The following is a 57,027-nucleotide window of genomic DNA, read 5'->3' as shown; positions in this document are numbered from 1 at the left end:
AACGCTCCGGCTCCAGCCCCAGCTCGCCGATCCGCTTGCGCAGGGTGTTGCGGTTGATCCCGAGCAGCTGCGCCGCGCGCAGCTGATTGCCCCCGGTGCGTCCCAGCGCATATTCGATCAGCGGCTTCTCGAAGGCGGCGAGCGCGCGATGGTAGAGCGCGCCCGGCGGCGGGCTTTCGGCGGCGAGCCAGCCCGCCAGCGCCGCGCCGAAGCCGCCCTGCCCGCTATCCTGCGGCACGCTGGCAGGCGCGATCTCGGGGCCGATGATGTCGCCCACGGCGTCTGCATCGATCCGCTCCTCGCGCGCCATCAGCGCGAGGCGATAGACGACATTGCGCAGCTCGCGCACATTGCCGCGCCACGCGCGCCCCTCGAGCCGCTCGATCGCCTCGGGGCTGAGCACCCGGCGCGGCAAGCCGTCCTCGGCGGCGAGCACGAGGAAGTGCTGGGCGAGCGCGGCGATGTCCTCGCGCCGCTCGCGCAGGGGCGGCAGCACGATCGGCACCACATTCAAGCGGTAGAACAGGTCCTCGCGGAAGGTGCCCGCGGCGATCATCGGGGTGAGGTCGCGGTTGGTGGCGGCGATGATGCGGACATTGACCGCGATCTCCTGCCGCCCGCCGACCCGCCGGATGCGCCCCGATTGGAGCGCGCGCAGCAGCCGCGTCTGGGCCTCGGCGGGCATGTCGCCGATCTCGTCGAGGAACAGCGTGCCGCCGTTCGCCTGCTCGAACTTGCCGATTGCCTGCGCGATGGCCCCGGTAAAGGCGCCCTTTTCATGCCCGAACAGCTCGCTTTCGACGAGGTCGGCGGGGATCGCGGCGGTGTTGACCGCAACGAAGGGCCCGGTGCGGCGATTGCCGAGTTCGTGGATCGCCTCGGCGACCAGTTCCTTGCCGGTGCCGCTCTCCCCGGTGACGAGCACGGTGAGGTCGTTGCGCAGCACCCGCGTGATCATGCGGTAGACGCCCTGCATCGCCGGGCTGCGTCCGACCAGCGGCATGCGCTCGCCCTCGCCCGGGATCGCCGCGCTGGTGTCCTCGGCCGAGGGCGCGCGCGCGCCCGCCGCCTGCCGCACGGCGTGAACCAGCTCGTCGAGATCGAAGGGCTTGGGGAAATATTCGAAGGCCTCGCTCTCGCTCGCGCGCACTGCGGTATCGAGCGTGTTCTGCGCCGAGAGCACGATCACCGGCATGTCGGGCGCGCGTTCGCGCACCGCGGAGAGGCTGGCGAGCCCGTCGCCATCCTCGAGGATCACGTCGGTCAGCATCACCGCAAAGCGCCGCGTGGCGAGCAGCTTGTCGCGCGCGGCGATGCCGGTGCAGTGGGCAATCGCGAAGCCCTCGTCCTCGAGCGCGGCGATGATCACCGTGGCGATCGCGATGTCATCCTCGACCAGCAGGATCGGGTCAGCTGCTTGTCCCATCAGGCCGCGTCCGGTGCCTGCGGCAGGTGCAGGCGGAAATTGGTGAGCCCGGCGCGCGCGTCGCGGTCATGGCTGACATTGCCGTTCATGTCGCGCACCAGCTTCCTCACCAGCGGCAGCCCGAGGCCCTGCCCCGAAGGCTTGGACGAGACGAAGGGCTCGAACACGTGGTCGCGCAAGGCCGGGTCGATGCCCGGGCCATTGTCCGAGACGGTGATCTCGATCGGCAGCGGCACCGCGCGCCCGTTGCGGATCGCGCTGAAGGCAAGCCCGCTGACGAAGCGCGTCTGGACGATGACCAGCCCGCCCTTCGGTGCCCCCGCCAGCGCCGCATCGCGGGCATTGGAGACAAGGTTGATCAGCACCTGTTCGAGCGCGTCGCGGTTCGCCAGCACCGGGGGGAGCGAGGGGTCGAACTCCTCGCGGATCTCGATCTCGCCCAGCGCGCTGCCCGCCGCGCGCATGGTCGCGACCGCGGCGCGGATCGCCTCATGCGGGTTGCACGGATCGACCGAGGCGGTGCGGGTGCTGCCCAGTTGCTGCATCCGGTCGATCAGCCGGGCGATGCGGTCGACCTCGTCGGTGATCATCTTGGCGAGCTTCTTGTCGGCATGCGGCAGCTTGCGCGCCGCGAGCTGCCCCGCCCCGCGGATCGCTGCGAGCGGGTTCTTGATCTCGTGCGCCAGCACCGCGGGGGCGCCCAGCATCGCCTCGCCATTGCCGGGGTTGGCGGCATCGTCATGGCCGATCTGCGAGAGCGTCACCACCCGCCAACCCGGGTAGCCGCCCAGCGGCGAAGCGGTGAGGTTGATGCGGATCTCCTGCGGGCCGACGCGGATCGCCAGGTCGCGCGCGACCAGGGCTTCCTCGCTGGCGAGCAGCCGCGCCTCGACCCGCGGATCGAGCGGCCCGATGCGCTCGGTCAGCCGCGTACCGATGAGGCGCACCGCGCTGGTGCCGAGCAGGTCTTCGGCGGCGTGATTGACCTCGGCGATGCAGCCCTCGGCGTCGATCAGGATCAGCGCGAAGATCAGCCCGGACAGCTGCGCCCGCGCATCCGGGCGGGGCGCGGTGCTGTCCGGTTCAGCCTGGACGCTCGCCACGTTCAGGCGGCCTGCTGCATCAGGAAGGGCGCATAGAAGCGCTCGATCTCGGAGAGCACCGTGGCGGCATCGTCGATGAAGTTGACCCGGTTGCGGAACTCGGCCGAGCCGTGGAGGCCCTTGGTGTACCACCCGAGGTGCTTCCTCGCCATCTTCACGCCCGTCTCGCGGCCGTAGTGATCGAGCATCCGGTCGTAGTGCTCGACGACGAGGGCATATTGCTCGTTCATTCCGGGCGTGTGGCGCGCCTCGCCGGTGCGCCACCAATGCATCACCTGGCCGAGCAGCCACGGCTTGCCATAGGCACCGCGCCCGATCATCAACCCGTCGGCGCCCGATTGCTCCATCGCCTTGGCGGCGTCTTCGATGGTGCAGATGTCGCCATTGACGATGACGGGGATGTTGACCGCTTCCTTGACGCGGCGGATGAAGGCCCAGTCGGCGCTCCCCTTGTACATCTGGTTGCGGGTGCGGCCGTGGACCGTGATCATCTGCACGCCGAGATCCTCGGCAATGCGGGCGAGTTCGGGTGCGTTGAGGCTCTGGTGATCCCAGCCCATGCGCATCTTGACCGTGACCGGCACCTTCACCGCCTTGACGGTCGCCTCCATCAGCCGCACCGCGAGCGGCACCTCGCGCATCAGCGCCGAGCCGGCGAACTGGCCGACGACCTTGCGGACGGGGCAGCCGAAGTTGATGTCGATGATCGCCGCGCCGTTGCCTTCCTGGATCTTGGCGGCCTCGGCCATGCTGGCAGGGTCGCAGCCGACCAGCTGCATCGAGACCGGCTCCTCGATCCGGTCCCACGCGGTTTTCTGCGTGCTGACGCGGGTCTCGCGGATCGCCGCCTCGCTCGCGACCATCTCGGTGACGTTGAGGCCCGAGCCGTAGCGGCGCACCAGCGTGCGGAACGGCATGTCGGTGACGCCGGTCATCGGCGCGAGAATCACCGGCTCGGCGACCGTGACGGGGCCGATGGCGATCGGCTTGAGGGCCGGCGGAGGGGGGAGCGGGGTCATCTTGCAGGTGGTGCCTAAAATATGGGCAGGCGCATAGTGGATTGCCGAAAGCGCGTCCAGTGCCTAAGCGAAGGCCGCGATGGACCCCGACGCCCCCCTCCCCCCGTTTGCCGCGATTGTGGTAGCCGCGGGCAAGGGTCTGCGCGTAGGTGGCGATATTCCTAAACAATACAGGGTGTTAAAGGGGAAACCCATCATCCGCTGGTCGATCGAGGCCCTTGCACTCGCGGGTGCGGATGTGATCGTAACGGTGGTAAGCCCCGAGGCCGAAGAGGGCGCAAGAGCGGCGCTCGAAGGGCTTGAAGGTCTGCGCTTCGTCCACGGCGGCGCGACCCGGCAGGAGTCGGTGCGCGCCGGGCTCGAGGCCTTGGCGGGTGACGGCCCCGAGCGCGTCCTGATCCACGATGCCGCCCGCCCCGACCTCCCCCGCGCGGTGATCGCCCGGCTGCTGGCGGCGCTGGACGAGCACCCCGGCGCGATCCCGGTGCTGCCCGTGGTCGACAGCCTCGCGGTGGCGGGCGACGGCGGTGTGATGACCGGCAAGGCGCAGCGCGAGAGCCTGCGCCGCGTCCAGACCCCGCAGGCCTTCCGCTTCCCCGCGATCCTCGCCGCCCACCGCGCATGGCCGGGCGCTCCGGATGCGGGCGACGATGCGCAGGTGCTCATGGCCAGCGGCCGTTCAGTCGCGCTGGTCGATGGTGACGAGCGCCTGAAGAAGATCACCTTTGCCGAGGACCTGATGGACCACTCCGCTAGCCCCGCATCCGGGCCCGCCTTCCGCATCGGTCAGGGCTTCGATGTCCACCGCCTCGAGCCCGGCGAGGAGCTGTGGCTCGGCGGGGTGCTGATCCCGCACGACAAGGGGCTCGCCGGGCACTCGGACGCCGACGTCGCGCTCCATGCGATCACCGACGCGGTGCTCGGCGCGGTCGGCGAGGGGGACATCGGCACCCACTTCCCGCCGAGCGACCCGCAATGGCGCGGAGCGCGCTCGGGGCGCTTCCTCGAACACGCCGTCAGCCTCGCCCGCGGCGCAGGATACGCGGTCGCCAATGTCGACCTGACCCTGATCTGCGAGGCGCCCAAGATCGGCCCGCACCGCCCCGCGATGCGCGCCGAGGTCGCACGCCTGATGGGGCTCGCCGAGAGCGCCGTCAGCATCAAGGCCACCACCACCGAGAGACTCGGCTTCACCGGCCGCGGCGAAGGCATCGCCGCACAGGCCATCGTACTCGTCACCCGCACCGCATGAGGAGACCCGCCATGACCCGCTCCGTGATCGCCCCGGCCCTTGCCCTCACCGCGCTCGCCTCGGCCACCGCCGCGCAGGCGCAGCGGCAGGCCTGCGTCGAGCCTGCCGACCTTGCCGACGCGGTCGTCTATGTCATGCCCGTGGCCTATGACGCCGCGCGCACCGCCTGCGGCAACCGCTTCGCCGCCGACGGCTTCATCGCGCGCGAGGGCGACGCCTGGGTCGCCACCTTCCGCGACGGGCAGGACAAGGCCTGGCCGGGCGCCTTCCGCTTTCTCAAGACCTTCATGGACCAGGGCGGTGCAGGCAAGAGCGGCCAGGACACCGACATCGCGGCCGCAGTGTCGACGCTCCCCGAAGAGGCGCTACGCCCCTTCGTCGATGCCCTCGTCGGCCAGATGATCGCGGGCGAGATCAAGCCCGCGAGCTGCGGCAAGATCGAGCGCGGGGTCGAATTGTTGAGCCCGCTGCCGGGCGAGAACCTCGGCGGGCTGGTCGCCTTCGTCGTCGAGCTCACGGACGTCAAGAACCCGCCCCTCTGCGGCGCTGCCCCGAAGAGCCGGTAGGCCGCCCCGTGACTCTCTCGCTCCTCCCCGAGGACATCGCCGCGCTCGCCGCGCGGGTGGTGTCCGAGAACGCCGCGGCGGAACGCATGATCGCCACCGCCGAAAGCTGCACAGGCGGGCTGGTAGCCGGCGCGATCACCGAGATCGCGGGCTCCTCGGCGGTGCTCGACCGCGGCTTCGTGACCTATTCGAACGAAGCCAAGATGGAGATGCTCGGGGTGCCGAGCGACATCATCGAGACCTTCGGCGCGGTCTCGATCGCTTGCGCCTGGGCGATGGCCAAGGGTGCGCTGGACCGCTCGAAGGCGGATGTGGCGGTGGCGATCAGCGGCGTTGCGGGCCCCGGCGGCGGCACGTTGCACAAGCCGGTCGGCACGGTCGTCTTCGCCCGCGTGGTGCGCGGCGCGACCGGTGAGCCGGAGGGGGAGCTCAGGTTCTTCGACGGCGGCGAGGGCCCCGGCGGGCGCGCCGAAATCCGCCGTCAGGCGACGCTTTGCGCGCTCGAGCTGCTGCTGCCGTAGAGTGCCGCGGCGCGGGTCTCGAAGGCCGCGACCATCTTCCTGAAGGCCTTGTCGAAATACTGTCCCGCGATCCGCTCGAACAGGCGGTTCTTGAAGGTGAAGTCGACGAGGAAGTCGATCTCGCAGGTGTGCTCGTCGACGGCACGGAAGGTCCAGACATTGTCGAGGTCGCTCAAGGGCCCGTCGAGATAGTGGACGTCGATCTCGCTGGGCCTCGTCTTGGCGACGCGGCTGGTGAAGCTCTCGCGGATCGCCTTGAAGCCCACCACCATGTCCGCGACCATCTCGGTCTCGCTGTTCGAGCGCACGCGGGTGGCGATCACCCAGGGCAGGAACTCGGGGTAGCGCGCGACGTCCGCCACCAGATCGAACATCTGCTGGGCGCTGTAGGGCAGCCGGCGGGTTTCGCGGATGCCGGGCACTAGAGCTGCGCCTTGGCTCCGGCCCGCGCGAGCTTCTCCTCGCGTGCGGCGCGCATCTTCGCGAAATCGTCCCCAGCATGGTAGCTCGAACGGGTGAGCGGCGAGGATGCGACCTGCAGGAAGCCCTTGGCCCGGGCGATGGCGCCATAGGCCGCGAAGGCCTTTGGCGTGACGAACTCCTCGACCTTGGCGTGCTTGGGCGTGGGCTGAAGGTATTGCCCCATGGTGATGAAATCGACCTCGGCGCTGCGCATGTCGTCCATCACCTGGTGCACCTCGAGGCGCTGTTCGCCGAGGCCCAGCATGATGCCCGACTTGGTGAAGATCAGCGGATTGTGCGCCTTGACCTCCTCGAGCAGCCGCAGCGAGGCATAATAACGCGCGCCGGGGCGGATCGTGGGATAGAGCCGGGGGACGGTCTCGAGATTGTGGTTGTAGACGTCCGGCCCCGCTTCGCAGATCATCTCGACCGCGCGGCGCATCTTGCCGCGGAAATCGGGGGTTAGGATCTCGATGGTGGTGTTCGGGGTGGTGCGCCGCAGTGCCTCGATCACCTTGACGAACTGGCTCGCGCCGCCATCGGGCAGGTCGTCACGGTCGACGCTGGTGATGACGATGTGTTCGAGCCCCATCTTGGCTGCGGCGATGGCGGTGTTCTCGGGCTCGAAGGGATCGACCGCCTTGGGCATCCCGGTCTTGACGTTGCAGAAGGCGCAGGCCCGCGTGCAGACATCGCCGAGGATCATCACCGTGGCGTGCTTCTTGGTCCAGCACTCGCCGATATTGGGGCAGGCCGCTTCCTCGCACACGGTGTGGAGATTGAGTTCGCGCATCAACCGGCGTGTCTCGTTGTAGCCCTCGCTCACCGGCGCGCGCACTCGGATCCAGTCGGGCTTGCGCTGGCGGGCGGGCCGCTCTTCGGCAGGGGTCGGCTGCGGCGGACTGGAGATGTCGTTCATGAGGGCCATTTAGGCGCGCGCGCGGCGTCCCGCAAGCCGAGCGGCCCCTGCCATTCTTGCGAAGAATGCGGGAGGACTGCATAGCGGCGCAATGTCGGACACAACCCTCAGAAACATCGCCCTCCTGATCGATGCGGACAACACCAGCCCGCAGGCGATCGATCCGGTGCTGACCGTCATGGCCGAGCTCGGCCAGGTCAACATCCGCCGGGCCTATGGCAACTTCGCCAAGGACAACCTCGCCAAGTGGGACAGGATCACCAACAAGTTCGGCATCCGCCCGCAGCAGCAGTTCGACATCTCCAAGGGCAAGAACGCGACCGACATGGCCATGACGATCGACGCCATCGACCTCCTTTACCAAGGCAAGGTCGACGGCTTCGGGATCATGACCTCGGACAGCGACTTCACCCCGCTGGTCACCCGGCTGCGGCAGGACGGCATTCTGGTTTACGGCTTCGGCGAGAAGAAGACGCCCGAGGCATTCCAGGCGGTGTGCACCCGGTTCCTCTACATCGACGAGCTGATCGCCAGCAATCGCGACGAGGCGCCGGGCACGCCGACGCACAGCAAGCCGGTGGTGGGCGATCTGCAGGAGCTGATCCTTGCCGCCTACCGCGAGGCCAAGCGCGACGACGAAGGCTACGCCTTGCTCCAGCAGGTCGGGCAGATCGCGGGCAACCGGTCGAGCTTCGACGTGCGCAACTACGGCTTCAAGCGCCTCTCCGACCTGTTCGCCTCGCTCGACAACTTCAAGGTCGAGCGGCGCGACAGCCAGCTTTACGTGAAGCGCCTAAGGTAGCGCGCAAAAGGAAAGAGCGCCGGAGCGGTGGTCCGCCCGGCGCTCTTGCCTGTATTCACGACCGGTCGGGCCGATCAGCTGCCGGTCGCGGCAGCCATCGCCGGCTTTGTTTGCTGTTCGGCATAGGCGCTCCACAGCCGTGCGATCGGCGCGCGCTGGCCCGATACCTGCTTGAACGTCGCAATCGCTGCATCGACGTTCCCCGCACCGATTTGCGCGATGCCGAGGCGGGTCAGCGACGTGTCGCGGTCGGCGTCGGCCAGCGTCAGGCTCTTCTCGTAGAAAGCCGCAGCCTTGGCATATTCGCCATAGCTCAGGAACGTGTCGCCCGCAGCCATGACGGTCCGCAGCTTGGCGGTCGGTGCGTTGGCGTCGCGCTCGAGCCCGGAAAGCGCGGCCTTGTCGGCGGCAATCAGGCCATTTGCGGACTTGTACTGCTCCTCGATCCAGCTGTCGCTGCCCTTGGGGATCACGCCCGTGGCATAGGCGTCATCGATGACCGACACGACTTCCTGCGGCAGGCGGCGGGGATCGGCGGATTCGACGTAGAAGATGTAGTCGTTCTTCTCCTTGAGCGTCCCGACCTTCTTGCCGAGCCGCAGCAGATCGAGCAGCACAGGGCCATCGAAATCGTTGAGGTTGCGCGTCAGGTTTACCGCATCGCGCCAGTTCTCGGGCGTCGGGTAGTCGGCCACCCATTGCTCGACGAATTCATAGATCTGCGGCACGATCTCGTTCTGGTAGGAGACCGACACCCCGCGGCGGTAGAGTTTGGCGTCGACCGGCTGACCAGCGGCCTTCCTCTGGGCGATCACCTGGCTCAGATAGGTGAGGCCTTCCTCGTTGCGCCCTTCGATGAAGTAGAGCTCGGCCATGTTCATCTGCAGGTCGGCGACCGTAACGTTCGGTCCGCTGTAATTGAGGTCGATCGCCTTCTGGAGATAGCTGCGCGCCTTGTCATACTGCTTCAGATCATTGGCGATCTGGAAGGCTACCACATTGTAGCGGCCGGTGTCCTCCGGCTTGGTCTTGCCGCTTGCCAGCATTGTCTCGGCGCCCTGAAGCTGAAGCGCAAGGTCCTTGCCGGTGATCCCGGCGTTGAACAGCATGCCGCCGAGCGCGAGCTTGTCGTCCGGGGTGACCGCGAGCGGAACGAGCGCGTCGATCTCGGGCTTCAAGGCAGCGATGCTGGCACCGGGCGCCTTGAGCTTGGCGTCGAGTGGCTGGTAGGCCTTGACAAAGGCAGGGGTGTAGACGGGCTTGCCGGCGGCTTCGGCTTCCTCCTCGCCCTTCTTCTTCTTTTGCGCATAGGCCGCATCGGCGAAACCGGGAACGGCGAGCACGGCGGTGCCGGCGGCAAGCGCCATGGCAAGTGCGAATTGGCGCGCAAGGCGGGCCGGACGACGGGGCGAAGACATATTGGTCACTGCATCCTCCACAAGAAGCGCAGGCGAGCCGATTGATCGGCGGCGCGGCCTGCAGCGAACTTCCGGGCAAGCCTTTGAACGGCTCCCACGGAATTTGCAATTGCCGCTAGGCGGCACGTGCTGAACGGGCTTTGAATGCCCTCGCCCGCGCCGCCCCGCCAACGCGGGCTGCAAGTGTGGAAAAAAGAGCCCGGTTCGCGATGTGTTCCTGTGCCGCAGTGGCGAAACTGCGGGCATGTGCCTAAATGGAGGGAACCTGCCGGCCCTGCTATGGCCGGCCCGCCTGACACGGCACGCCAACACACACAGAAACGGCCCCGACCTTGAGCGACGACAGCGACATCCTCGATTCCACCCCGCCCGCCCCCCTGGGCGGCTTCGATCGCATCGACATCGTCGACGAGATGAAGTCGAGCTATCTCGATTATGCAATGAGCGTGATCGTGTCGCGCGCGCTGCCCGATGTGCGCGACGGGTTGAAGCCCGTCCACCGCCGCATCCTGTTCGCGAGCCAGGAAGGCGGCTTTGTCGCCGGGCGGCCCTACCGCAAGAGCGCGAAGATCGTCGGCGACGTTATGGGCAACTACCACCCCCACGGCGATGCGGCGATCTACGACGCACTCGCCCGTATGACCCAGCCATGGTCGATGCGCGTGCCGCTGATCGACGGCCAAGGCAATTTCGGCTCGATGGACCCCGATCCCCCGGCCTCGATGCGCTACACCGAGGCGCGGCTGGCGCGGGTGGCCAACAGCCTGCTCGACGATCTCGACAAGGACACGGTCGATTTCACCGACAACTACGATGGTTCCCGCAAGGAGCCGTCGGTGCTGCCCGCGCGCTTCCCCAACCTGCTCGTCAACGGTGCGGGCGGGATCGCGGTCGGCATGGCGACCAACGTGCCGCCGCACAACCTCGGCGAAGTGATCGACGGCTGCCTCGCCTTCATCGAGAACCCGCACATCACCTCGGAAGAGCTGATCCGCTTCATCCCCGGCCCCGATTTTCCCACCGCGCCGCTAATCCTCGGCACCCACGGCGCGCGGATGGCCTACACCACCGGGCGCGGGTCGATCCTGATGCGCTGCCGGCACGAGATCGAGAGCACCCGTGGCGCCAAGAGCGAGGGGCGCGAAAGCATCGTCTTCACCTCGATTCCCTATCAGGTGGGCAAGTCGGGCCTGGTCGAAAAGATCGCCGAGGCCGCCAAGGACAAGCGCATCGAGGGCATCAGCGACATCCGCGACGAATCCTCGCGCGAAGGCGTGCGCGTGGTGATCGACCTGAAGCGCGACGCGACCCCCGAAGTCGTGCTCAACCAGATCTGGCGCCACACCCCCGCGCAGTCGAGCTTCCCCGCCAACATGCTGGCGATCCGCGGCGGCCGCCCGGAGGTGCTCACCCTGCGCGACATCGTGCAGAGCTTCATCGCCTTCCGCGAGGAGGTCATCACCCGCCGCACCAAGTTCGAGCTCAACAAGGCCCGCGAACGCGCGCATCTGTTGCTCGGGCTCGTGGTCGCGGTCTCGAACCTCGACGAGGTCGTCGCGATGATCCGCTCGGCCCGCAACCCGGCCGAGGCCCGCAGCCGTCTGCTCGCCAAGGAATGGCCGATCGGCGACATCGCGCAATACATCCGGCTGGTCGAGGCGATCGAGCCCAATGCCGATGAAAGCGGCGGCACCTATAAGCTGTCCGAACGGCAGGTGAAGGCGATCCTCGAACTGCGCCTCCACCGCCTGACCGCGCTGGGCCGCGACGAGATCGGCGACGAGCTCAAGGAACTGGCGCTCTCGATCGAGGAATATCTCGCGATCCTCGCCGACCGCGTGAAGCTCTACGGCGTGATGCGCACCGAGCTTGAAGAGATCCGCGCCACCTACGCCACCCCGCGCCTGTCCGAGATCGCCCCGGCATGGGATGGCCTCGAGGACGAGGACCTGATCGAGCGCGAGGACATGGTCGTCACTGTCACCCACGGCGGCTACATCAAGCGCACCCCGCTCGATGCCTTCCGCGCCCAGGCCCGCGGCGGCAAGGGCCGCTCAGGGATGGCGACCAAGGACGAGGACGCGGTGGTCGAATTGTTCGTCACCTCGACCCACAACCCCGTGCTGTTCTTCACCAACACGGGCCGGGTCTACCGGATGAAGGTGTGGAAGCTCCCCGAAGGCGGCCCCCAGACCAAGGGCCGCCCGATGGTCAACCTCCTGCCCCTGGGCGACGAGGAGCGCGTCACCAACGTCCTCCCACTGCCCGAGGACGAGGCGACCTGGGCCAATCTCAACATCGTCTTCGCCACCGAGCAGGGCATGGTCCGCCGCAATTCGATGGACGCCTTCGCCAACATCCCGACTGCGGGCAAATACGCGATGGGCTTCGTCGAGGGCTCGGGTGACCGCCTGATCGGGGTGCAATTGCTGACCGAGAACCAGCAGATCTTCCTTGCGAGCGATGCGGGCAAGGCGATCCGCTTCTCGGCCACCGACGCGCGCGAGACCAAGAGCCGCACCGGCATCGGCGTGCGCGGCATGAGCCTCAAGAAGGGCGGCAAGGTCGTCTCAATGGCGGTGCTCGACCCGCTCACCGCCGACATGGAAACCCGCGAGGCCTATCTGCGCGCGGCGGCGTGGAAGAACAACGGGGCGGCGCCCACCCTCCCCGCTGAGCAGGTCGCTGCGATGGCGGAAGGCGAGGAGTTCATCCTCACCATCACCGCCAATGGCTATGGCAAGATTTCCTCGGCCTACGAATACCGCACCACTGCGCGCGGGGGACAGGGGATCACCAACATCGGCACGCCCGAGAGCAATCCGGAACGCAATGGCCCCGTCGTGGCGAGCTTCCCGGTCAAGCACGGCTCGCAGCTGATGCTGGTCACCGATCAGGCCAAGCTGATCCGCCTCGGGATCGACCTGCGACACCTCACGCCGGGCGGGTTCGAGGAACACAAGGGCTTCTCGATCTCGGGTCGCGGCTCGTCGGGCGTGCGCATCTTCGATGTCGCCAAGGGCGAACATATCGTCGGCGCGGCGCTGATCGACGACACCACCGAGCCGGAAAATCCGGCCGAGGAAGCCATCGCCGCCGAAATGGCGAATGACGGCGAGCCGCCCATCACCTGACGGGCTGCTCTCCCCGCATGCACTGAATGATGCCGGTCGCGATCATGATCTGGCCCGCGTAGTAGAGCGGCCAGATCAGGATCGTGTTGGCGGGCTCGAGGTCGAGCGGGCCCTGCCGCGCGAAGATCAGCCAGTCGCTGATGACGAACAGGACCGCCCCGGTGCCGACCCGGTAGCGCGGATAGTGGCTCATCCATGCCGCCGAAGCCATCGCGCCGAGGAAGGCGGCATAGATCGCGATCTCGCCATTGCCGCTCAGCAGCCAGCTCGCCAGCGGGGTGCCGACCAGCAGCGCCGCTCCAATCAGCTTCTGCACCGGCGAGGGGCGCTGGTGCAGGTTCCTGAGGTAGAGCCCCACCGCGACCACATGGGCCGCGGCGAAGAGCCCGCCGCCGATCAGGAAATCGAGCTCGATCGCGACATCGCCGCAGGCCGCCAGCGCGAGCGCGATCACCAGCAGGAACCCGTCTGCACGGTGCTTGCCACGCGGGATGCGCAGCAGCGCATAGAGCGCCAGCAGCCCGACACTCGCGCCCTTCAGCGCAAGTCCCCAGGTGCCCTCGCCGACCGGATTGTCGCGCAGGAAATAGTAGGCGACCGAGGCAGCGATGCTCGCCAGCAGCCACGGCCTTTGTTCGATCAACGCACCCTTTGCCATGTCGTCCTTTGCCCTTGCCCGTCCCTTGGGACTTGCCGCGGGGCTATCACGCAATTACGCGGCTCACCATGACCCGACCCGCAGCTTTGCACGACGTTCACATCATCGGCGGCGGCCTCGCCGGGAGCGAGGCGGCGTGGCAGCTGGCGCAGGCAGGCGCGCGGGTGCGCCTGTCGGAGATGCGCGGGAGCGGCGAGATGACGCCCGCGCACCAGACCGATGGCCTCGCCGAGCTGGTGTGCTCCAACTCCTTCCGCTCCGACGACGACACCAAGAACGCGGTCGGGCTGCTCCATCACGAGATGCGGCAGCTGGATTCGCTGGTGATGCGCGCAGGGCACGCCGCGCGGGTGCCTGCGGGGAGCGCGATGGCGGTCGACCGCGACGTCTTTTCGGCCGAGGTCGAAAGGGCGCTATCGCAGCACCCCAACGTCACCATCGTGCGCGAGCGGGTCGACGAACTGCCGCAAGCAGGCCTCACCATCGTCGCCACCGGGCCGCTGACGGCAGAGGCGCTGGCGGGGAGCATCGTGCGCGCGACCGGCTCCGAGCGGCTCGCCTTCTTCGATGCCATCGCGCCCATCGTCCACTTCGATTCGATCGACATGAGCAAGGTCTGGATCCAGTCCCGCTGGAACAAGGCCACCGAAGCCTCGAACGAAGGCGGCGACTACATCAACTGCCCGATGACGCAGGAGCAGTACCTCGCCTTCCACAAGGGACTGGTCGAGGGCGAGAAGACCGAATTCAAGCAGTGGGAGAAGGACACGCCCTATTTCGACGGCTGCATGCCGATCGAGGTGATGGCCGAACGCGGCGTCGACACGCTGCGCTTCGGGCCGATGAAGGGCGTCGGGCTCGACAACCCCTTCGATGTGACCCCCGAATTCCCGCAAGGCCGCTGGCCCTATGCCGTGGTGCAGCTGCGCCAGGACAACAAGCTCGGCACGCTGTGGAACATGGTCGGGTTCCAGACCAAGCTCAAATACGCCGCGCAGGTGGAACTGTTCCGCACCATCCCGGGGCTGGAGAATGCCGAGTTCGCGCGATTGGGCGGGCTGCACCGCAACACCTTCCTCAATTCGCCGCAAGTGCTCGACCGCCAGCTGCGGCTCAAGGCCGCGCCGCATATCCGCTTCGCTGGGCAAGTGACGGGCTGCGAGGGCTATGTCGAGAGCGCCGCCATCGGCCTCGTTGCGGGGCTGATGACGGCGGCCGAGCTGGCCGGGCGGGCGTGGCAGCCGCTCCCCGCAACCACCGCATTGGGCGCGCTCCTCGGCCACATCACCGGCGATGCCGAGGCCGAGACCTTTCAGCCCATGAACGTCAATTTCGGCCTGTTCCCGCCCTTGCACGAGGTCGGCAAGAAGGTTCGCAAGGAGGCCTACACCGCCCGCGCCAAGGAAGACCTCGCGCGCTGGATCGCCGAGCACCGCCGCGAGGCTGTGCCCGCCTGACCCGTCAGCACTTGCAGGCGGGCTTCTTCTTCGGGGCGGGCCTTGGCGCGGTCGCGGCGAATTCGCGCGGGGTGAGCCTGCCGTCACCGTCCCGGTCGGCCCCGGCGAAACGGTCGACCGTAGTCACCGCCCATTCCTCGAAAGTGAGCAGGTTGTTGCCGTCCTTGTCGAGCGTCCGGAAGCCGTCGGTGCGGGTCGAGAGCATCTCGTCGCGGGTGATCACCCGGTCGCGGTTGCGGTCATAGCGGAAGAAGCGCTGCTCCTCCTTGCCGAGCTCGCTCAGCTCGGGCGGCGCGGGGCCCTTCTGGCTGCCGGGATCGGCGGTGGGGAGCTGCATCGGATCGGGCTTGGCCGGGGTGACGGCGGGCGGCGGGGCGCCGCGCTCGATTTCGGCGCGGCCCTGCCACCAGAACACGCCCACGCCGGCAAGGGCCAGGCCCGCCAGCACTCCCAGCACCGCTTGTCGCAAGGGTCTGCCCCCCTCTTGAAACCATCAGCCCTCGCGTAAATACACGTAATCAGGCGCGAAAGATAGCGGCGCGCAACGCGGAGAGCGAGGCGCCGCGCCCTTCCATCAGCGGCCGCCCACCGCGGGCCAGGGCGCGCACGGCGAGCGCCTCGAGTACCGCCAGTCCGGCGAGCGGGCGCGGGATTCGCCCCGCCGGTGCTGTAACCGCCCGCCCGGCCTCGGCCAGAACCGCGGCTTCCGCCGGATCCGAGACCCCGGCTGCCGCATCGGCGAGCGCCCAGCGCCGACCGGCCGCCGCAAGCCGCGCCGCGCGCGCGCCCTCGGCAGGCATATCGGTTAGCCCGGCAAAGAAGGCGCCGCGCCCTTCCCCGAATACCGCCGCCTCGGCGGGCCCGAGGCTCTCGGCGGTAACCAGAACCTCCCAGCCATCAACCATCTGCACCAGAAAGGCTTCGCGCCCGTGCCAGAGCCGACCGATCCCGTCGAGCACCGCATCCCCGCGCGGCCGCCCGGCCACCGGCTTGCCGAGCGCCTCGCGCCACCATGCGAGGCGCATCTGCCCGAGCACCGGCTCCTGTGTGCGCCCGACGATCCGCGCCAGTCTCCGATCAAGCTGAAGAGCTATGCTTAACGGCGCGCGAACCTTCGGCCCGCTCCAGGCCAGCGCCAGTTCGGCTTCGGGGGAAAGCGGATCGGGGGCCTCGGGCGTCACGCGGCGGCGCTTAGCCGTGCCATGGCCGGCCTGGCAAGCAAACTGTCCCTGCACGGGACGTTCGGGACGCGCGGCGCCCCCGGGGATAGGGAGAAGGTTCCGTTAACCATGCTCTTTGGCATTCCGCTTACCCAACCGGGTTAAGGGCTCAGGATGCATCTGGAATGCCCGCGTGATTTTCATGCGGGCGACAGGGAAGGGCACCAACGCGATGGGGCGAGAAATGCAGGCCAGAACGTCGTTCTTGCACAATCTGCTGCACGACAAGACCGCCAACACGCTCGCGATTGCCGCAGCGTCGCTGATCCCGATGATGGCGATGGTCGGCGGCGGCATCGATGCGAGCCGCTACTACATGGCCTCCGCACGCATGCAGGCCGCCTGCGACGCGGGCGCGCTGGCGGCGCGGCGGGCAATGGATACCACGGTGTTGACCACCGCAGCGCGCACGCAGGGCCTCAACTTCTTCGATCAGAACTTCAATGACGGGATGTTCGGGGTCACCAACCGAACCCGCAACTACGCCGCAGACGCCCAAGGCAAGGTGACCGGAACCGCGAGCGGCGTCCTGCCCTCGACCATCATGGCCGCCTTCGGCTACACCCAGTTCCCGCTCTCGGTCACCTGCACCGCAGAAGTGAACATCTCGAACACCGACATCATGTTCGTGCTCGACGTAACCGGGTCGATGGCCGATTGCCCCGACGGCAGCAATTGCAACTCGGGCAGCGGATCGAAGATCGTCGCGCTGCGCTCGGCGGTGATGAGCTTCTACGATACGGTGGAAAGCGCCACCTCGCCGACGGCCCAGGTGCGTTACGGGATGGTGCCCTATTCGCAGCAGGTCAACGTGGGCTTCTCGATTCCGCGCGCCCACATGGCGAACAACCACACCTACCAGTCGCGCGTCGCGCGTTTCAATCAGGCGGCCTACCCCAACAACAACGAAGGCGACGAGGTCGTCTATTCGGACAAGGTCGAATGGCTGCCGCGATCAACCAATAACTTCGGCTCCTCCACCACTGACCGCTACCGTTTCAGGACTGAGGGAACCAAGGGCACGAATGCACGCAATGCCTGCACGAACTACCCTGGCACCTACACGACGACCATCAACAATGCGGAGGAAACCTGGGAGGTCATTGGCCCGACCGAATTCGTTCTCGACCAGTGGCCGGACGGCGAAGAGGATAATCGTGCCGGCTGCCGCGCGCGGGTGCGCAAGACGCGAGAGCTGAACCAGATTGACGTCACCCCGCAGTTCCGCGACTGGGTCTATTGCCCGGTCACCACCGGAACCGCGAACCCGTGCGGCGTTTCCAACCCCGCGCGCAGCCCGGCCGGCTGGGAAACGGTCAACTTCTCGAGCATCTACACCAACAACACGATCGACCTGCCGATCGGCGCCAATGGCGCGATGACCAGCGTGAGCTGGACCGGATGCATCGAGGAACCGACCACCGTCCTGACCGACACCTACGACCCGATCCCCGCCGGCGCGCACGACATCAACATCAACCTCGTGCCCACCACCGAGGAGCAGCGCTGGAAGCCGGCGCTGATCAACGCGGTGTGGAAGCGCGAGGATTCGAACGGCAACAACCTTGCCTGGTTCTACCAGACCGGTGACGAATCCCGCCCCGGCTTCACCTGCCCGCGCGCCGCCCGCAAGCTGGCGGACATCACGCGCAACGACCTCCAGGCCTATGTCGACGCCCTGACGCCGAGCGGGAACACCTATCACGACATCGGCATGCTGTGGGGTTCGCGCTTCATCTCGCCGCGCGGGATGTTCGCTTCCGAGAACACCTCCGCCCCCAACGGAGATCCGATCTCGCGCCACATCGTGTTCATGACCGACGGTGCGCAGGTCAACAACGTCGAGAACTACTCGACCCACGGGATCGAGTGGTGGGATCGCCGGATCAGCGGCGACGGCAACAGCGGACGCGAGTTCAATCGCCGCCGCCAACGCATGCTGGCGATCTGCCGCGCGGCGCAGCAGGAAAACATCACGGTCTGGGTCGTCGCCTTCGGCACCACGCTGACCGCCGACCTGACCACCTGCGCCTCGCCCGGACGCGCCTTCCAGGCCGCCGACAACGCCACGCTCACCGCGCGCTTCCGCGAAATCGCCCAGAAGATCGCGGCGCTGAGGCTCACGCAATGATCCGGCGGCGGCTCTTCATCGCCCATGCGGTCCTGCGGCAACTGCGCCGGAACCGCGAAGGTGTCACGCTGGTCGAGTTCGCGATCGTCGGCCCGGTCCTGATCCTGATGCTGATGGGGCTGTTCGACATCGCGCACACGCAATACACGAGCGCCGTGCTCCACGGCGCGATGCAGAAGGCTGCGCGCGACTATACGCTGGAATCGGCCGCGGTCTCGGCGAACACGATCGATACCCGCGTGCAGGACCAGATCCGTACGGTGATGCCCAACGGCGCGACGATCACCTTCACCAGGTCGGCCTTCGACGACTTCAAGGACGTGAACGAGCCCGAGCCCTACACCGACATGGACAATAACGGGCGCTGCAACAATGGCGAGCCCTACGAGGATGCGAACAACAACTCGATCTGGGATGTCTATCGCGGTCAGAGCGGGATCGGGACAGCGCGCGACGTCATGCTCTTCACCACCAATGTCAGCTATCCGCGGCTGTTCCCGATGTTCGGGATGATCGGTCTGCCCGCCAATGTCACCCTGTCCGCCTCGACGGTGCTGCGGCGTCAGCCTTTCGATCAGGGCAGCAACATCAACCCGACCGTGAGGAACTGCACATGAACTGCTCGTTGCGCCCGATTCTGCGGCGGCTGAGGCAGGATGTCTCGGGCCTCGCGATGGTCGAGTTCGCCTTCGCCGCACCGCTGGTGCTGGGCATGGGCATGCTCGGGACGGACACCGCCCTCCTTGTGATCACCCACCTCCAGGTCAGCCAGATCGCGATGCAGGTGGCCGACAATGCCTCGCGCGTGGGTGACGAGGATTCGCTGGTGGCCCGGCGGGTCTACGAGCGGGACATCGTGGACACCTTGCTGGGCGCCGAGAAGCTGGGCGAGAACATCGCGATCTACCAGCAGGGCCGGGTCATCATCTCCAGCCTCCAGCAGAACGCGCAAGGCGGGCAATGGATTGCCTGGCAGCGTTGCCGCGGGGCGAAGGTCTACAACTCGTCCTTCGGGTTGCAGGGCGAGGGCGCGACCGGCACCAGCTTTCCGGGCATGGGCGTGCCGGGGCGCTACATCACCGCATCGGCCGGCACGGCGGTGATGTTTGTCGAGGTCGCCTACAACTTCCGCTCGATTACCCCGATGAACCTCTTCGACAACCAGCAGATCGTCTACACGGCCGCCTTCAACGTGCGCGACAACCGCGATCTGACGCAGCTCTACACCGGCGGCCCGGTGGCGCGTTGCACCACCTATTCGGCGAACCGCCCGACCTGAAACGGCAGGGCGGTCGCCGATAGCGCGGCCTAGAGCCTGCCTAGTCCCGGTAGCACACCTTGCGCGCGCCCTCGGCGATGCGCGCGGCATCGATCAGCGCGAGCTTCTCGAGGTTGGCCGCATAGGGCAGCGGCACGTCCTCGTTGCACACGCGCAGCACCGGGGCGTCGAGGTGGTCGAAGCCCTCCTCCATGCAGATCGTCACGATCTCGGACGCGATCGAACAGGTCGGCCAGCCTTCCTCGGCCACGATCAGGCGGTTGGTCTTGGCGAGGCTCTTCAGCACGGTGTCCTTGTCGAGCGGGCGCAGGGTGCGCAGGTCGATCACCTCGGCGTCGATCCCCTCGCCCGCCAGCGTGTTCGCCGCTTCGAGGGCGAGGCCGACGCCGATCGAATAGCTGACGATGGTCACGTCCTTGCCTTCGCGCACCACGCGGGCCTTGCCGATGGGCAGGACATAGTCGTCCATCGCGGGCACATCGAAGCTGCGGCCATAGACCAGCTCGTTCTCGAGGAAGACGACCGGGTCCTCGGACCGGATCGCGGCCTTCATCAGCCCCTTGGCGTCGGCGGCATCATAGGGCGCAATGACGATCAGGCCCGGGACGCTGGCATACCACGGACCGTAGTTCTGCGAATGCTGCGCGCCCACGCGTGAGGCCGCGCCGTTGGGGCCGCGGAACACGATCGGGCAGCGCATCTGGCCGCCCGACATGTAATTGGTCTTCGCGGCCGAGTTGATGATGTGGTCGATCGCCTGCATCGCGAAGTTGAAGGTCATGAATTCGACGATCGGACGAAGCCCCCCCATCGCCGCGCCGGTGCCGATCCCGGCAAAGCCGTACTCGGTGATCGGCGTGTCGATCACGCGCTTGGGGCCAAATTCGGCGAGCAGGCCTTGCGTGACCTTGTAGGCGCCTTGGTATTCGGCGACTTCCTCGCCCATCACGAAGACGCGCGGGTCGGCGCGCATTTCCTCGGCCATCGCATCGCGCAAGGCTTCGCGCACCGTGGTGCTGACCAGCGCCGTGCCGGCGGGGATCGCGGGATCGGCGGCGGGCGCGGCGGCTGCGGGCTTTTCCGCCTTGGGGCCCGGGGCAGGCGTGGGCGTCGGCGCAGGTGCAGGTTCAGCGGCGGGAGCGGGCGCAGGCGAAGCCGCCTCCCCTTCCCCCTTGATCAGCGCGATCACCGCGCCGACCGCGACATCCTCGGTCCCGGCGGGAACGAGGATCTTCTCGAGCACGCCTTCATCGATGGCCTCGAACTCCATCGTCGCCTTGTCGGTCTCGATCTCGGCGATGATGTCGCCGGGCTCGATCCGGTCGCCCTCTTGCTTCAGCCACTTGGCGAGCGTGCCCTGCTCCATCGTCGGCGAGAGGGCCGGCATCTTCAGTTCGATCCCCATGGCTCAATACTCCTCCACGAGAACATCGGTGTAGAGTTCGCCCGCTGCGGGTTCGGGCGAGGTTTCGGCGAAATCGGCCGCTTCGGCCACCTCGGCGCGGATCGCCTTGTCGATCGCCTTCAGCTCGTCCTCGGTCTTGCCGGCCTCGATCAGAGCCTTCTTCAGCCCCTCGATCGGGTCGTGGTGATCGCGCTGTTCCTGCACTTCCTCGCGGGTGCGGTACTTGGCGGGGTCCGACATGGAGTGGCCGCGGTAGCGGTAGGTGTTGCACTCCATCAGCACCGGGCCCTTGCCCGCGCGGACATGGGCAAAAGCCACTTCGGCCGCGGCGCGCACCTCGAGCACGTCCATGCCGTTCACTTCCATCCCCGGAATGCGGAAGGCGGTGCCGCGGCGGTAGAAGCGGGTTTCGGCCGAGGAACGCTTGGTCGCAGTGCCCATCGCGTACTGGTTGTCCTCGACCACGAAGACGATCGGGAGGTTCCAGAGCGCGGCCATGTTGAAGGTCTCGTAGACCTGGCCCTGGTTGGCCGCGCCGTCGCCGAAATAGGCAAGGCACAGGCCGCCGTCATTGTTGTACTGGTGCGCCAGCGCAAGCCCCCCGCCCAGCGCGACTTGCGCGCCGACGATGCCGTGGCCGCCGTAGAACTTGTGCTCGGTCGAGAACATGTGCATCGACCCGCCCTTGCCGCGCGAAATGCCGGATTCGCGACCCGTCAGTTCGGCCATGATCACCTTGGGATCGATCCCGTAGGCGAGCATGTGGCCATGGTCGCGGTAGCCGGTGATCACGGAGTCGCGGTCATTGTCGAGCGCCGACTGCAAGCCGATCGCGACCGCTTCCTGGCCGATGTAGAGATGGCAGAACCCGCCGATCAGGCCGAGGCCGTAGAGTTGGCCCGCCTTCTCCTCGAAGCGGCGGATCAGCAGCATCTGGCGGTAGAACTCCAGCATCTCCGCTTCGCTCGCAGCATAGCGCTTGTTCGCCTCGAAGGCCTCCTGAAGCGAATGAAGGATGAAATCGCTATCGTCCGCAGCCGCAGCGGCTGCCTTTGGGGGCTTCTTGGCCAAGATAAGTATCCCTCTCTCTGGCGCGCTCATGGGGAGGAGAAGCGCGGTCCAATGGCTTGCTCTATAGGCAGGCTAGCGGGGGTGACGCAACGGCAAGGCGTTGCAGAAAACCGCACGCGCATACGAAATCAGGTCGATTTGGAAAGCGCAGGCGCGATCACTCGTCGTCGAGCGTGATCACCACCTCGTCCTCGCGCATCACGCCGAGCTGGTCGCGCACCAGCTCGCTGGCGAGATCGGGATCGGCGGCGTCGGGGTCGAGCAGCATCACCCGGTTGCGCAGGCCATCGCGCTTTTCGGTGAGCAAGGCGATCTCGGACTTGCGCGCTTCGAGCGCGGAGGCGCTCTCGCTCCAGGCGAGCAGCCCGGTGGGCCCGGCCACGGCGAAACCCGCCAGCAGCAGCAGCGCGCCCAGCGCCACCACCCGCTTCAGCCTGCTGTCCTTCACCGGTTTGCGCATGACGGAAAAACCGTGTCCCCTTCGCTCCGCAATCCCGCGCGCAGCGTCGTTTTCACAGAATCACACTTGGGCCTGCGCCGCAAGGGGAATGCGGCGTGATGCGCAAGAAACCGTGGGTGGGCCCTGCGAATTCAGTAAGACCGGGGCAGCCCCAGCACGTGTTCGGCGAGGTAGGAGAGGATGAGGTTGGTCGAGATCGGCGCGACCGTGTAGAGCCGCGCCTCGCGGAACTTGCGCTCGATATCGTATTCCTCGGCAAAGCCGAAGCCGCCGAAGGTCTGGACGCACATGTCCGCCGCCTCCCAGCTGGCTTCCGAGGCGAGGAGCTTGGCCATGTTGGCCTCCTCGCCCGGATTGCCGCCCTCGTCATAGACCCGCGCGGCGTGGTGCACCATCAGCTCAGCGGCGCGCATCTGGGCGTAGCAGCGCGCGATCGGGAACTGCACGCCCTGGTTCTGGCCGATGGGGCGGGCGAAGACGCTACGGTCCTTCGCGTATCCCGTGGCCTTCTCGATGAACCACTTGGCATCGCCGATGCACTCCGCCGCGATCAGGATGCGTTCGGCGTTCATGCCGGAGAGGATGTAGCGGAAGCCCTTCCCCTCCTCGCCCACCAGCGCGGTTGCGGGGATGCGCAGGTCGTCGAAGAACACCTCGCAGGAGGAGTGGTTCATCATCGTTCGGATCGGCTTGATGGTCATGCCGCTGCGCTGCGCTTCCTGCATGTCGACGAGGAAGATCGAGAGCCCCTCGGTCTTGCTCGCCGCCTCTTCGCGCGGGGTGGTGCGGGCGAGGAGCAGCATGAGGTCGGAATGCTCGGCGCGGCTGGTCCAGATCTTCTGGCCGTTGATGACGTAGTGATCGCCGTCCTTCACTGCGCGGGTCTTGAGGCTGAGAGTGTCCGTCCCGCTGGTCGGCTCGCTGACCCCGAAGGCCTGCAAGCGCAGCTCCCCGCTGGCGATGCGCGGGAGATAGGCCGCCTTCTGCTCCTCCGAGCCGTAGCGAAGCAGCGTGTTCATGATGTACATCTGGGCATGGGCCGATGAGCCGTTGCACCCGGAGGCCTGGATCTCCTCCATGATCATGCAGGCCGCCGCGAGGCTGAGGCCGCTGCCGCCATGTTCGGTCGGGATCAGCGCGGCAAGGAAACCGGCACGGGTGAGCGCGTCGACGAACTCGGCCGGATAGGCGCGGACCGCGTCCTTGGCGCGCCAGTATTCCCCCGGGAACCCCTCGCACAGGCTGCGCACCGCGCGCCGGATCTCTGCGAGTTCTTGCGGCTCGTGGGTCGACGTGGGCACCTGTAATCTCCTCTCGGCAGGCGAGTGGCTTGGCGCGTCAGCGCCCCCAAGTCCACCTCACCAATTTAGGTGCTTTCGAACAAGACACGGGGTCTGGCAATCCCGTTTCGATCTGCTACCGACTGATCCAGAGAGGGAGAGACCACATGCAGATCATCGCTCACGACCCCGCCCGTTTCGCCGACCTGCCGGGATATGATTTCGCCGAGAACTGGCTCACCATCGACCTGGGCGAGGGCCTTGCCGCGCGCATGCACTACCTCGACGAGGGGCCGAAGGACGCCCCGCCGCTGCTGCTGTTCCACGGCGAGCCCTCGTGGAGCTATCTCTACCGCAAGATGATCCCCCTGCTGGTCGATGCCGGCTTCCGCTGCCTTGCGCCCGACCTCATCGGCTTCGGCAAGAGCGACAAGCCGAGCGAGCAGGGTTTCTACACCTATGCCCGCCATGTGGGTTGGCTCAAGCAGTGGCGCAATGCCGTGGTGCCCGAGGCCGCCGGGCTGTTCTGCCAGGACTGGGGCGGGCTGCTGGGCCTTCGCATGGTCGGGCAGGAGCCGGAACGCTTCGCCTTCGTCGTCGCCAGCAACACCTTCCTCCCCACCGGCGGCGGCAAGGCTTCCGAGGGCTTCCTCGCCTGGCGCGAATTCGCGCGTTCCTCGCCCGAATTCCGCATCGGGGGCATCATGCATCGCGGCTGCCAAAGCGGGCTCTCCGAGGCCGAGATTGCCGCCTATGACGCCCCCTTCCCCGACGAGGCGAGCAAGGCAGGCGCGCGCGCCTTTCCGCAGCTGGTGCCTATCGAGGACGACAAGGACGGGGTCGCCGACAACATCGCCGCCTGGGAGGGGCTGGCCGACTTCGACAGGCCCTTCCTCACCCTGTTCGGCGAGGATGATCCGGTGCTCGGCCGCGCCGCGCCGCTCCTGACCGGGCGGATCAAGGGTGCGACAGGCCAGCCCCATGCCATGCTCCCCAAGTGCGGGCACTTCAGCCAGGAGGATCACCCCGAGGCATTGTCGCAGGGCGTGATCACAATGGCGAGAAAGGCCGGCTTCCTGCCTTGACCCAACCCGCGCCCGCCCCTGCCTGCCTCACCCGCACGCAGGAGCGGGCGCTGGCGCTGACCATCGCGGTGGTCACGGCCAACGCCTATTACATCCATCCGATCATCGGCGAGGTCGCCCGCGCCTTCGATGTGGGCGAGGCCGAGATCGGGCTGGTGCCGGCGCTGAACCAGCTTGCGCTCGCGCTCGGCATCCTGCTGCTGCTGCCGCTCGGCGATTTCTACCGCAACCGGACGCTGTGCCTCGTCTTCGTCGCCGGGCAGACGCTGTGCCTTGCGGGCATGGTGCTCGCGCCCGGCTTCATCGCCTTCACCGCCGCCTCGACGCTGCTCGGCTTCTTCACCATCGCGCCCTACCTGATCCCCGCCTTCGCCTCCAAACGCGTCGCGCCCGAGAGGCTGGGAGCGGTGACCGCGCAACTCACCGCGGCGGTGATCTTCGGCATCCTCGTCGCGCGCGTGGGTGCCGGGATCATCGCCGCGCGGGCGGACTGGCACATGGTCTATGTCTGCGCGCTGGCGCTGATGGTGGCAGTGACCGCGTTCCTGCCCTTGGCGATGCGCAGCGAGGCGGCCAGCCCCAAGCAGGCCCCTGCCAGCTACCGCGCGCTGATCACCTCGGTCTTCACCCTCGCCGCGCGCCACCCCGACATGCGGATCTCCGCCGCGATCCAGGGCCTCAACTTCGCGATTTTCACCGCGAGCTGGCTGGCGCTCGCGCTCCACCTGACCGGCCCCGCGATGGGCTACGGCACCGACGATGTCGGCTATCTGGCCGGGATCGCGGCGGTGAGCGTCTTCACCACCCCGCGGCTCGGACGCTGGGCGGACAGGGTCGGCCCGCGCCGAGCCAGGATCGCGGCGGCGCTGGTGCAGCTGACAGGGATCGCGCTGTTCTATCCGCTGGGCTTCTCGATCTGGGCGATCCTCGTGCCGCTGTTCGTCACCAACCTCGTTGGGCCGACCATCGACGTGACCGGGCGGATGACACTGTTCACCCTCGCCCCGGAAATCCGCACCAGGCTCACCACCAGCTACATCGTCACGATGTTCGTGGGCGGGGCAATCGGGAGCGCGGCGGGCACTGCGGTGTTCGACCTTGGCGGCTGGGGCGCAACCTGCGCGCTGCTGCTGGCGGCGAGCTGCGCGGTGGTGGCGCTCTCGCTCCATGCCGAGCGGCGCTGGAAGGCCGCCGCCCGTGTCAATTCGCTCTGACAAGACGTGCGATTTACATCAAAAGACATTGTTAACCTTCTTAGGGTAAACAGGCTTTCGAAGGGCGCTACGGCCATCTACCGAACGACGAAGTAACGCTTTGGTCGCTCCGGTTGGGCCGAAAGCCTTTCCCAAAGAAGGGCGTTACGGCCGAATACCGAATGATCGGGCGAAAGCCCCCTCACTCCGGTTGGGCCGAGCGCCCTTTTTTGCGTCCCCTGTCCGCGCGCACGCCAGCGTTCCCGACCAACAGCCGGGCCAAGAACACAATGATGGTGGGAAAGATGGTGACCCCGGCGCGATTCGAACGCGCGGCCCTCAGATTAGGAATCTGATGCTCTATCCTGCTGAGCTACGGGGTCCCGGGCCGCTTCATAGCAGGAGACTGTTAAGGCGCAATATCGGCCCGAAGGGTCGCAAGGCCGAACGGCGGCCCGCAGCGGGCGCAGCTATGCTGCGCGCATAGCGAGGACCGCATCGCGGAGGCGATGCGGACAACAAAAACACCTTTCAATTCAACTTTTCGGGCGGCGCCACAGGAAACGGCAAAGGCGCGACCGGCACGCCTTCCTCGATCAGTGCCTTGGCCTCGGCAAGGCTCGCCTGCCCGTGGATCGGGGCCTCGTCGCGTTCGCCGTAGTGCATCTTGCGGGTCTCCTCGGCAAACCTGTCGCCGACCCAGGTGGAGTTCTTGAGCGCTTCCGCCTGCGCCTTGGCGAGCTGGCTGAGCGCCTGCTGCACATGGGGCGGCATCGGGGTGTTGGCCATCGGCCGGGTCTCGGGCGCGAGCACCTCCTGGCGGCTGTTGCCCTTGGCGGGGACGGCCGGGGCCATCGGCGCCTTGCTCACTTCGCCCGATCCGCAGTTCGGGCAGGCGAGCAGCCCGCGCGCGCGCTGGTCCTCGAAATCTCCCGAGGAGCCGAACCACCCCTCGAACCGGTGGCCTTGAGTGCAGGAAAGGTCGAAAACGATCATGACAGGTCAGGACTTGGCGATTTCCCGCCGGTTGGCAAGAGCGGGCACCTGCGCACGCACGGCGGCGATGCGGGCCAGGTCGATCTCGCACAAGCCGAGCCCCGGTGCCTCGCCGCCCATGTCGAGCAGCACCTCGCCCCAAGGGTCGACCACGAGGCTGTGGCCATAGGTTTCGCGCCCGTCCGCGTGACGGCCGACCTGCGCAGCAGCGATGATGAAGGCCTGTGCCTCGATCGCGCGTGCGCGCAGCATCACGTGCCAGTGCGCTGCGCCGGTAGGCCGGGTGAAGGCGGCGGGCACCGCGATGGCATCGCACGCCCGATCCCCCAATGCGCCGAACAGCGCCGGAAACCTGAGGTCATAGCACACCGCCAGCCCGAGCCTGCCGACCGGCGTGTCCTCGACGCTCACCACCGCGCGCCCGGCCTCATAGGCATTGCTCTCGCGCCAGGATTCGCCGCTGGCGAGGTCGACATCGAACATGTGGATCTTGTCGTAGGTGACGGGCTCTACCGCGCCCTCGCCGTGGCGGCTGAAATACATCGAGCGGTTGGCCCACTTGCCCCCCTCCCCCGCGACCGCCTGCGAGCCGAGTGCGATGTCGATCCCGAATTCGCCCGCATGGTTGAACAGCCGCTCGGTCACCTTGCCCGGGCCGCCGCTCTCGATCCAGTGCCGCGCCCGCGCACGGTCGCGATCGAGCAGGATCGACATCTCCGGCGTGAACAGCACCTCGGCGCCCGCGGCCGCGGCTTCCTCAGCCGCCTCCTCGATCGCGAAGAGGTTCGCCTCGGGATCGATCCCCGAGGTCATCTGGAGCAGGGCGATCTTCGGCATCAGCCCGCCAGAAGGCCGTCGAGCTTGCCCTCGCGTTCGAGCGCGGCGAGATCGTCGCTCCCGCCCACATGGGTCTCGCCGATGAAGATCTGCGGCACCGTCATCGCGTTCGGCGCGCGCGCGAGCATTTCGGCACGCTTGGGGCCGCCCATGGTGATGTCGTGCTCGGTGAAGACCGCGCCCTTCTCGGTCAGCAGGCGCTTGGCGCGCACGCAGAAGGGGCAGGCGAACTTGGTGTAGATGTCGATCCGGGGGGCGGCCATTTTGTCCCTCTTGAAAGCCTGAGTGTGAAAACCAGATAAGCACAGTCACCGCGTTTCGCCAGTCTCGGGAAGTGCGGGAGACAAGGCGGGCGCTGCATCCGGCAGGCCCGCGTCCGAACCAGATCGCTCAAGATGAGGATTTGCACGATGTCGCGTTTCGATTTCACCCCCTACCGCCGCTCCACTGTCGGCTTCGACCGGTTGTTCGACCTGCTCGAGAATCAGGCGCGGCTCAATGCGGGCGACAACTACCCCCCCTTCAACATCTCGCGCCGGGGCGAGGACAATTACCGCATCACGCTCGCCGTGGCGGGCTTCCGTCCGGGCGATATCGACATCACCGCGCAGCAGAACCTGCTCGTGGTTCAGGGCAGAAAGCGTGAGGAGGCCGAAGACGGCGCCGAGCTGATCCATGTCGGCATCGCCAACCGCGGGTTCGAGCGCCGCTTCGAGCTTGCCGATTTCGTGCGGGTCGAGCGTGCGGATCTGGCCGATGGCCTGCTCATCATCGATCTCGTGCGCGAGGTTCCCGATGCGATGAAGCCGCGCAAGATCGCGATCGGAGGCACGGCGACGCTGACCGCGGTGCCCGCTGCCGACGATCAGGATACCGCCAGCGCGGCCTGATCCGTCAAGCCATTCCTGCAAACTGAAAGGGGGCGGATCTTGCGATCCGCCCCCGCGACTTGCGTCGCCTCGGCTCATCCTATCCGTCCGGGTCGCAGAAGACGGACAAGATTAGCCAAGCTGGTATCGCAGGACCGGCTTTGTTGCGCCACTATCGAAAAATCGAATTGGCGGCGCGGAAGTCGATCCGGCTTAACAGGTGAGTCCCTAGAAAACCGTGAAAACCTGTCCCGCGTCTAATGCGGATTAGCAATGCTAGGCAAGGTCTATCTGTAAAACTTGTATGAAAACGACACGTCAAGTCCGGTTTGCGAAACAAGGGATTGCAAAGGGGAGTTGATCATGACTCGCACGCGGAAGCGCGCCGGGCTTCCGCAGACGAGAGGCGGCGAGGGTCGCGCGCAGATGAGCAAGAATCGTCAAGCACCCCCGCCCGCCGTAGTCCCCGCGGGCTGACGAGCGCGAATCACCCGCTCGCGTCAGACGAGGCGCGACTGTTCCAGCGCGGCGGCGATGAAGCCGGCGAACAGCGGGTGCGGATCGAAGGGGCGCGACTTCAGTTCCGGATGGAACTGCACGCCCACGAACCACGGGTGGTCGGGCCGCTCGACGATCTCGGGCAGCAGGCCATCCGGCGACATGCCGGAGAAGATCAGCCCCTGCTTCTCGAGCGGCTCGATGAAGGCGCTGTTGACCTCGTAACGGTGGCGGTGGCGCTCCGAGATCAGCTCGGCCCCGCCATAGATCTGCGAAGTGTGGCTGTTGGGGCTGAGCCTCGCCGGGTAGGCGCCGAGCCGCATCGTCCCGCCAAGGTCGCCGCCCTCCTCGCGCTGCTGAATGCCTTCCTTGCTCATCCACTCGGTGATGATGCCGACGACGGGCGCCTCGGTCGGGCCGAATTCGGTTGAGGAGGCATTGGCGATCCCTGCCGCGCGCGCGCCTTCGATGCAGGCCATCTGCATGCCGAGGCAGATGCCGAAGAAGGGAACATTGCGGGTGCGGGCGAAGCGCACGCTGGCGATCTTGCCCTCGCTCCCGCGCTCGCCGAAGCCGCCGGGGACGAGGATGCCGTGCATCGGTTCGAGCTGCGCGATGATCTGGCTGTCGTCGTCGCCTTCGAAGATCTCGGCGTCGATCCAGCGGATGTTGACCTTCACGCGGTTGGCGAGGCCGCCGTGAACCAGCGCCTCGTTGAGGCTCTTGTAGGCATCGGGCAGGCCCACATACTTGCCCACCACCGCGATGGTGACTTCGCCCTCGGGGTTGAAGTGCCGCTCGGTCACGTCCTTCCACGCCGAGAGGTCGGGCTCGGGCGCATCGGTGATGCCGAAGGCGCGCAGCACCTCGCGGTCGAGGCCCTCGGCGTGATATTGCTCGGGGACCGAATAGATCGAGGGCGCGTCCAATGCCGGGATCACCGCTTCGGCGCGCACGTTGCAGAACTGCGCGATCTTGCGGCGGTCGCTTTCGGGAATGGGATGCTCGGCGCGGCACAGCAGGATGTCGGGCTTGATCCCCAATGCGGCGAGCTCGCGCACCGAGTGCTGGGTGGGCTTGGTCTTCAGCTCGCCCGCGGCCTTGATGTAGGGCACGAGCGTGACATGGACCGAAACGGTCTGGAACGGCTCGAGCTCGTTCCGGAGCTGGCGGATCGCTTCCATGAAGGGCAGCGATTCGATGTCGCCAACGGTGCCGCCGATCTCGCACAGGATGAAGTCATTGTCGCCCTGGTCGGCGAGCGCGAATTCCTTGATCGCGTCGGTCACGTGGGGGATCACCTGCACGGTCGCCCCGAGATAGTCGCCGCGGCGCTCCTTGGCGATGATGTCGCGGTAGACGCGGCCAGAGGTGATGTTGTCGGCCTGGCTCGCCGAGACGCCGGTGAAGCGTTCGTAGTGGCCCAAGTCGAGATCGGTCTCGGCCCCGTCGTCGGTCACGTAGACCTCGCCGTGCTGGTACGGGCTCATCGTGCCCGGATCGACGTTGAGATAGGGGTCGAACTTGCGAATGCGGACCTTGTAGCCGCGCGCCTGAAGGAGGGCCGCCAGCGAGGCTGCCATGAGACCTTTGCCGAGCGAGGAGACCACGCCGCCGGTGATGAAAATGAACCGCGCCATGGGATTCGGGCCTTAAGCAAACGAGAGGATTCGGGGCAAGCGAATTGCGCCCTTCACGCGGACGCCATCCACAGTGCCGGTGAGCGGCAACGGCGAAGGGCGCGCCCGGAGGGGCGCGGCGCTTCGGCCTTGCGGGGCTGGATTACTGCTTGGTGGGCGCGGCAGGCGCGGGCTCGGCGGGAGCCTGCGAGGCAGAGGCAGCGGGCGCGGGCTCCACCGGGTCGGCGAGCAGATCGGGCCTGGCAGGCGCGGCGGCGCCGGGCGCGGTGCGATCGAGCGTCGAGGTGACCGTGCCCGCACTGTTCTCGCGCGCAGCGAGCGCTGCGAGCAGGATCGAGAGTGCCACAAAGGCGATCGCCAGCCACTTGGTGGTACGGGTCAGGAAGTCAGCCGCCCCGCGCGCACCGAATGCGCCACCCGGGCTCGAGCCGATGCCGAGCCCGCCCCCCTCGGAGCGCTGCATGAGCACCACGCCGACCAGCGCGGCGGCGACCAGGGCCTGGATCACGGTGAGGAAGATGAACAGGGACATGAAGACGCTTCTCTGGCGGGGGCGATCCGGTCGCCCGGTGATGGGGTGTTGCGCGCCATGTAGGCGTGCAGGGCGCGCGCGGCAAGCCCGGCCCGGCGGCCTAGTTCTCGAACGGCTCGCTGGCGGCGAGCGCGATGCCCATGAAGCTGTCGGCGGTGAGGCTCGCGCCCCCCACCAGCGCCCCGCCCACATCGGGCACGGCGAAGATCGCCGCAGCATTGTCGGGCTTGACCGAGCCGCCATAGATGATGCGCACTTCGGCCCCCTGCTCGGCGCCCAGCAACTCGACAAGCAGCGCGCGGATCTCACCGTGCATTTCAGCGATGTCGTCGGTAGTCGCCGGCGTGCCGGTGCCGATTGCCCAGAGCGGCTCGTAAGCGACGGTCAGCCGCTCGCCGAGCAGCTCGGCGGGGAGCTGTTCGACCGGCGGGAGCGAGGCCTTGAGCTGCTTCTTGATGAAGGCCACTGCCTTGCCCGACTCGCGGGTCTCGCCGCTCTCGCCGCAGCACAGGATCACCTTGAGCCCGGCCGCGAACGCCGCGCCCGCCTTGGCGCGCACCAGCGCATCGCTCTCGCCATGGCCGGTGCGGCGTTCCGAATGGCCGAGAATGACGAAACTCGCGCCCGCATCGGCGACCATCGCCGCCGAAATGTCGCCGGTGTGCGCGCCGCCATCCTCGTGGTGGCAGTCCTGCGCGCCGACCGCGATCTGCTCGGCCTCGCGGTGGATCGGGTGGATCAGCGTGTAAGGCGGCGCGATCGCCACCTCGACCTTCATGTGGCGCTGTGCGGCACGGTCGATCGCGCGCGCTTCGGAGAGCATTGCGCGGGTGCCATGCATCTTCCAGTTTCCGACGATATAGGGTCGGCGGGTCATGACAAGTCCTGCACTTCCTGCAAATTGAGAGGGTTGGGCCCGGTGTTCCGGTTATTGTCGTTGTGATTCCGGATCTGCTGTAGTGCCCCGAGGCCGCGTCCGCTAGCCGTGGAAGTCGCGGCTGTCAAAAGCGTCTCGAACCTGTTGCCGCGCGGTCGCAGGCCCTCTAAAGCGCGCCTTGCGCCGCACGCAGGGCGACGCATGACCGAGATATGCCGGCCCGCGCGGGCCACCCCCGAATGGGATCGACACGCACATGATTTCGTTTTTCCGCCGCTTTTTCGCCTCGAAGATCGGCCTGCCCCTGGTTCTCGCCTTCCTCGCGCTGATCGCGGTCGCGTTTGCCGCATCGGATCTGTCGTCGACCAATTTCACCGGCATCTCGGGCGGTGACAAGCTGGCGGTGGTCGGCAGCCGGGACATCCCGCTGGACGATCTGCCGGTCGCGGCGAATACCGAGCTGAGGGGCGCGCGTCAGCAGAACCCGACGCTGACCATGCCCGAATTCGTGGCGCAAGGCGGGCTCGAAGCGGTCATCAGGCAGCTGATCGACCGCTACACCGTGGGCGAATACGGCCGCACTCACGGCCTGCGTGCGGGCGACAATCTGGTGAACAGCGAGATCCTCAAGATCCCCGCCTTCCAGGGCGCAACCGGCGAATTCGACCAGAAGACCTATGAAGCCGCGCTCCAGAACGCGGGCGTATCCGGCCAGACCTTCCGCCGCGATCTCGAGGACGGGCTGATCGAGCAGCAATTGCTGCGTTCGGCGATCGTCGCCCCGCAGCTGCCCGAGAAGATCGCGCGCCAATACGCGGCGCTGGTGCTGGAGAAGCGCAAAGGCGCGATCGCGCTGATCCCGAGCAGCGCCTACGCGCCTGCCGGCAACCCGTCCGAGGCGCAGCTGGCCGCCTGGTACAAGGACAACCGCACCCAGTTCATCCGCCCCGAGCGCCGCACGCTGCGCTTTGCGGTGTTCGGCGGCGAGAGCCTCAAGGTCGATGCCGTGCCGACCGCGGCCGAGATCGCCGCGCGTTACAAGCGCGACGCGGCGCGATATGCTGCCAGCGAAAAGCGCGGGATCACCACCTTCGTCGTCCCCACGCAGGACGCGGCCAAGTCGCTCGCCGCGCGGATCGCCGCCGGCGCCCCGATCGAGACCGTCGCGCGCGAGGCAGGGTTCACCGCCTCCCGGCTCGAGCCCGAGGACCGCGAGGCGATGGCCGGCTCGACCAGCTTCGCCTTCGCGCAGAACGCCTTCAAGGCGGCCAAGGGCGCGGTGATCGAACCGGCGCAGGGCACGCTCGGCTGGTATGTCGCGCGGCTCGATTCGATCGACGCCACGCCGGCGCGCAGCCTCGCCCAGGCGACTCCCGAGATCACCGAGGCGCTCACCGCCGAGAAGCGCGCCGCCGCGGTCGCCGACCGCGTCGCCGAGATCGAGGCCGAGATCGACGGGGGCACCGCGCTCGCCGATGTCGCCAAGGCCAACGGGCTGACGGTCGAGACCACCCCGGCGCTGCTCGCCAACGGTCAGGCTTTCGGCCAGCCCGAGCTCCAGATCGTGCCGCAGCTCGCGCAGGTGCTCCAGACCGCCTTCCAGATGGAGGAAAGCGAGCCCCAGCTCGCGCCGGTCGAGGGCGGGCAGTTCGTGATCTTCGAGGTCGCCAAGGTCGAGGAGGCCGCCGCCCCGGCGCTGGCGCAGGTGCGCGAGGAGGCGATCGCCGGCTGGAAACGCGCGCAGGGCGCGATCCTCGCCAGGCAGGCCGCCGACCGGATCGTCGCCAAGGTGCGCGGCGGCACCAGCCTCGAGGTGGCGATGGCGGCGGAGAACAGGCCCGGCTTCGACCGCGAGGTGATCGACATCGAACGCCGCCAGCTGCTCGCCCAGCAGCGCGGACGCATCGCCCCGCCGTTGGTGCTGATGTTCAGCATGGCCGAGGGCACCACCAAGTCGCTCGAGGCCCCGCGCAATCTCGGCTGGTACATCGTCGATCTGGAGGACATCAGCACCCTGCCGCTCGACAAGGAGCCCGAACTGATCGTGCAGACCCGCCAGCAGCTCGGCGCCAGCCTCGCGGGAGAATACCGCAGCCAGGCGCTCGCGGCGATGCGCGAGGAGCTGGGCGTGACCCGCAACGAGGCGGGGATCGCAACGGTGCGCAAGCAGCTCGTCGGCGACGCGGCGCAGTAAGGTCGGCAGACCCCGTGAGCCTTTCGTGACCCTCGCAAGCCCGGCCAGCCTGCCCGAGAACGCCGCCGCCGCCATCGCCAGCCTCGCCGCCGGGCGGCCGAGCCTCGTGTGGCGGCGGATCATCGCCGACAGCGACACCCCGGTGGGCGCGGCGCGGCGGCTGATCGTGTCCGGGCGCGGCGACTTTCTGCTCGAGAGCGTCGAGGGCGGCGAGGTGCGCGGGCGCTACAGCCTGCTTGGGCTCGATCCCGACCTGGTGTTCCGCGCAAAGGGCAATACCGCCGAGGTCAACCGCGACTGGAAGCTCGACCCAGAGGCCTTCACTCCGCTCGCAAGCGGCGCGCTCGCCGAATTGCGCGCGCTGGCGGACGCCTGCCGGATCGACCCCATGCCCGAGGGCCTGCCCCCTGCCCTCGCCTGCCTCGTGGGCTATCTCGGCTACGAGACCATCGGCCTCGTCGAGACCCTGCCGCGCGCTGCCGAAAGCTTACTGGCGCTGCCCGACATGCTGTTCGTGCGGCCGACGGTGATCCTGGTGTTCGACGGGCTCACCAATGCGCTCTTCGCCATCGCCCCGATCTGGGAGGCGGTCGACCCTGCCGCCGCAGTGGAGCGTGCGGGCGAGCGGATCGATGCTACCTTGAGCCAGCTGGGCGCACCGATGCCCGCAAGCGGCGCCGAGGCCGTGCCGGACACCCCCCCCGACCTCGCGCCGGTGATCGCGCCCGAGGACTACAAGGCGATGGCGCTGGCGGCGAAGGACTATATCCTCGCGGGCGACATTTTCCAGGTCGTGCTCGCCCAGCGCTTCACCTGCCCCTTCACCCTTCCCCCGCTGGCGCTGTATCGCGCCTTGCGGCGGGTGAACCCCTCGCCCTTTCTCTATTTCCTCGACCTGCCCGGCTTCGCGCTGGTCGGCTCGAGCCCCGAGATCCTGGTGCGGGTGCGTGAGGGCGAAGTCACGATCCGTCCGATCGCCGGAACCCGCCCCCGCGGCGCGACGCGCGAGGAGGACATCGCCAACGAGGCGAGCCTGCTCGCCGATCCCAAGGAGCGTGCCGAGCACCTGATGCTGCTCGATCTCGGCCGCAACGATGTCGGCCGGGTGGCGGCGGCAGGCACGGTCGAGGTCACGGGCAGCTTCACCATCGAACGCTACAGCCACGTGATGCACATCGTCAGCAATGTGGTGGGCGAGCTGGCGGGGGACAGGGATGCCCTGGACGCTCTTTTCGCGGGCTTTCCGGCGGGCACGGTCTCGGGCGCGCCCAAGGTCCGCGCCTGCCAGATCATCGCCGAGCTCGAGCCCGAAACGCGCGGCGCCTATGCCGGGGGGGTGGGCTATTTCGCGCCCGACGGCTCGCTCGACAGCTGCATCGTCCTCAGGACCGCAGTGGTCAAGGATGGGGTGATGCACGTGCAGGCGGGCGCGGGCATCGTCGCCGATTCGGATCCCGATTACGAGCTCGCCGAATGCCGCGCGAAGGCCGGCGCCCTGATCGCCGCCGCGCGCGAGGCGGTGCGGGTCGCGGGCGAGCCGGGGTACGGGCAATGAGGCGGGTCGCTCTGGCCTTGGGCCTGACGCTAGCGCTCGCCGCCTGTTCGGAAGCGCCTGCGGGCGAGGCGCTGGTCAAGGTCAAGTTCGACGGGTCGGACGCCGAGGAACCGCTCGCCGGGCCGACCGAGACCGCCGCGCCCGATCTCGGCCCCTCGGCCTGCGAGAGCGTGCAATTCGAGGGCGTCCCCCTCACCCACTGCATCGCCGACCCTGCGCAGCACCGCATCGCCATGGCCAATCTCGGCGCGGACAAACAGCCCTTTGCCAGCCTCGCCAAGTTCGCCGCCAGCGTCGATCCGGCCACCATCGCCTTCGCCGTCAACGGCGGGATGTACGGCGATGACCTCAAGGCAATCGGCTACTACGTCCAGAACGGCGAGCGGCTGAAGGAGCTGAACCGCGCCGACGGAGAGGGCAATTTCTACATGAAGCCCAACGGGGTGTTCTTCGGCAGCGACGCCAAGTGGCTGGTGCTGGGGAGCAACACCTTCTTCAACACCGTGGGCGACCGCCCGCAATTCGGAACCCAGTCGGGCCCGCTGCTGCTGGTCGATGGCAAGCTCCACCCGGAGATCCAGGACGACGGCCCCTCCAGGGCGATCCGCAATGCTGTCGGCGTCGATGCGAGCGGCAAGGCCCATTTCGTCATCTCCGACGCGCCCATCAGCTTCGGCCAGCTCGCGCGCTACTATCGCGACGTGCTGAAGGTGCAGAACGCCCTCTATCTCGACGGGCAGGTTTCGAGCCTCTGGAACCCGGCGCGCGGCCGGATGGACAAGGGCCGCATCGGGCCGATCATCGTGGTCAGCAAGCGCGAGGCGAAACCGGCTGCGGCATCATCAGAGGCGCCCGAGCAATGATTCTCGTCATCGACAATTACGACAGCTTCACCTTCAACCTCGTCCACTACCTGATGGAGCTGGGGGCCGAAGTCCGCGTCGAGCGCAACGACGCGCTGACCGCTGCGGAAGCGATCCGCAGCAATGCGGCGGGCTTCCTCATCTCGCCCGGGCCCTGCACGCCCAACGAGGCCGGCATCAGCCTCGATCTGGTCGCGGCCTGTGCGGACGCGGGCAAGCCCTTGATGGGCGTGTGCCTCGGCCACCAGGCGATCGGGCAGCATTTCGGCGGCACCGTCCAGCGCGGCGGACTGATGCACGGCAAGACCTCGCCGGTCAGCCATGACGGGACGGGGGTGTTCGAAGGGCTCCCCTCGCCTTTCATCGCCACGCGCTATCACAGCCTCGAGGTGGTGAACGTGCCCGCGGAACTGATCGCCAACGCCCATGCCGAGACCCCCGGCACCGACCATCCTAGCGTGATGGGTTTCCGCCACGCCAGCCTCCCGATCCATTCGGTGCAATTCCATCCCGAGAGCATCGCCACCGAGCACGGCCACGCGCTGCTCGCCAACTTCGTGCGGTTGTGCGGGCTGGAGCCGGTGCTGCCCGCAAGGCTGACGGCGTGAACACCCTCCCCGACATCACCGCGCCCCTCAGCGAAGCCGAAGCCGAAGCCGCCTTCGGCACGCTGCTCGACGGCGCACCTTCGGAAGACGAGATCGCCACCTTTCTCGTCGCCCTCTCGGCGCGAGGCGAGACGGCGGACGAGATCGCCGGTGCAGCCCGTGCCCTGCGCGCGCGGCTGATCCCGATCCCGGCACCCGAAGGCGCGATCGACGTCTGCGGCACAGGGGGCGACGGGCATCACACCCTCAATGTCTCGACCGCCGTCAGCCTCGTCGTCGCGGCCTGCGGGGTGCCGGTCGCCAAGCACGGCAACCGCGCGGCCTCCTCGAAGGCAGGCGCGGCGGACACGCTCGAAGCTCTCGGACTCGATATGGACGCGGCCGGGCGCACCGCCGAAAAGACCCTCGCCGAGATCGGCATCTGCTTCCTCTTCGCGAAGAACCACCACCCCGCGATGGCGCGGATCCAGCCCATCCGGGCGCGGATCGGCCAGCGCACGATCTTCAATCTGATGGGCCCGCTATCCAACCCCGCCCGGGTCGAGAGCCAGCTGATCGGCATCGCCCGTCCCGCCTATGTGCCGATCTATGCCGGCGCGATGGCGCGGCTCGGCACAGGCAAGTCGCTGATCGTCTCGGGCGACGAGGGCCTCGACGAGCTGAGTCTTGCCGGCGGCAACGAGGTCGCGGTGGTGACCGGACACGCCTTCACCATGGAGCGGATCGACGCGGGCGCGGCGGGCCTCCCCCATGCCCCGATCGAGGCAATTCGCGGCGATGACGCCAAGCACAACGCCGCCGCACTGAAGGCGCTGCTGATGGGCACCCCCGGGCCCTATCGCGACGCGGTGCTGTTCAACGCGGCAGGCGCGCTGACCGTCGCCGGACGCGGCGCGGATTGGCGTGAGCGGGCAAGCATGGCTGCCGAAGCGCTCGATTCGGGCGCAGCGCTGGCCTTGCTCGAGCGCTGGATTGCGCTAGCAAAGTGAAACGATGAACAAGCTCGAGGAAATCTGCGCCGCCAAGCGCGAGATCGTCGCCGCCCGGCGACTGGCGATAAGCGACGAGGCGCTGACCCGCGCCGCGCGCACCCAAACGCTGCCGCGCGGCTTCGAGGCGGCTCTGCGCGCAAAGGCCGCCTCCGGCTATGCCCTGATCGCCGAGATCAAGAAGGCGAGCCCGTCGAAAGGCCTGATCCGCGCCGACTTCCGCCCTGCCGAACACGCCGCCGCCTACGAAGCGGGCGGCGCCGCCTGCCTCTCTGTCCTCACCGATGCGCCCTATTTCCAGGGCCACGAAGACTACCTCGTCGAGGCCCGCAGCGCCTGCAGCCTGCCGGTGCTGCGCAAGGATTTCATGGTCGACCCGTGGCAGTGCCTCGAGGCGCGCGCGATCGGGGCCGATGCGATCCTGATCATCGTCGCCGCGCTCGAGGATAGCGCGATGGCAGAGATCGAGGCCGCCGCGACCGAGCTCGGGATGGACGTGCTGGTCGAGGTGCATGACGAGGCCGAGCTCGAACGCGCCGGGCGCGCGCTCACATCGCGCCTGATCGGGGTCAACAACCGTGATCTGAAAACCTTCACCACCTCGCTCGCCGTGACCGAGCGCCTCGCCCCGCTCGCCCCCGAAGGCACGCTGCTGGTCGGCGAGAGCGGGATCAACACCCACGCCGACCTAGAACGGCTGGCGGGCGCAGGCGTGCGCACCTTCCTCGTCGGCGAGAGCCTGATGCGGCAGGAGGATGTCGCCGCCGCCACCGCCGCGCTGCTGACCGGCGCTGCCTGAGGCGAAACTGGCTCTGTCCTGGAGGTCGCGGATCGGGCAAGAATGAGCGCATGACCCACACCGCCCCCCTCCTCCCTGCCGCCGCCACCCCGCGTGATCCCGGGGGCACCGGTTTTGTTCTGTCCCGCAACTCGTCTGTCTCCAACAGCGCTGGCTGGTCTGGCAGGGGGCTCGCCCGATGAACGGCGACAGCGCGCGTCTCACCCACCTCGACGAGACCGGCGCGGCGCGCATGGTCGATGTCGGCGCCAAGGCGGCGACCGCGCGGCGTGCCGTGGCGAGCGGGCGGATCACGATGGCGCCGCAAGTCCTTGCCGCGATCCGCGCCGGCAACGCGCCCAAGGGCGACGTGCTCTCGGCCGCGCGCATCGCCGGTATCATGGCCGCCAAGCGCACCGGCGAGCTGATCCCGCTGTGCCACCCGCTCGGGCTCGAGGCGGTCGATATCGACTTCGACTATGAGGAGCGCGGGGGCTCGCAGGCCGCCATCCGCGTCACCGCCACCGCTTCGCTGACCGGCAAGACCGGGGTCGAGATGGAGGCGATGACCGCGGTCTCGGTCGCGCTGCTGACGATCTACGACATGGCCAAGGCGCTCGACAAGGCCATGGTGATCGACAATGTGCGCCTCATCGCCAAGAGCGGCGGCAAGTCGGGCGACTGGAGCTCCCCTGCTTGAACGCGCTGCTCGGCCTCGAGGACGCGCAGGCAAGGCTGCTGGCACTGGCGCCAAAGCTGCCGCCCGAGACCGTGCCGGTCGAGGCGGCGCTCGGCCGCTTCCTGGCCGAGGATCTGCGCGCCGCGCGCACCCAGCCTGCCGCCGACCTCTCGGCGATGGACGGCTATGCGCTCACGCCTGGCGAGGGCCCATGGCGGGTGGTCGGCGAGAGCCGTGCGGGCGCGCCCCACCCTGCCGCGCTCGGGTCCGGCGAGGCGGCGCGCATATCGACCGGCGCGATTATGCCCGCTGGCGCGGACCGCGTGCTTCTGCAGGAGGACGCGGTGCGGGAGGGGGACAGCGTCACTGCCACCGAGCTCCCCCCGCCCGGCCGCCATATCCGCCCGCGCGGGTTCGACTTTGCCGCAGGCGACCTGCTGCTCGCCCGCGGCACGCGCGTCACCCCGGCGCGCCTTGCGCTGGCGCTGGCGGGGGGGCATGGCATGCTCACCGTCCCCCGCCGCCTGCGCGTCGCAGTGATGGATTCGGGCGACGAGCTCAGCCCCGACCCCGCCGCCTGCCTCCCCCACCAGATCCCCGCGAGCAATGCCGCGATGATCGCCACGATGCTCGCCCCGCTCGGCTGCGCAGTGACCCGCATCGGCCCGGTGCCCGATGACCGCGCCGCCCTCGCCGCCGCGCTGGCGCAGGCCGATGCGGCGGACGTGCTCGTCACCTCGGGCGGGGCCTCGGTGGGCGATCACGACCTGATCAAGCCCGCCCTTGCCGATTGGGGCGCCGAGACCGCCTTCTGGCGGGTCGCGATCAAGCCGGGCAAGCCGTTGCTGGTCGCCACCCGCCAGAGAGACAATGGGGGCGCACAGGTGATCCTCGGCCTGCCGGGCAATCCGGTGTCGAGCTTCGTCACCGCCTTCCTCTTCGCCCTGCCGCTGGTGCGCGCCGCGTTGGGCGATCCCGACCCGCTGCCGCGCACTATCACCATGATCGCGGGCGAGGACCTGCCACCGACCGAAAAGCGCCGCGAGTTCCTGCGGGCGGTGGTGGATGGAGACCGCGTGCGGCTCGCCGGATCGCAGGACTCCTCGGCGCTCTCGGCGCTGGCGGCGGCCGATGCGCTGATCGACCGGCCTGCGGGGTCGCCAACGGCCAAGGCGGGAGAGGCGGTGCGGGTGTTCCTGCTCCGAAATGGCTGAATTGCGCGGGTTGCCCGCGTGTCGCGCTTGACTCGCGCGAACGGGTTGCCTAATTGTTCCTTATTCGTTCACCTTAATGGCGGAACGGCAAGTGCAGACTACGCACCGGGGCCTGAAGCAGACAGGAGAGGTGCCTCTTGGCGCACGCAAGGGATTGGCACGCTGCGGCCTCATGGGGCGCGGCGTGGGTGCGACCACAGGAGAATTGACCAATGCTGACCGCAAAACAGCGCGAGCTGATCGTCTTCATCCAGCAGCGGCTCGAGGAGACGGGCATCTCGCCCAGTTTCGAGGAAATGAAGGAAGCGCTCGATCTCAAGAGCAAGTCGGGCGTGCACCGGCTGATCTCTGCGCTCGAGGAACGCGGCTTCCTGCGCCGCTTGCCCAATCGGGCGCGCGCGCTCGAGGTGATCCGTGAGCCGGGTGATACCACTCCGGCGCGCAGCACCGCGGCTGCGGGCGACAACGTGGTGTCGATGCCCGCCCCCCGCGCGGCACAGCCCGAGGCGGCGAACGACGTGATCGAACTGCCGCTTCACGGCCGGATCGCAGCAGGTGCCCCGATCGAGGCGCTCGAGGGCCAGTCGACCCTGCCGGTTCCGGCGGCGCTGCTCGGCCCGGGCGAGCATTACGCGCTCGAGGTGTCGGGCGATTCGATGATCGAGGCGGGGATCTTCGATGGCGATTTCGCGCTGGTGCGCCGCACCAACACCGCCCGCGACGGCGAGATCGTGGTCGCGCTGGTGCGCGGCGAGGAAGCCACGCTCAAATACCTGCGCCGCGAAAACGGCCAGGTGCGGCTCGACCCTGCCAATGCGACCTATGATCCGCAGTTCTACCGGCCGGACGAGGTCGAGGTGCAGGGCAAGCTCGCAGGGCTCCTGCGCCGCTATCACTGAAACGTGGCGGTGGCCGGGGCCGCGGGACGCGGCGGTCTCGGTTCCGGCTCCCGCCACCAGCCATGCTCGCCCTGCCCCGCGGCGACGGTGGTGATGCGCTCGGCGGCAAGGTCGATGGCGATGCCGCCCGAGCGTTCGAGGAACCGCCGGTCGGCCTTGAGCCAGCGCGGGCGGCACGAACGCGGAAGGAAGCGCTCGGCGACGACGATGTCGGCCTCGGCGCAGGCGGCGGCAAGCGCTCGCTCCCCGACCTGCGTGCGGTTGCGGCCGAGGAGAAGCACCCAATCGCGCCCGCCGCGCGCGATGGTGAGGGTGCAGAATGCCGAGGAGCAGCGCGCGCCCGGCCAGTGCGCGATCGGCACCGGCTCGGCGCCGACCCCGGCAAGCTCCATCAGGTTGTCGCGAGTGTACTCAGAGCGGCTGTCGCGCAGCGAAACCAGGCGCAGCGTGTCGTTGGGCAAGCGCATGGTGATCCCGACCTGCTGGCCGTCGCCCGTAACGAGGATGTCGGGGACCGGGGTGAGCGCCACCATCACGCTCGCCGCGGCGACCGGAAGGCCCCCCGCAAGCCGCGCCCGCCCGTGCCACAGCGCGAGCCAAAGGCCTCCACTCGCGAACAGCGCAACCGCGAAGCCGCTGATCTGCGGCATCAGCCGCACCGCTCCCGCCTGCGCCGCGGTGAGATGCGCGATCCCGAGCAAGAGCGCCAGGGCCTGTTCGACCAGCCACCAGAGCGGCCAACCCAGCCCCGCCAGATCGGCGATCAGCGCCAGCGCGATCAGCGGCATCGCGACGAAGGTCACCAGCGGGATCGCCACGACATTGGCAAGCGCCCCGTACATGCCTGCGCGGTGGAAGTGGAACAGCACGATCGGCATCAACGCCAGCTCGATGACGACGCCGGTCGCGAACAGCAGCACCGTCCGCCGGCCGAGGCGCTGCCACCATGGCTCCTCGCGGTGGGCGAGAAAGGCCTTCACCGGCGCGCTGTTCGACAAGGCAATGATTGCCAGCACCGCTGCAAAGCTCATCTGGAAGCTGGGACCGATCGCGCTTTCGGGCCACAGCAACAGCACGAAGCCGGCCGCGACCGCCACCATTCGCAAGGAAAGCGCCTCGCGCCCCAGCACCAGGGCGCCGAGCACCAGCAGCGCCGCGACGCAGCTCCTCACCGTCGGCACCTCGGCCCCGGTCAGAAGGGTGTAGGCGATCCCCACCAGCGCGCCCGCCGCCGCGGCGACGATTGGCAGCCGCACCCTGAGCGCGAGCGCGGGCCACAGCGCGAGCAGGCGCAATACCGCGAAATAGGCCGCCGCGATCACCGCGCTCACATGCAATCCGCTGATCGAGAGCAGGTGGGTGAGCCCCGAATCGCGCATCGCCACCTCGTCGGCCTCGGCGATCCCGCCGCGGTCGCCGCTGGCGAAGGCCGCCGCGATCGCGCCCGGCGATCCCGGCACGGCGGCGCGCACATGCGCCGAGAGCGCCCGCTGCCAGCGCGCCAGCCCCTCGCCCTCGGGTGCGGGGGTGACGAGCGTCAGCCGCCCCACCATCGTGCCCGTCGCCGCGAGCCCCTGGAACCAGGCGGCACGAGCGAAATCGTAGCTTCCCGGCAGCATCGGCGAGGCGGGCGGCATCAGCCGGGCACGCAGCCGCACCACCGCGCCCTCGGCGAGGCCCGCGGGCGGCCCGGCCTCGTCCAGCGCCGCCAGCGGCACATTGACCCTGACCTTGCGCGCCACTCCCGCCTCGGCATCGCGCATCGCCAATGTGAGACGCAGACGCTCCTCGGCGGGTTGATCCTCGCGGCCAAGCACACGCCCCTCGATCAGGACCACGGCGGGGCGCGCGATCGGCTCGGCCCCGACGATGGCCGAGCGTGCCCAAATCGTCGCGATCCCGATGGCGAACACCAGTGCGCACACCACCACCGCCATGCGCAGGTGCGCCCGGGTCTCGTCCGCCGCGCTGCCCCGCGGCCAGAGCGCCTGCGCAGCGAGCGCCGCGCCAGCACCGCCAGCCATCGCCGCCAGCCATTGCCAAGGGTGCGGGAGCGCGAACCAGGTGATGATGCCGCCGGCAAAGACCACCGCCAGCCACGGCGCGCGATCAAAGCCCGCGTCTGCAAGAAAGCGCTCGGCAGCGTCGGCGAGCCGCGACATCCCGCCGCCGATGCTGGACAAGCCCCGCGCACTTTGCCAAGGGCGCGGGCGCGGATCGGGGGCGGCGTCCGGTCCGTCCGGATCCTCCCCCATCGGAATGATCGGCACATCGCGCATCGGCATGCCCCCAGGCCCGCCCGGTCTCCGTCCAAGCCGCTCGAAGTGAACAGGAATTGAGAGCCCATGGCAAGCGAAAGCAGCACCCCTACAGGCGAGGTCGTGACCCGCTTCGCTCCCTCGCCCACCGGCTTCCTGCACATCGGCGGCGCGCGCACCGCGCTGTTCAACTGGCTCTATGCCCGCCACCACGGCGGCCGCACGCTGCTCAGGATCGAGGACACCGACCGCAAGCGCAGCACGCAGGAGGCGATCGACGCGATCATCGAGGGGCTCGATTGGATGGGCCTCGATTATGACGCCCCCCCGCTGTTCCAGTCCGACCGTGCCGAGCGGCACGCCGAGGTCGCTTGGGCCCTGCTGAAGGCGGGTCATGCCTACAAGTGCTTCGCAACCCCCGAGGAGCTCGAGGCGATGCGCGAGGAGCAGCGCGCGCTCAAGAAGCCGCTGCGCTATGACGGGCGCTGGCGCGACCGCGACCCCGCAGAGGCTCCCGAGGGTGCGCCCTACGTCATCCGCCTCAAGACCCCCGAAACCGGCGAGACCACGATCCAAGACCGCGTCCAGGGTGCGGTGACGGTGCGGAACGAGGAGCTCGACGACTACATCATCCTGCGCGCCGACGGTACGCCGACCTACATGCTCGCGGTAGTGGTCGACGATCACGACATGGGCGTAACCCACGTGATCCGCGGCGACGATCACTTGAACAATGCCTTCCGCCAGCTCCCGATCATCCGCGCGATGAATGCAATCGAGGGCGGCTGGCCTGACCCGGTCTATGCTCATATCCCGCTGATCCACGGCAGCGACGGGGCGAAGCTGTCGAAGCGCCACGGCGCGCTCGGGGTCGAGGCCTATCGCGACGAGTTCGGGATCCTGCCCGAGGCGCTGTTCAACTACCTGCTGCGCCTCGGCTGGGGGCATGGCGACCGCGAGGAGATCTCCCGCGAGGAGGCGGTGCAGCTGTTCGACCTGGCCGGCGTCGGCAAGAGCCCTTCGCGCTTCGACATGAAGAAGCTCGAAAACCTGAACGGTCACTACCTGCGCGAGGCCGACGACGCGCGCCTTGCCGCACTGGTCGCAGCCCGCATCGGCGCGCACGCCGACGAAGCGCTGCTCGCCCGCGCCATGCCGGTGCTCAAGGTGCGCGCGAAGAACCTCAACGAGGTTGTCGAAGGCGCAGGCTTCCTGTTCGTCAAGCGCCCGCTGGCCATGACCGAAAAGGCCGCCGCCCTGCTCGAGGGCGATGCGCGCGCGATTCTGCGAAAGATTTGCGAGGCGCTCCGGGCCGAAAACGACTGGACAAGCGAGGCACTGGAAGCCACTACGAAGGCGCTCGCCGAGGAGCAGGGATTGGGCCTCGGCAAGCTGGCGCAGCCGATGCGCGCGGCGCTGACCGGGAGCACCACTTCGCCCGGTATTTTCGATGTTCTGGTCCTGCTCGGCCGAGACGAGGCGCTCGCCCGGCTCGACGCGCAGGCCGCCTGAGTTAGGGCAAACCGGCATTGGGGGCCGGAACAGGGTTTTTGGACAGGAGACAGATCTTGGCAGACAAGACGGCGAAACTCGAATTCGGCGGCCAGACGCACGAATACCCCGTGCTCGCGGGCAGCACCGGCCCCGACGTGATCGACATCCGCAAGCTCTATGCACAGACCGGGGCCTTCACCTTCGACCCTGGCTTCACCTCGACCGCGAGCTGCGAGAGCGCGCTGACCTATATCGACGGCGATGAGGGCGTGCTGCTGCACCGCGGCTATCCGATCGGTCAGCTGGCCGAGGATTCGAGCTTCATGGAAGTCAGCTACCTGCTGCTGAACGGCGAGCTGCCAAGCAAGGTCGATCTCGACACCTTCACCTACACGATCACCCGCCACACCATGCTGCACGAGCAGCTGATGACTTTCTACCGCGGATTCCGCCGCGATGCGCACCCGATGGCGGTGATGTGCGGCGTGGTCGGTGCGCTGTCGGCGTTCTACCACGACAGCACCGACATCTCCGATCCGCAGCAGCGCATGATCGCCTCGCACCGGCTGATCGCCAAGATGCCGACGATCGCGGCGATGGCCTACAAGTATTCGGTCGGCCAGCCCTTCGTCTATCCGGACAATTCGCTGAGCTACACCGGCAATTTCCTGCGCATGACCTTCGGCGTGCCGGCCGAGCCCTATGTGGTGAACCCGGTGGTCGAGCGCGCGCTGGACCGCATCTTCATCCTCCACGCCGACCACGAGCAGAACGCCTCGACCTCGACTGTGCGTCTGGCGGGCTCCTCGGGCGCGAACCCCTTTGCCTGCATCGCGGCCGGCATCGCCTGCCTGTGGGGCCCGGCGCATGGCGGCGCCAACGAAGCTGCGCTCAACATGCTGCGCGAGATCGGCACGCCCGACCGCATCCCGCACTATATCGAGCGCGCCAAGGACAAGAACGATCCGTTCCGCCTGATGGGCTTCGGCCACCGGGTCTACAAGAATTACGACCCGCGCGCGACGGTCATGCAGAAGACCGTGCGCGAGGTGTTCGAGAGCCTCAAGGTCACCGACCCGCTGTTCGAGACCGCGCTGCAGCTCGAGGAGATCGCATTGAACGATCCCTATTTCATCGAGAAGAAGCTGTTCCCCAACGTCGACTTCTATTCGGGCATCATCCTTTCGGCGATCGGCTTCCCGACCACGATGTTCACCGCGCTCTTCGCGCTCGCGCGCACCGTGGGCTGGGTGGCGCAGTGGAACGAGATGATCAGCGACCCCGGCCAGAAGATCGGCCGCCCGCGCCAGCTCTACACCGGCCCGACGCAGCGCGACTATGTGCCGCTCGACAAGCGCTAAACGCTAGCCATTGAAAACGAGCAGGCCGCCGGTTCCATTCTTGGAACCGGCGGCCTTTGCTTTTCAGGTGTCAGGCGGCGGGCAGTTCCAGCGTGAACAAAGCGCCCCCGCCTGGCGCGGTTCCGACCGTCAGCGTCCCCTCCATAGCCTCGGCCAGGCGGCGCGAGATGTAGAGGCCGAGGCCCGAGCCGCTGTCGCGCCCGCCATCGCTGTCGCGGCCGAGGCGTTCGAACTTGTCGAAGATCTTCGCCGCCTGTTCGGGGCCCACCCCTGGCCCTTCGTCGGCAACCGTCACCGCGACGCGGCCCTCGGCCAGAGGCAGCGCCATGATCGTCACCGTGCTCGAGGCGGGCGCATAAGCGATGGCGTTGCCGACCAGGTTGATGAGGATCTGCAGCACCCGCCGGAACTCGGCGGTGGCGATGGCCGTGCCGCGCTCGCCCTCGACCACCAGCGCGGTGTCGCGGTTGTGCGCGCGCACCCCGAGAATGCCCGCGGCCCGCGCAGCGGCGTCGGCGAGGTCGACGGGTTCCCTCGCAGTGGTGAAGCCCGGGGTCTCGACCACCTCGAGATCGGCAAGGTCATCGAGCATCGCGGCAAGGTGCTGCCCGGCGCTGGCGATGGTGCCGGCATATTCGCTGTACTCGTCGCGCAAGGGCCCCGCGAGGCGCGCGCGGATGGTCTCGGCATTGGCGATGATGCGCTGCACCGGCTGACGCAGCACCGGCGTGAGCGCGGTGCCGACAAGCCGAGCGGGCGAGGTTTCGAGCAAGCCCGCGGCTTCGGCGCCAAGATCCGGCCCGCCCACCCCCTCATCCAGCGGTTCGTCGGCGATCAGCAGCAGCTCGAACCCCGAGGGGTTCTGCACGTCGATGCCGAGCGGCACGAGCCGCACCCGCCAGGCCCTCGCCGAGCCTTCGAAGCGGCAGGCCACGCCGTCGAGCAGCCGCCAGTGGAGCGGTTGGTGGTGGGTGATGTCGACGAGCTCGACGAGATCGCTCCACAAGGTGCCTGGCGCGGCCAGCGCGGCCGCCTCGAGCGCGGCGGCATCGGGCGCGCGGGCGCTCAGCACCTGGAGCCGCTGGCGCGCATCGAGCCGGGCGCTGACCTCGGCGGTGGCGCGGTCGATCGCGTCGAGCCGCTCGGCGAATTCGCGCGCCGAGGGCGGGCTGAGCGGGCTCCTCTGCCAGTTCTCGACCAGCACCTCGCACCCGCCGCCATCTTCCTCGCCCAAGGGGTGGATGCGCGCGAAGCCGGAGACCTCGGCGTCGCCGTCGAAGGCGGAGAAGCCGCGCGCGATCCTGAGGCCCAGCGCGCGGGCCTGGCGCACCAGCGCGAGCAGCTCGGGGATGGCGAGCATGCCGGGCAGATCGCCCCCGCAGCGCTCCTGTAGTTCGGCGAGCGGCGCGTCGGCGCTCAGCAGCCGGTCGCGCGCGTCGGTGAGGCCATAGGCACCAAGGAGTGTGTCGGGGCTCTCGACCATGTTCATCACGCGAGGCGGCCAGCGCCCAGCAGCGCGGCGGCACGTGCCGGCGTGAGCGCGCCGATGGCGGACGGAAGCTGCGCGGCCGGCTCGGCGAGCACCATCTGGCGCTCGATCGCGGGCACGGCGAGGCCGGCGGCGCGCAGCAGCAGGGCGAGCCGCACGCCCTGCCCTTCCTGACAGGCCAGAACCGCCTCGCCGCGCGGGCAGCGGGTCTCGCTCGCGATGGCGGCGGCGAACAGCGCCAGGCCGGCATGCTCGAGCGCCAGCGCGGCCACCGCCCCGCGGCGCATCGCCGCCACGAGCCGCGCCAGCAGCCCGAGCCGCGAGGTCGCCTCGTCGTAGCCGGCTTGAAGGCGAGCAAGCCCCGCACCGTCCCCCGTGCCTCCCGGCACGCGGGCCAGCAAGGCGTGGAACAGTTCGGCCGGGAGCTCACCCAGTGCCAGCTCCATGCGCCGCTGGCTCTGGACGAAGCGCGACTGCGCGGCGAGCGTCGCCATCGCCAGCGCGGCGACGGCCGGGTCCTCGGCGGCGATCAGTTCCTGGAGCAGCGGGCTCAGCACCGGATCGATCGCATGGCGCTGTTGCAAGCGGTCGGCAAGCAGGCTCTCGGTCGCAAGTGCATGGCAATGGGCGAGCAGCGCCTCCTCGCCCATCAGGCCCTCCGCGAGTGCATCGAGCGCCGCCGGGTCGCCGCCGGGTACGCGCGCGGCGGGATCGCGTCCGGCCTGCGCGGCGAGAAGCTGCGCGGCGATATCGAGGATCATGCCGCGCACCCGCGCCAGGATCGCCTCGCTGACGAGGCCCTGCGCCTCGGTCCCCAGCAGGTGGCGCAGCACCGGGACGACCGCCGTCAGCGCGCGGGCTTCCCGCGCGAGCCCGCCACGCAGGATCGCCTCGACAGCATCGTCGGCGGCAAGGTCCATCGTTTCTTTGCCCATCTGCCGCGGGCATAGAGCCCGCATAGTTAAGGACGGGTTAGATCATTCCTCTTCGCGGCGCAGCAGCAAAGCTGCGCATAGCCCCAAGGCGAGACAGGCGAGCGCTTCCGGCAGCAGGCCGAAGGCGGCGGCGAGCGCGAGGGCGAGCAGCAGGCTCGCACGGTCGGAGGCGACGGTTGCCAATGCGCTGTCTCCCTTGCGCGCCGCAAGCCGGGCCAGCGTGTAAGCGACGGGCCCGAGCGCCGCGAGCGGCTCCCAAGCGGGAAAGGGGGCAAGGCCGAACCACAAGGTCGCCGCCGCGTGCACGTCGCAGGCGCCCGCGAGGACAGAGCCGGCGCGCCCTTCTGCCGCCTCGCGGTTGAGGCGCGCGCCGATTGCGGCAAAGCCGTGCGAGACCTGCGCCGCCAGCGCGCCGAGGCCCGCCAGCGCCAGCCCGCTCGCGGCAAAGCCGAAAGCGGCGGCCATCACGCCAGTCAGCAGCAGCACCAGCGCAGCGCCCCCGGCGACCAGCGGGCCTTTTCCGAGCCCGCGCGGCACCAGCGATCGCACTGCCGCCGCGGCAAGCGCGGTGCCCGGCGCGCGCCAATCGGCCGGCGGCGCGGCAGCGGCGATCAGCGCGCCCTCGTGCCGCCGGACGGCCGCGTCGCTGTCGGCCAGCAGCCAGGTCTCGGGCACCAGCTCGCGCGGGCTGAGCTCGCAGGAAGGGGTGCCGGCCTGGAGCGCGAGCCGCAACAGCAGCGAGACCGCATCGGCATCGGCGGGAAAATCGGCGAGACGCTGGGCGGGTGCGCCGCGCATCACCAGCACCCCGCCCCAGTGGCGCTGCGCGTCGATGCGCTCGAAATCCTCCGGGTGCGCGGCGGCGAGCGGGTGATCGGCGGGGATCGTCGCCACCATGCGTTGGAGCGCCTCCCCGCCCTCGCCCGCACCCGTCAGCGCCCGCACCACTGCCGGATCGGGCACCAGCCCGTCGGCAAGGATCACCAGATCATCCTCGGCGCGCACCAGCGCGGGGATCGCGGCAGGGCCCCGCAAGGCGTGAAACTGCACGCCTTGGCCTTCGAGCATGTGCTGCAATTCGAGCACCGTGCCGCCCGGCGTTTCGGCGAGGCACAGCACCCGCTCGACCCCCAGGGCCTGCAACAGCGCCGCCTGCCAGGCGATCACGCTCCGCCCCGCGAGCGGGAGCGCGGCGCGAAGGGCGCCTTCCTCGCTGTGGCGCAACGCGGCAATCAGGCCGATGCGCATCGCTCTAGCTCCTCCGGTCGCGGCGACAGGGAGCGAGGATTGGCGGTTTAGGCGCGCGGGTTCAAGCGTGGCGGCGCGCTTTGCCCCCAAGCATCGGGCGGCGCGGCGCGGCGGCGCTCAGATGCGGTTGGGATCGGGGGTGCGGGTGCGCGCGAAGCGGGTGATCACCGCTTCGACCTCGCGGATCGCCATCGGCTCGCCGGGCGCGGCATGGAGCGCGATCTCGGCGGCCTGGAGCAGGTCCTCGGCATGGAAGCTGGCGGCAAGGCCCTTGAGCCGCATCGCCGCGACATGCCAGTTGCCATCGCAGCGCGCGCGCTTCAGCAGATCGAGCTGCTTGGCCGCACTCTCGAGAAAGGCGCTGCGAAGCTCGCGCAGCAGCACGGCATCATCGCCGGCCGCCGCAGCCAGGGTCGCATCCAGAGCTCCGTGATTGAATGCCATGCGCACAGGAATAGCCCGGATTGGTTAAAGCGGGGTTTATCGCGAGTCGCGCTGTGGTATGGAGAGGCATGACAGGACGGCACCAGATGCGCGCCTTGGGGCGCAAGAGCGGCAGCGACGACACGGGCGACACGACGCTTCCCGAGGCCGAAGGCGGCGCGGAAGCGCTCGAGTTGTCCGACACCTGGGTCGCGCAGGACGAGGATGGTGACGTCCTCGACGCGCCCCGCCCCTCGCTTCTCGCCCAGGCGGCGCCCGTTCTCGCCTTGCTGGCGGTAACAGGGTGGAGCGGCTTTTTCGTATGGGCGCACTTGGCCGACATGCAGGCCGCGCCGATCCCTGCGCAGTGGGCGCAGTGGGTGGTGATGTGGGCGGTGCCGGTCGCGCTGGTGGGTGTGCTCTATCTGCTGTCGATGCGTTCCTCGCACGCCGAGGCGCAGCGCTTCGCCGCGACTGCCGCCGCGATGAACCGCGAGAGCGCGGCGCTCGAGGCGCGATTGAAGGTCGTCAACCGCGAACTCAGCCTCGCGCGCGAGTTTCTCGCCGCCGAGGCCCGCGATCTCGAGGCACTAGGACGCATCGCTGCCGAGCGCCTCTCGAGCCACGCGGGCGAATTGCAGGCGTTGATCCGGGGCAACGGCGCCGAGGTCGAGACCATCGCCGCGACCAGCGAGACCGCGCTCGGCAACATGAACCGGCTGCGTGATGATCTGCCGGTGATCGCCAATGCAGCGCGCGATGTGGCCAACCAGATCGGCAGCGCCGGGCGCGTCGCCGAGGAGCAACTCGCGCGGCTCGAAGGCGGGTTCGAGCGGATCACCAGCGTCGGCAGCGCGAGCGAGGAGCAGATCGCGCGGCTGGGCGAGAATGTCGCGACCACGCTCGACGGGTTCGAGAGCCAGCTGGTGCGGATCGAGGCGCTCGTTGCGCAGCGTTTCACTGCGCTCCGGAGCGAGGCGGAGGCCTATCGCGAGGCGGTCGGGGCGCTCGAGCAGGAGGCGATGGCGGCGCTGCGCGAGAGGGCGGAAGCTGCTGCGAGCGAGGCCGACAGCACCGCTGCGCGCCTCAAAGCGGCGGCCGAAGGCGCCGGGGCACGCTTTGCCGAGACGATCAGCGCGCTCCACGAGGCGTTGCTCGAGAAGCTGCGGCTGGTGGACGAACTCGACCGCAGTACCAGCGCCGCCGCGGCCCAGCGCATCACGCAGCTGCGCGACGAGGCGATGCGCTTCGACGATCATCTCGAGGCGCGCAACCGCAACTTCGACGAGTTGATCGAGCAGCGCCAGGCCGCCTTCGAGACGCGCGAGGCGCAGGCCGGCGAAGTCCTCGCCCAGCGCCTTGCCGCGCTCGACGATGCCCTAGCCCAGCGGCGCGAGGCGCAGCTTGCGGAGATCGAGAAGCTGGCCTTGCAGGGCGAGGCCATGACCGAGCGGGCGGCAGAGCTCGCTCGCGTCGTCGGTGACGCAGGCATTGCAGCCGAAACGACGCGGGCCAGTCTCGGGGCGGCGCTCGATGCTCTCGGCCTTCAGCTTGACGAGAAGCGCGCCGCCCTCGCCGCGACCGAGGCCCAGATGGCGCAGCTCACCGACCACGGCGTGCGGCTGCTGGAAATCCTGCAATCGGGCGCGCGCAGCTGCCGCGAGGACCTGACCGGCGCGATCGGCGGAGCCAATGCCGCGATCGAGGGCGTCGAGGCGCGCGCGGACAAGGTCGCCGCGCTCATGCTGCGCAGCAAGCAGGCGGGCAGCGATCTTTCGGATTACCTGCTGGAGACCCGCAAGGGCATCGATTCCGCCGAGATCGCCATCGCCGGCTTCAAGGCGCACCTTGCCGAAGAAACCGAGGACGCGCTCGCCCGCCTGCAGGGGCTACGCGGCGGCTTTGCGCGCCTTGCCGAGGAAAGCGGCACGTTGGCGCGGGACACGCAGGAGACCCTGCGCGAAAGCCTCGCCGCGCTCGAAGCGGCGATCACCGGCGCCTTCGCCACGCTCGATGAAGGCGCGCGCGAGCGGATGCTGGCGCTCGCAGGTCGGCTCGGCAGCGAGGCGGTCGAAGCGCTCGAACGGGCACTTCGCAACGAGACCGCGGCGACCATCGGCGCGCTCGAGCAATCGGCCGCGCATGCATCGGGCGTCGGGCGCGAGGCCGCGATCCAGCTGCGCGACCAGTTGGTCAAGGTCAACGAGCTCACCGGCAACCTCGAACAGCGCGTCACTCGCGCCCGGGAGCTGGCCGAGGAGCAGGTCAACAACGACTTCGCGCGGCGCATGGCGCTGATCACCGACAGCCTCAATTCGGCCGCGATCGACATCTCGGCCGCCCTGTCGACCGAGGTCGCGGACACGGCGTGGGAGGCCTATCTCAAGGGCGACCGCGGGATCTTCACCCGCCGCGCGGTCAGGCTGCTCGATGCCGGCGCGACCAGGGAAATCGCGGCGCTCTACACGGCCGACGAGAGCTTCAGGGCCAATGTCAGCCGCTACATCCACGATTTCGAGGCGCTGCTGCGCCAGACGCTCTCGACCCGCGACGGCCACGTGCTGAGCGTGACGATGCTGGGATCGGACATGGGCAAGCTCTACGTCGCGCTCGCCCAGGCGATCCAGCGACTGCGCACCTAGCCTGCCGAAGCAGGCGGCTTGGGCAAGAAGTCGATGTCGGCCGCGGTGATCCAGCCATAGGTGAAGTTCGCCACGAAAAGCGTGGTCAGCACCGCGGCGATCACCGTCGCCCGCAGCGCCAGCCTGCCGGGGCGGAAATTGACCGGCGCGCTGTCGGCCTGCCCGGGCACTTTCTCGACCCCCGCCTCGTCCGCCGTGCGCACGCCGAAGGGCAGCATGACGAAGGCGCTCATCACCCAGAACAGGAAATAGATCGCCAGGATCGAGGTCACCTGCATCAGGCGGCCGCTCCCGGCATCACCACGCGCACCTGCGGCTTCTTGCCCGACCAGCGCTGTGCCGCACGGCGGGCGGCAAGGCGTGCGGCCTCGCGGATCGCGTCCACGTCCTTTGCGTCGCGCCCCTTGAGCCGGCCGATGGCCTTGAGCACATCTTCGGCGGCTTCCTCGAGGAACGCGGGCAGGTCTTCGTCAAGCGGCAGGCCCACCGCCTCGATCATCGGGCGCGCGCCGCGGGCAAGCACCACCACCAGCACGCCCTCGCCCGCGATGCGGCGGCGCATGGTGATCGCATCGCCATCGGCGGGCGCGATAATGTCGCCGTCGAGCACCAGGCGACCGGCGCGCACCTCCGCGACCTTGCCCGGCTTGCCGGGGGCGAGGCGGACGAGATCGCCGTTCTTCTGTACCACCTGCGAAGGGATGCCGCTCGCCTTCCCGACCCGCGCCTGCTCCGCCATGTGGCGGATCTCGCCGTGGACCGGGACGAGGATTTCGGGCTTGAGCCAGTCGTAGAGCGCCTCGAGCTCCGGCCGTCCCGGATGGCCCGAGACGTGGATCAGCGCCTGGCGGTCGGTGACCATGGTGATCCCGCGCGCGGCGAGCTGGTTCTGGATCTTGCCGATAGGGATCTCGTTACCGGGGATCTGGCGCGAGGAGAACAGCACCACGTCGCCCGCGGTGAGCTCGATCGGGTGGTTGTTCTCCGCCATCCGGGCGAGCGCCGCACGCGGCTCGCCCTGCCCGCCGGTGGCGAGGATCAGGACTTCGCCGCGGGGCAGGCCCATGGCGGTGTCGAAGTCGACCGGCTTGGGGAAATCTGTAAGGTAGCCATTGTCCTGCGCCACCTCGATGATTCGGTCGAGCGAACGGCCCGCGACGCAGATCTGCCGCCCGGTCTCGCGCGCGACCTCGCCCAGCGTCTGGAGGCGCGCGACATTGCTCGCAAAGGTGGTGACGACGACGCGCTTGCCGGAGTGGCGCGCGACCTCCTCCATCAGCGCGCGGTGCACCGCGCCTTCGCTGCCGGAGGGGTTGGGGTTGAAGACGTTGGTGGAATCGCACACCAGCGCCAGCACGCCTTCTGCACCGATTTCGCGCAGCTCCTCCTCGGTGGTAGGCTCGCCGATGATCGGTTCCTCGTCGAGCTTCCAGTCGCCGGTGTGGAAGATGCGCCCGTGCGGCGTGTCGATCAGCAGCGCGTTGCCCTCGGCGATCGAGTGGGCGAGCGGCAGATAGGTGATGCTGAAGGGGCCGAGTTCGATCCGGCCGTGATCTTCCTCGATGATGTTCAGTTCGACCTCGCCGAGCAGCCCTGCCTCTTCGAGCTTCCTCGTCACCAGATCGGCGGTGAAGGGCGTCGCATAGAGCGGCACGCCGAGGTCGCCCGCGAAATAGGGCACCGCGCCGATATGATCCTCGTGCGCATGGGTGAGGACGATGCCGAGCAGATCCTTGCGGCGCTCCTCGATGAAATCGAGATCGGCGAAGACCAGCTCGACGCCGGGATATTCGTTGCCCGAAAAGGTCATGCCCAGATCGACCATGATCCACTTGCCCTGGCAGCCGTAGAGATTGACGTTCATGCCGATCTCGCCGGAGCCGCCGAGGGCCAGAAACAGGAGTTCGTCTTCGGGGGTGTAATCGTTCTTCACAATGTCTCTTACGTTGGCCGCGCTCAGGCGGTTTCGGCCTGGCGGGCGAGGATGGCGAGGCCATCGAGGGTGAGGTCGGCGTCGACGTGGTCGAAGATCTCGGTCGCGTCGTCGAACAATATGGCGAGCCCGCCCGTGGCGACAACCTTGGCGGGACGGCCGATTTCACTCTTCATCTTGGCGACCATGCCCTCCATCATCGCGACATAGCCCCAAAACACGCCGATCAGCATCTGGTCTTCGGTGTTGCGACCGATGACCGAGCGGCTCTCCGGGGCGCGGATCGCGATGCGCGGGAGCTTGGCGGTCTTGCCCACCAGCGCATCGAGGCTGAGATTGATCCCCGGCGCGATCGAGCCGCCCTTGTAGGCACCGGTGAAGTCTACCGCCTCGAATTTCGTCGCGGTGCCGAAGTCGACGATGATCAGGTCGCCGCCATATTTGTGGTGCGCGGCGAGGATGTTGAGCGCGCGGTCGGCGCCCAGCGAGGAGGGCTGGTCGACGTCGATCTCGAACCGCCAGCGCGCGGTGCCCTGCCCGGCGAACAGCGGGGTGATGCCGAAATACTTCTCGCACAATACGGTGAGGTTGTGATCGGCGCGCGGCACCACCGAGGCGACGATGATGCGGGTGATCTGGTCGCGCTCGACACCCTCGATCTTGAGCAGCTGGAGCAGCCACACGGCATATTCGTCACCCGTCCGGCGCGGGTCGGTGGCGATGCGCCAGCGCGCGCGGGTGGTGTGGGTGCCGTCCGCGTGAAGATCGAACAGCGCGAAGACGACATTGGTGTTCCCGACATCGGCGGCGAGCAGCATCGTGGGCAGTCCTTGGCTCAAGAAATATCGCCAGCGCGAATGACACGTTCGCGGCCATCCGCCAAGCGCAGGCGCAGGGCACCGTCGGATTCCTCCAGGCCGGCAAAGGTTCCCGATAGCACCGTGCCGTCGGTATCATGGACGGTTAGCGGCGAGCCTTGTGCATGGATCGACTGGGACAGGAAGGCCTGAAGCGTCGGCCCAAGGCCGTAGGTGCGCCACGCCCCGAGCCGCCGGTCGAAGGCCGCGGCAAGGCTTGCGGCGAAGTCCTCGAGCGGCGGCGGCGTGGTCACATCGGCCAGAGCGGCGGTCTTTCGCCCCTCGACCTGCGGGGCGCGGGCAAGGTTCACCCCGATGCCGACGATGATGTGCCCGCGCGCCATTTCCAGCAGAATGCCGGAGAGCTTGCCGCCATCCAGCAGCACGTCATTGGGCCATTTGAGGCCAAGCGCCGCAGAGTCACTCAAAGCCGCCGCGCAGGCATCGCGAACGGCGAGCGCGGCAACGAAGCTCAGCGTGGCGGGGGGCGGCCCGGCG

52 protein-coding genes and 1 tRNA gene (1 of these 53 only partly in view) are annotated in these 57,027 nt (G+C 68.4%); 24 read left to right on the top strand and 29 right to left on the bottom strand.

Annotation, left to right across the window (positions count from 1 at the left end):
* The 3 genes in view from AX692_RS01490 to dusB are tightly spaced (at most 2 nt apart) and all read right to left on the bottom strand, a layout consistent with a single transcriptional unit that may run on beyond the window.
* Positions 1–1,426, bottom strand: partial view of a sigma-54-dependent transcriptional regulator gene (locus tag AX692_RS01490; RefSeq protein WP_073973293.1) — the 5' portion only. 14 nt of this gene lie to the left of the window's left edge; 1,426 of the gene's 1,440 nt are visible here — the first part of the coding sequence; its start codon is at positions 1,424–1,426; its stop codon lies beyond the left edge, outside the window.
* A complete protein-coding gene (locus AX692_RS01485; RefSeq protein WP_073973292.1) occupies positions 1,426–2,529 on the bottom strand; it encodes a two-component system sensor histidine kinase NtrB in 1,104 nt (367 codons plus the stop codon). The genes AX692_RS01490 and AX692_RS01485 overlap by 1 nt, the downstream gene beginning before the upstream one ends.
* A gap of 2 nt (positions 2,530–2,531) precedes the next feature.
* Complete coding sequence (gene dusB, locus AX692_RS01480) at positions 2,532–3,548, bottom strand: tRNA dihydrouridine synthase DusB (RefSeq protein ID WP_073973291.1); 1,017 nt, start codon at positions 3,546–3,548, stop codon at positions 2,532–2,534.
* A 79-nt stretch (positions 3,549–3,627) separates the two neighbouring features.
* On the opposite strand from dusB, the gene AX692_RS01475 reads away from it, so the two are divergent.
* Genes AX692_RS01475 through AX692_RS01465 form a run of 3 tightly spaced genes read left to right on the top strand, consistent with a single transcriptional unit; the run spans position 3,628 to position 5,887 of the window.
* Positions 3,628–4,800, top strand: a complete 1,173-nt coding sequence (locus AX692_RS01475; RefSeq protein WP_073977378.1) for a bifunctional 2-C-methyl-D-erythritol 4-phosphate cytidylyltransferase/2-C-methyl-D-erythritol 2,4-cyclodiphosphate synthase — start codon at positions 3,628–3,630, stop codon at positions 4,798–4,800.
* Between the two features lie 11 nt (positions 4,801–4,811).
* Complete coding sequence (locus AX692_RS01470; protein WP_073973576.1) at positions 4,812–5,366, top strand: hypothetical protein; 555 nt, start codon at positions 4,812–4,814, stop codon at positions 5,364–5,366.
* 8 nt (positions 5,367–5,374) lie between these two features.
* Positions 5,375–5,887: a CinA family protein gene (locus AX692_RS01465; protein ID WP_073973577.1), complete on the top strand. Its 513-nt coding sequence runs from the start codon at positions 5,375–5,377 to the stop codon at positions 5,885–5,887.
* On the opposite strand, the gene AX692_RS01460 is transcribed toward AX692_RS01465, so the two are convergent.
* Positions 5,848–6,309, bottom strand: a complete 462-nt coding sequence (locus AX692_RS01460; protein ID WP_073973578.1) for a type II toxin-antitoxin system RatA family toxin — start codon at positions 6,307–6,309, stop codon at positions 5,848–5,850. The two genes, AX692_RS01465 and AX692_RS01460, sit on opposite strands and share 40 nt — an antisense overlap.
* Positions 6,309–7,277 (bottom strand): lipoyl synthase, encoded by a 969-nt coding sequence (gene lipA / locus AX692_RS01455; RefSeq protein ID WP_073973579.1) that lies wholly within the window; start codon positions 7,275–7,277, stop codon positions 6,309–6,311. Before lipA ends, AX692_RS01460 begins: the two co-directional genes overlap by 1 nt.
* Positions 7,278–7,359: 82 nt before the next feature.
* Here lipA and AX692_RS01450 point away from each other — a divergent pair, with 82 nt between their 5' ends.
* A complete protein-coding gene (locus AX692_RS01450) occupies positions 7,360–8,070 on the top strand; it encodes an NYN domain-containing protein (RefSeq protein WP_073973580.1) in 711 nt (236 codons plus the stop codon).
* 74 nt (positions 8,071–8,144) lie between these two features.
* Here AX692_RS01450 and AX692_RS01445 read toward each other — a convergent pair whose 3' ends face one another.
* Positions 8,145–9,497 carry a tetratricopeptide repeat protein gene (locus AX692_RS01445; protein WP_196490104.1) on the bottom strand — a complete coding sequence of 451 codons (1,353 nt, stop codon included), beginning with the start codon at positions 9,495–9,497 and terminating at the stop codon, positions 8,145–8,147.
* Positions 9,498–9,820: 323 nt separating this feature from the next.
* Between AX692_RS01445 and gyrA the strand changes: the two genes are divergently transcribed.
* A complete protein-coding gene (gene gyrA, locus AX692_RS01440; RefSeq protein WP_073973582.1) occupies positions 9,821–12,622 on the top strand; it encodes a DNA gyrase subunit A in 2,802 nt (933 codons plus the stop codon).
* Here gyrA and AX692_RS01435 read toward each other — a convergent pair.
* Positions 12,615–13,280: a lysoplasmalogenase family protein gene (locus AX692_RS01435; protein WP_073973583.1), complete on the bottom strand. Its 666-nt coding sequence runs from the start codon at positions 13,278–13,280 to the stop codon at positions 12,615–12,617. The two genes, gyrA and AX692_RS01435, sit on opposite strands and share 8 nt — an antisense overlap.
* Positions 13,281–13,348: 68 nt before the next feature.
* On the opposite strand from AX692_RS01435, the gene trmFO reads away from it, so the two are divergent.
* Complete coding sequence (trmFO, locus tag AX692_RS01430; protein WP_073973584.1) at positions 13,349–14,737, top strand: methylenetetrahydrofolate--tRNA-(uracil(54)-C(5))-methyltransferase (FADH(2)-oxidizing) TrmFO; 1,389 nt, start codon at positions 13,349–13,351, stop codon at positions 14,735–14,737.
* Positions 14,738–14,741: 4 nt separating this feature from the next.
* On the opposite strand, the gene AX692_RS01425 is transcribed toward trmFO, so the two are convergent.
* Positions 14,742–15,185 carry an EF-hand domain-containing protein gene (locus AX692_RS01425; RefSeq protein ID WP_081095061.1) on the bottom strand — a complete coding sequence of 148 codons (444 nt, stop codon included), beginning with the start codon at positions 15,183–15,185 and terminating at the stop codon, positions 14,742–14,744.
* Between the two features lie 70 nt (positions 15,186–15,255).
* Entirely contained in the window at positions 15,256–15,918 is a 663-nt protein-coding gene (locus AX692_RS01420) for a hypothetical protein (RefSeq protein ID WP_073973586.1), read from the bottom strand.
* A gap of 223 nt (positions 15,919–16,141) precedes the next feature.
* On the opposite strand from AX692_RS01420, the gene AX692_RS01415 reads away from it, so the two are divergent.
* From AX692_RS01415 to AX692_RS01405, 3 genes are read left to right on the top strand one after another with little or no spacing between them, the layout of a single operon-like run.
* Positions 16,142–18,088, top strand: coding sequence for a pilus assembly protein TadG-related protein (locus tag AX692_RS01415; protein WP_196490190.1), 1,947 nt, complete (start codon positions 16,142–16,144; stop codon positions 18,086–18,088).
* Positions 18,085–18,705 carry a TadE/TadG family type IV pilus assembly protein gene (locus AX692_RS01410; protein WP_073973588.1) on the top strand — a complete coding sequence of 207 codons (621 nt, stop codon included), beginning with the start codon at positions 18,085–18,087 and terminating at the stop codon, positions 18,703–18,705. The genes AX692_RS01415 and AX692_RS01410 overlap by 4 nt, the downstream gene beginning before the upstream one ends.
* The gene (locus tag AX692_RS01405; RefSeq protein ID WP_073973589.1) at positions 18,702–19,367 is read left to right on the top strand and encodes a TadE/TadG family type IV pilus assembly protein; all 666 of its coding nucleotides are present in this window, start codon (positions 18,702–18,704) and stop codon (positions 19,365–19,367) included. Before AX692_RS01410 ends, AX692_RS01405 begins: the two co-directional genes overlap by 4 nt.
* 40 nt (positions 19,368–19,407) lie before the next feature.
* Here AX692_RS01405 and AX692_RS01400 read toward each other — a convergent pair whose 3' ends face one another.
* The 4 genes from AX692_RS01400 to AX692_RS01385 all read right to left on the bottom strand — a co-directional run bounded on the left by AX692_RS01400 (position 19,408) and on the right by AX692_RS01385 (position 23,604).
* Entirely contained in the window at positions 19,408–20,772 is a 1,365-nt protein-coding gene (locus AX692_RS01400; protein ID WP_073973590.1) for a pyruvate dehydrogenase complex E1 component subunit beta, read from the bottom strand.
* A gap of 3 nt (positions 20,773–20,775) precedes the next feature.
* Positions 20,776–21,843 carry a pyruvate dehydrogenase (acetyl-transferring) E1 component subunit alpha gene (gene pdhA / locus AX692_RS01395; protein WP_073973591.1) on the bottom strand — a complete coding sequence of 356 codons (1,068 nt, stop codon included), beginning with the start codon at positions 21,841–21,843 and terminating at the stop codon, positions 20,776–20,778.
* A 157-nt stretch (positions 21,844–22,000) separates the two neighbouring features.
* Complete coding sequence (locus AX692_RS01390; RefSeq protein WP_073973592.1) at positions 22,001–22,303, bottom strand: FtsB family cell division protein; 303 nt, start codon at positions 22,301–22,303, stop codon at positions 22,001–22,003.
* Between the two features lie 131 nt (positions 22,304–22,434).
* The gene (locus tag AX692_RS01385; protein WP_073973593.1) at positions 22,435–23,604 is read right to left on the bottom strand and encodes an acyl-CoA dehydrogenase family protein; all 1,170 of its coding nucleotides are present in this window, start codon (positions 23,602–23,604) and stop codon (positions 22,435–22,437) included.
* 146 nt (positions 23,605–23,750) lie between these two features.
* On the opposite strand from AX692_RS01385, the gene AX692_RS01380 reads away from it, so the two are divergent.
* Both AX692_RS01380 and AX692_RS01375 read left to right on the top strand, forming a co-directional pair.
* A complete protein-coding gene (locus tag AX692_RS01380; protein WP_073973594.1) occupies positions 23,751–24,668 on the top strand; it encodes a haloalkane dehalogenase in 918 nt (305 codons plus the stop codon).
* Positions 24,665–25,882, top strand: coding sequence for an MFS transporter (locus AX692_RS01375; RefSeq protein WP_081095059.1), 1,218 nt, complete (start codon positions 24,665–24,667; stop codon positions 25,880–25,882). Before AX692_RS01380 ends, AX692_RS01375 begins: the two co-directional genes overlap by 4 nt.
* 285 nt (positions 25,883–26,167) lie before the next feature.
* Here AX692_RS01375 and AX692_RS01370 read toward each other — a convergent pair.
* The 4 genes from AX692_RS01370 to grxC form a co-directional block, all read right to left on the bottom strand.
* Positions 26,168–26,244, bottom strand: a tRNA-Arg gene (locus AX692_RS01370).
* Positions 26,245–26,392: 148 nt separating this feature from the next.
* Positions 26,393–26,857 (bottom strand): DUF1178 family protein, encoded by a 465-nt coding sequence (locus AX692_RS01365; protein ID WP_073973595.1) that lies wholly within the window; start codon positions 26,855–26,857, stop codon positions 26,393–26,395.
* Between the two features lie 6 nt (positions 26,858–26,863).
* Entirely contained in the window at positions 26,864–27,694 is an 831-nt protein-coding gene (locus tag AX692_RS01360; protein WP_073973596.1) for a nitrilase-related carbon-nitrogen hydrolase, read from the bottom strand.
* Positions 27,694–27,957, bottom strand: a complete 264-nt coding sequence (grxC, locus tag AX692_RS01355) for a glutaredoxin 3 (RefSeq protein WP_073973597.1) — start codon at positions 27,955–27,957, stop codon at positions 27,694–27,696. Before grxC ends, AX692_RS01360 begins: the two co-directional genes overlap by 1 nt.
* Before the next feature lie 147 nt (positions 27,958–28,104).
* On the opposite strand from grxC, the gene AX692_RS01350 reads away from it, so the two are divergent.
* Positions 28,105–28,584 carry an Hsp20 family protein gene (locus tag AX692_RS01350; protein ID WP_073977543.1) on the top strand — a complete coding sequence of 160 codons (480 nt, stop codon included), beginning with the start codon at positions 28,105–28,107 and terminating at the stop codon, positions 28,582–28,584.
* 479 nt (positions 28,585–29,063) lie between these two features.
* On the opposite strand, the gene AX692_RS01345 is transcribed toward AX692_RS01350, so the two are convergent.
* From AX692_RS01345 to tpiA, 3 genes are all read right to left on the bottom strand, one after another.
* Positions 29,064–30,701: a CTP synthase gene (locus tag AX692_RS01345; RefSeq protein WP_073973802.1), complete on the bottom strand. Its 1,638-nt coding sequence runs from the start codon at positions 30,699–30,701 to the stop codon at positions 29,064–29,066.
* 142 nt (positions 30,702–30,843) lie between these two features.
* Positions 30,844–31,233, bottom strand: a complete 390-nt coding sequence (secG, locus tag AX692_RS01340; protein ID WP_081095058.1) for a preprotein translocase subunit SecG — start codon at positions 31,231–31,233, stop codon at positions 30,844–30,846.
* Positions 31,234–31,333: 100 nt separating this feature from the next.
* On the bottom strand, positions 31,334–32,110 hold the full coding sequence (gene tpiA / locus AX692_RS01335) for a triose-phosphate isomerase (RefSeq protein ID WP_073973801.1): 777 nt from the start codon (positions 32,108–32,110) through the stop codon (positions 31,334–31,336).
* A 256-nt stretch (positions 32,111–32,366) separates the two neighbouring features.
* On the opposite strand from tpiA, the gene AX692_RS01330 reads away from it, so the two are divergent.
* The 9 genes from AX692_RS01330 to lexA all read left to right on the top strand — a co-directional run bounded on the left by AX692_RS01330 (position 32,367) and on the right by lexA (position 41,889).
* Complete coding sequence (locus AX692_RS01330) at positions 32,367–34,304, top strand: peptidylprolyl isomerase (protein ID WP_073973800.1); 1,938 nt, start codon at positions 32,367–32,369, stop codon at positions 34,302–34,304.
* Positions 34,305–34,329: 25 nt separating this feature from the next.
* The gene (locus AX692_RS01325; protein WP_419470493.1) at positions 34,330–35,859 is read left to right on the top strand and encodes an anthranilate synthase component I family protein; all 1,530 of its coding nucleotides are present in this window, start codon (positions 34,330–34,332) and stop codon (positions 35,857–35,859) included.
* Positions 35,856–36,722, top strand: coding sequence for a phosphodiester glycosidase family protein (locus AX692_RS01320; RefSeq protein ID WP_073973799.1), 867 nt, complete (start codon positions 35,856–35,858; stop codon positions 36,720–36,722). Before AX692_RS01325 ends, AX692_RS01320 begins: the two co-directional genes overlap by 4 nt.
* Complete coding sequence (locus AX692_RS01315) at positions 36,719–37,330, top strand: anthranilate synthase component II (protein ID WP_073973798.1); 612 nt, start codon at positions 36,719–36,721, stop codon at positions 37,328–37,330. Before AX692_RS01320 ends, AX692_RS01315 begins: the two co-directional genes overlap by 4 nt.
* On the top strand, positions 37,327–38,319 hold the full coding sequence (gene trpD, locus AX692_RS01310; protein WP_073973804.1) for an anthranilate phosphoribosyltransferase: 993 nt from the start codon (positions 37,327–37,329) through the stop codon (positions 38,317–38,319). Before AX692_RS01315 ends, trpD begins: the two co-directional genes overlap by 4 nt.
* A 4-nt stretch (positions 38,320–38,323) precedes the next feature.
* Complete coding sequence (gene trpC, locus AX692_RS01305) at positions 38,324–39,118, top strand: indole-3-glycerol phosphate synthase TrpC (protein ID WP_073973797.1); 795 nt, start codon at positions 38,324–38,326, stop codon at positions 39,116–39,118.
* A 178-nt stretch (positions 39,119–39,296) separates the two neighbouring features.
* Complete coding sequence (moaC, locus tag AX692_RS01300) at positions 39,297–39,797, top strand: cyclic pyranopterin monophosphate synthase MoaC (protein ID WP_073977542.1); 501 nt, start codon at positions 39,297–39,299, stop codon at positions 39,795–39,797.
* Positions 39,794–40,990 carry a molybdopterin molybdotransferase MoeA gene (locus AX692_RS01295; RefSeq protein ID WP_073977541.1) on the top strand — a complete coding sequence of 399 codons (1,197 nt, stop codon included), beginning with the start codon at positions 39,794–39,796 and terminating at the stop codon, positions 40,988–40,990. The genes moaC and AX692_RS01295 overlap by 4 nt, the downstream gene beginning before the upstream one ends.
* 212 nt (positions 40,991–41,202) lie before the next feature.
* Positions 41,203–41,889, top strand: a complete 687-nt coding sequence (lexA, locus tag AX692_RS01290) for a transcriptional repressor LexA (protein WP_073975141.1) — start codon at positions 41,203–41,205, stop codon at positions 41,887–41,889.
* On the opposite strand, the gene AX692_RS01285 is transcribed toward lexA, so the two are convergent.
* Positions 41,883–44,072 carry a ComEC/Rec2 family competence protein gene (locus tag AX692_RS01285; protein WP_330997379.1) on the bottom strand — a complete coding sequence of 730 codons (2,190 nt, stop codon included), beginning with the start codon at positions 44,070–44,072 and terminating at the stop codon, positions 41,883–41,885. The genes lexA and AX692_RS01285 overlap by 7 nt on opposite strands.
* Before the next feature lie 162 nt (positions 44,073–44,234).
* Between AX692_RS01285 and gltX the strand changes: the two genes are divergently transcribed.
* Both gltX and AX692_RS01275 read left to right on the top strand, forming a co-directional pair.
* Positions 44,235–45,659: a glutamate--tRNA ligase gene (gene gltX, locus AX692_RS01280; RefSeq protein WP_073974825.1), complete on the top strand. Its 1,425-nt coding sequence runs from the start codon at positions 44,235–44,237 to the stop codon at positions 45,657–45,659.
* A 56-nt stretch (positions 45,660–45,715) separates the two neighbouring features.
* A complete protein-coding gene (locus AX692_RS01275) occupies positions 45,716–47,002 on the top strand; it encodes a citrate synthase (protein ID WP_073974826.1) in 1,287 nt (428 codons plus the stop codon).
* Between the two features lie 70 nt (positions 47,003–47,072).
* Here AX692_RS01275 and AX692_RS01270 read toward each other — a convergent pair whose 3' ends face one another.
* The 4 genes from AX692_RS01270 to AX692_RS01255 form a co-directional block, all read right to left on the bottom strand.
* On the bottom strand, positions 47,073–48,491 hold the full coding sequence (locus AX692_RS01270) for a sensor histidine kinase (protein ID WP_073974827.1): 1,419 nt from the start codon (positions 48,489–48,491) through the stop codon (positions 47,073–47,075).
* Positions 48,491–49,426 carry a hypothetical protein gene (locus AX692_RS01265; protein ID WP_073974828.1) on the bottom strand — a complete coding sequence of 312 codons (936 nt, stop codon included), beginning with the start codon at positions 49,424–49,426 and terminating at the stop codon, positions 48,491–48,493. Before AX692_RS01265 ends, AX692_RS01270 begins: the two co-directional genes overlap by 1 nt.
* A gap of 42 nt (positions 49,427–49,468) precedes the next feature.
* Positions 49,469–50,674 (bottom strand): hypothetical protein, encoded by a 1,206-nt coding sequence (locus tag AX692_RS01260; RefSeq protein WP_073974829.1) that lies wholly within the window; start codon positions 50,672–50,674, stop codon positions 49,469–49,471.
* Between the two features lie 117 nt (positions 50,675–50,791).
* A complete protein-coding gene (locus tag AX692_RS01255) occupies positions 50,792–51,118 on the bottom strand; it encodes a hypothetical protein (protein ID WP_073974830.1) in 327 nt (108 codons plus the stop codon).
* A 68-nt stretch (positions 51,119–51,186) separates the two neighbouring features.
* Here AX692_RS01255 and AX692_RS01250 point away from each other — a divergent pair, with 68 nt between their 5' ends.
* A complete protein-coding gene (locus AX692_RS01250; RefSeq protein WP_073974831.1) occupies positions 51,187–53,739 on the top strand; it encodes an ATPase in 2,553 nt (850 codons plus the stop codon).
* On the opposite strand, the gene AX692_RS01245 is transcribed toward AX692_RS01250, so the two are convergent.
* The 4 genes from AX692_RS01245 to AX692_RS01230 all read right to left on the bottom strand — a co-directional run.
* The gene (locus AX692_RS01245; protein ID WP_073974832.1) at positions 53,736–54,017 is read right to left on the bottom strand and encodes a DUF1467 family protein; all 282 of its coding nucleotides are present in this window, start codon (positions 54,015–54,017) and stop codon (positions 53,736–53,738) included. The genes AX692_RS01250 and AX692_RS01245 overlap by 4 nt on opposite strands.
* Positions 54,017–55,603 (bottom strand): ribonuclease J, encoded by a 1,587-nt coding sequence (locus AX692_RS01240; RefSeq protein ID WP_073974834.1) that lies wholly within the window; start codon positions 55,601–55,603, stop codon positions 54,017–54,019. The genes AX692_RS01245 and AX692_RS01240 overlap by 1 nt, the downstream gene beginning before the upstream one ends.
* A gap of 92 nt (positions 55,604–55,695) precedes the next feature.
* Positions 55,696–56,490: a type III pantothenate kinase gene (locus AX692_RS01235; protein WP_073974833.1), complete on the bottom strand. Its 795-nt coding sequence runs from the start codon at positions 56,488–56,490 to the stop codon at positions 55,696–55,698.
* 17 nt (positions 56,491–56,507) lie between these two features.
* The coding region (locus tag AX692_RS01230; RefSeq protein WP_073977540.1) for a biotin--[acetyl-CoA-carboxylase] ligase at positions 56,508–57,027 on the bottom strand (520 nt) is incomplete at its 5' end.

Origin of the sequence: Erythrobacter donghaensis (assembly GCF_001557325.1) — a bacterium.
Taxonomy (GTDB): Bacteria; Pseudomonadota; Alphaproteobacteria; order Sphingomonadales; family Sphingomonadaceae; genus Erythrobacter; species Erythrobacter donghaensis_B.
This window is presented reverse-complemented; position numbering and strand designations above follow the sequence as displayed.

Bases quoted from the DNA above. Each gene is read 5' to 3' on its own strand.
- dusB (WP_073973291.1), bottom strand. From the start codon at position 3,548: ATGACCCCGCTCCCCCCTCCGCCGGCCCTCAAGCCGATCGCCATCGGC.
- AX692_RS01475 (WP_073977378.1), top strand. From the start codon at position 3,628: ATGGACCCCGACGCCCCCCTCCCCCCGTTTGCCGCGATTGTGGTAGCC.
- AX692_RS01470 (WP_073973576.1), top strand. From the start codon at position 4,812: ATGACCCGCTCCGTGATCGCCCCGGCCCTTGCCCTCACCGCGCTCGCC.
- lipA (WP_073973579.1), bottom strand. From the start codon at position 7,277: ATGGCCCTCATGAACGACATCTCCAGTCCGCCGCAGCCGACCCCTGCC.
- AX692_RS01450 (WP_073973580.1), top strand. From the start codon at position 7,360: ATGTCGGACACAACCCTCAGAAACATCGCCCTCCTGATCGATGCGGAC.
- AX692_RS01435 (WP_073973583.1), bottom strand. From the start codon at position 13,280: ATGGCAAAGGGTGCGTTGATCGAACAAAGGCCGTGGCTGCTGGCGAGC.
- trmFO (WP_073973584.1), top strand. From the start codon at position 13,349: ATGACCCGACCCGCAGCTTTGCACGACGTTCACATCATCGGCGGCGGC.
- AX692_RS01415 (WP_196490190.1), top strand. From the start codon at position 16,142: ATGCAGGCCAGAACGTCGTTCTTGCACAATCTGCTGCACGACAAGACC.
- AX692_RS01410 (WP_073973588.1), top strand. From the start codon at position 18,085: ATGATCCGGCGGCGGCTCTTCATCGCCCATGCGGTCCTGCGGCAACTG.
- AX692_RS01405 (WP_073973589.1), top strand. From the start codon at position 18,702: ATGAACTGCTCGTTGCGCCCGATTCTGCGGCGGCTGAGGCAGGATGTC.
- AX692_RS01400 (WP_073973590.1), bottom strand. From the start codon at position 20,772: ATGGGGATCGAACTGAAGATGCCGGCCCTCTCGCCGACGATGGAGCAG.
- AX692_RS01390 (WP_073973592.1), bottom strand. From the start codon at position 22,303: ATGCGCAAACCGGTGAAGGACAGCAGGCTGAAGCGGGTGGTGGCGCTG.
- AX692_RS01380 (WP_073973594.1), top strand. From the start codon at position 23,751: ATGCAGATCATCGCTCACGACCCCGCCCGTTTCGCCGACCTGCCGGGA.
- AX692_RS01365 (WP_073973595.1), bottom strand. From the start codon at position 26,857: ATGATCGTTTTCGACCTTTCCTGCACTCAAGGCCACCGGTTCGAGGGG.
- AX692_RS01360 (WP_073973596.1), bottom strand. From the start codon at position 27,694: ATGCCGAAGATCGCCCTGCTCCAGATGACCTCGGGGATCGATCCCGAG.
- grxC (WP_073973597.1), bottom strand. From the start codon at position 27,957: ATGGCCGCCCCCCGGATCGACATCTACACCAAGTTCGCCTGCCCCTTC.
- AX692_RS01350 (WP_073977543.1), top strand. From the start codon at position 28,105: ATGTCGCGTTTCGATTTCACCCCCTACCGCCGCTCCACTGTCGGCTTC.
- AX692_RS01345 (WP_073973802.1), bottom strand. From the start codon at position 30,701: ATGGCGCGGTTCATTTTCATCACCGGCGGCGTGGTCTCCTCGCTCGGC.
- secG (WP_081095058.1), bottom strand. From the start codon at position 31,233: ATGTCCCTGTTCATCTTCCTCACCGTGATCCAGGCCCTGGTCGCCGCC.
- tpiA (WP_073973801.1), bottom strand. From the start codon at position 32,110: ATGACCCGCCGACCCTATATCGTCGGAAACTGGAAGATGCATGGCACC.
- AX692_RS01330 (WP_073973800.1), top strand. From the start codon at position 32,367: ATGATTTCGTTTTTCCGCCGCTTTTTCGCCTCGAAGATCGGCCTGCCC.
- AX692_RS01320 (WP_073973799.1), top strand. From the start codon at position 35,856: ATGAGGCGGGTCGCTCTGGCCTTGGGCCTGACGCTAGCGCTCGCCGCC.
- AX692_RS01315 (WP_073973798.1), top strand. From the start codon at position 36,719: ATGATTCTCGTCATCGACAATTACGACAGCTTCACCTTCAACCTCGTC.
- trpC (WP_073973797.1), top strand. From the start codon at position 38,324: ATGAACAAGCTCGAGGAAATCTGCGCCGCCAAGCGCGAGATCGTCGCC.
- moaC (WP_073977542.1), top strand. From the start codon at position 39,297: ATGAACGGCGACAGCGCGCGTCTCACCCACCTCGACGAGACCGGCGCG.
- lexA (WP_073975141.1), top strand. From the start codon at position 41,203: ATGCTGACCGCAAAACAGCGCGAGCTGATCGTCTTCATCCAGCAGCGG.
- gltX (WP_073974825.1), top strand. From the start codon at position 44,235: ATGGCAAGCGAAAGCAGCACCCCTACAGGCGAGGTCGTGACCCGCTTC.
- AX692_RS01270 (WP_073974827.1), bottom strand. From the start codon at position 48,491: ATGAACATGGTCGAGAGCCCCGACACACTCCTTGGTGCCTATGGCCTC.
- AX692_RS01265 (WP_073974828.1), bottom strand. From the start codon at position 49,426: ATGGGCAAAGAAACGATGGACCTTGCCGCCGACGATGCTGTCGAGGCG.
- AX692_RS01260 (WP_073974829.1), bottom strand. From the start codon at position 50,674: ATGCGCATCGGCCTGATTGCCGCGTTGCGCCACAGCGAGGAAGGCGCC.
- AX692_RS01255 (WP_073974830.1), bottom strand. From the start codon at position 51,118: ATGGCATTCAATCACGGAGCTCTGGATGCGACCCTGGCTGCGGCGGCC.
- AX692_RS01250 (WP_073974831.1), top strand. From the start codon at position 51,187: ATGACAGGACGGCACCAGATGCGCGCCTTGGGGCGCAAGAGCGGCAGC.
- AX692_RS01245 (WP_073974832.1), bottom strand. From the start codon at position 54,017: ATGCAGGTGACCTCGATCCTGGCGATCTATTTCCTGTTCTGGGTGATG.
- AX692_RS01240 (WP_073974834.1), bottom strand. From the start codon at position 55,603: ATGAACGTCAATCTCTACGGCTGCCAGGGCAAGTGGATCATGGTCGAT.
- AX692_RS01235 (WP_073974833.1), bottom strand. From the start codon at position 56,490: ATGCTGCTCGCCGCCGATGTCGGGAACACCAATGTCGTCTTCGCGCTG.